The organism is Pedobacter sp. SG908 (assembly GCF_011759615.1).
Lineage (GTDB): Bacteria > Bacteroidota > Bacteroidia > Sphingobacteriales > Sphingobacteriaceae > Pedobacter > Pedobacter riviphilus.
This window is the reverse complement of the sequence record NZ_JAAOYY010000002.1, coordinates 173,014-230,684: the sequence shown is the minus strand read 5'-3', so window position 1 is coordinate 230,684 and position 57,671 is coordinate 173,014. Positions and strand designations below refer to the sequence as shown.

Below are 57,671 nucleotides of genomic sequence, written 5' to 3'. Positions count from 1 at the left end.
CCGCCATTTTACTCCTTTGCCCGGTTTGGCAATAACACACTACTTTTTTGTTCTTTGGGATAGCGGTAAGCAATGCCGTTAACTCGTACAACGGGAGGTTGATGCCTCCAATATTGTTATCTTCATGTTCATAATCTTCACGTACATCAATTAAAAAAACTTTATCAGCATAGGTTTCCAGCCAGCGATCTAAGGTTGCTTTATCGATTTCTGCTATGGCCTTACCGGTTTTGGCGGGCGCTGGTTTTGCGGTATCAGCTGATTTTTTTGCCGCAATTTTAAATACCAGCACGGCATTGTTCAAGGCATTAATGCTCATCAGTTTGCCCGCAAGTGTTTCACCAATGCCGCAGATTAATTTTAGGGCTTCATTGGCCATGTATAAACCTATTAGGCCAGGCAAAATGCCGATTACCCCACCCTCTACACAGTTAATATTTTCAGTTGGTGGTGCCGGATAGAGGTCTCTATAGTTTGCACTGCCCTGGTGGTTAAATACCGCAACCTGGCCTTCGAACTGTAAAATAGAGCCAAAAATAAGTGTTTTGCCTAAAGCCACGCAGGTATCGTTCACTAAGTAACGGGTGGTAAAATTATCCGAACAATCGATCACCAGATCATAATCCTGGCAAATATTCACAGCATTATCAGCCCTAAAGCGTTCTTGATAAGCAGTAAAACCCACATGCGGATTAAGCAATTGGAGTTTTGCTGCAGCAATTTTTGCCTTAGCTTGCCCAATATCGGTATGGTTATATAAAATTTGCCTGTGCAGGTTGCTCAGTTCTACCACATCATCATCTACAATTCCGATTGTTCCTACACCCGCTGCAGCCAGGTATTGCAATATCGGGCAACCCAATCCACCTGCACCAATAACCAGTACGCTGGCAGCTTTCAGTTTTTTCTGCCCTTCCAGGCCCAGTTCGGGCAGGATCATTTGCCTGTTGTAACGGTTCAGTTCTTCTTTAACTAACATGATTTTTGGATTAAACTCCTATCCCAATCTTTCCAGATGGGTTCGTAGCCCTGTTTTCTGATCATGGCCGCAATTTCCTGTGCCGAACGCTCATCAGATATTTCGAACTGCTCCAAAGATTGTGGCGCTACCTGGTAACCACCAGGATTGGTTTTAGAACCCGCACTAATGGCGGTAATGCCCAACTTAATCACCTGGTTTCTGAATGTCTGCGTTTCGCGGGTAGAAATAGACAGCTCTACTTCGCTATTGAATAAGCGGTAAGCACAGATCAGTTGCACCAATTCTTTATCGTTCATCACCACTTTTGGTTCTAAACCACCGCTAAAAGGCCGCAACCTGGGGAAAGAAATACTGAATTTACTTTGCCAATATTGTTTTTCGAGATAAGAGAGGTGCAGGGCCGTAAAAAATGAATCTGTCCGCCAGTCTTCCAGTCCGATTAAAACACCAAGTCCCATTTTATGGATACCGGCCTGCCCTAAGCGGTCAGGGGTTTCTAAGCGGTATAAAAAGTTAGATTTTTTACCTTTAGGGTGGTGTTTTCGGTAATCGTCCTGATGGTAGGTTTCCTGATAAACCAATACTGTATTTAGCCCGTGCGGAATAAGGGTTTCATAGTCGGCTACATCCAAAGGTTGTACCTCCATGGCTATATGGGCAAAGTGTGGACTGATGAGGTCTAATACTTTTTTAAAATAATCGGTATGTACACTTTGGTTGGCTTCGCCTGTTACCAGCAGCACGTGGTCATAACCCATCTCTTTAATTACGGCAACCTCCTGCATAATTTCCACCGGGTTAAGCGTTCTGCGCCTTACCTTATTATCGTAGCTGAAGCCACAATAAGTGCAAATATTATTGCACTCGTTGGAGAGGTATAAAGGGATATACATCTGGATTACCCTGCCAAAACGGTCTAAGGTTAAACGCTGACTCATCTGCGCCATATCTTCGAGATAGGGTAACGCAGCCGGGGAAATGAGCGCTTTAAAATCTTCCAAAGTGCGCTGCGGATTGTTTAAAGCCCCTTCTACATCAGCAGCTGTTTTATCGTAAATGCTGGCTTTGGTATGGTCCCAGTTATGGGATTCGAATACTTCGTTAAAACTCTTCATCCAAAAATGCGGTTAAAGGGCTGCTGGCTGCGGCATACTGCTGCTGGCCACCCAGTTTAGATTCGAAAGCCATTCTGCCAGCCTCAACAGCCAGTTTAAAGGCAATGGCCATATTGGTTGGATCTTTAGCAATGGCGATAGCGGTGTTTACCAGAACGGCATCTGCACCAATTTCCATCGCTTTTGCTGCATCAGAAGGTGCACCTATGCCTGCATCTACAATTACCGGAACCTTGCTCTGGCTAATAATAATCTCTAAAAAATCGATGGTTTTTAAACCTTTATTACTGCCAATGGGTGAGCCTAAGGGCATCACCGCTGCGGTGCCTACATCTTCTAACCGTTTACATAAAACCGGGTCGGCATGAATATAAGGCAATACCACAAAACCAAGTTTAACCAGTTCTTCGGTTGCTTTAAGCGTTTCGATCGGATCTGGCATGAGGTATTTCGGATCGGGGTGGATTTCTAACTTGATCCAGTTGGTTTCTAAAGCTTCGCGCGCGAGCTGTGCCGCAAAAATGGCTTCTTTGGCATTACGCACACCCGAAGTATTGGGCAATAAGTTAATATGCGGGTGTTTAAGGTGCTGAAGGATATCATCATCTTTTCCTTTTAAATCTACACGTTTGAGCGCTACGGTAACCAGTTCGGAGGCCGAGGCAATTAAGGCACTTTCCATCTCTTTGGCAGAACTAAATTTTCCGGTACCGGTAAAGAGGCGAGAGCTAAAGGTTTGATTTGCTATGGTTAACATATCTGTAATTTTTAAATCGAATGAATACTGAACTTGCTGTTGATTTCTTCAAGAACCGCAGCCGTTTGTGTTTGGTTGGTGAGTGCTGCCGAGATGGCAATTCCGTAAATTCCGGTTTCGAGTATAGCCGGAATATCTGCTGTTTCAATACCACCTATGGCAATAATAGGGGTGCTAATGCCAGCCTGTCGCACTTTTTCCATTAACTTCTGGTAACCTTCCAAACCTACAATAGGGCTCAGATTTTCTTTTGTACGCGTAAACCTAAACGGACCCAAACCGATATAATCTGCCCCTTCGGCTACCCTTTGCTGGATATGTTCGAAAGTATTGGCTGTACCGCCGATAATCTGGTGTTTGCCAATAATTTTTCTGGCTTCAAGAATGGGCATATCCTGCAGACCCAAATGCACACCGTAACTATTTACGGCTTTCGCCAGCTGCGGATAATCGTTTATGATTAATTTGGCACCGTAAGTTTCGCATAAAGCCTGCGCGGCTTTTGCAAAAGGCAGGATTTCGGCTTCGGCCTGGTTTTTAATGCGCAGCTGGATCCATTTTCCGCCAGCTTGGAGCACCTGCTCAATGGCATCGATATGCGTGCCTGTTTTAGGGGCTTGCGAAATATATTGTAAGGGCTGGATCATGGTTGTATTGTTAAATGTTGAGTATAAGCAAGGCATTTGGCCTGGGCTTTTTTAAAAGTAGTTAGGGCCTGGGAAGGATCGTTCCAGACACAACCCAATAGCGCAACGCCATCGAAGTTCATTTTTTTTACCTGATCGATCTGGTTGAGGCCAATGCCGCCCAAAGCGATTAATTTTGTATTGCTGTTAGGCTTATTTAAATGAAAATCTGGAGGAATAACCCCCATGTAACCGGGTTTGGAGAGGCTGTTAAATACGGGACCAAAAAAACTGTAGTGATACGGGGCAATATCATCAATTGCTGATAATTGATGGATGGAAGTGCTTAGTATATGGTTTTTGGGCAATATATTGGTCGTTAAATTTTTTCTGAAGCTTTCGGTATGGTGGATTCTTTTAATATTATAATCGTTGGCCAAGGCATGGAAATGGTGCAGGGCAATGCGTGGATGGTATTCGGGTGAGATCCCTTCTACAATTTTTCGGTACCCGGTTTCATCGGCATTATCCTTACGCAAATGAAAAACCTGTAAGCCGGCTTCGAAAAGCTGATTTACAAGATGGCATTCTTCCTTAAAAAGGGTTGGCTTGGCGATTACAATCAGTTCCATAATGGCTTAAGAATAAATTTCGCTTCCTTTTTGGGTAAATTCTTTCGATTTTTCCTGCATGCCCTGCGCCAAAGCCTCTTCTGCTTCCACACCTTGTTTTGCCGCATACTCCCTCACATCCTGCGTAATTTTCATCGAGCAGAAATTGGGGCCGCACATCGAACAGAAATGCGCAATCTTGGCGCCTTCGGCTGGCAGGGTTTCATCATGGAATTCTTTTGCCGTATCGGGATCGAGCGATAAATTAAACTGATCTTCCCATCTAAACTCGAACCGTGCCTTACTTAAAGCATTATCGCGGTATTGTGCGCCGGGGTGACCTTTAGCTAAATCGGCTGCATGCGCAGCAATTTTATAGGTGATCACCCCGTCTTTTACATCTTTTTTGTTTGGTAAGCCTAAATGTTCTTTCGGGGTTACATAACAGAGCATCGCTGTGCCAAACCAACCGATCATGGCCGCACCGATGGCCGAGGTAATGTGGTCGTAACCCGGCGCAATATCGGTAGTTAAAGGCCCTAAAGTATAAAAAGGAGCTTCGCCGCAATGATCGAGCTGTTTTTCCATATTGGCTTTAATCAGGTGCATAGGTACGTGCCCTGGTCCCTCTATAATGGTTTGTACATCGTGTTTCCATGCTATTTTGGTCAGTTCGCCCAGCGTTTCCAATTCAGAAAACTGTGCGGCATCGTTGGCGTCGGCAATACAGCCGGGTCTTAAACCATCTCCTAACGAAAAGGCTACATCGTAGGCTTTCATAATTTCGCAGATTTCTTCGAAATGGGTATACAGGAAGTTTTCTTTGTGATGGGCCAGGCACCATTTGGCCATAATAGATCCGCCACGCGAAACAATGCCGGTGATTCTTTTCGCTGTTAATGGTACATAACGAAGTAAGACACCAGCATGGATGGTAAAATAATCTACACCTTGTTCGGCCTGCTCAATTAAAGTATCGCGGAAAATTTCCCAGGTGAGGTCTTCGGCTTTTCCGTTTACTTTTTCAAGGGCCTGATAAATCGGAACGGTACCGATGGGCACAGGCGAATTGCGGATAATCCATTCGCGGGTTTCGTGGATATTTTTCCCTGTTGATAAATCCATAATGGTATCGGCTCCCCAACGGCAGGCCCAAACGGCTTTTTCTACTTCTTCTTCGATGGTAGAAGTAACGGCCGAGTTACCGATATTGGCGTTAATTTTGACCAGAAAGTTTCGGCCAATAATCATAGGCTCGAGCTCGGGATGATTGATGTTGCAGGGGATTACCGCCCTACCAGCCGCTACCTCTGCCCTTACAAATTCGGGTGTAATGTAGCCCTTAGGGGTATTTGCGCCAAAGCTATTGCCTTGGTGCTGGTGGTTCATTACATCGTGCTGCTCGCCCAATTGTGCGTTGAGTAGTTCGATCTGTTGGTTTTCCCTAATGGCGATGTATTCCATTTCGGCTGTAATGATGCCTTTTTTTGCATAATGCATTTGAGATACATTGGCACCGGCTTGCGCTTTGTAGGGTTTGTTGATGAAATTAAAGCGTAAAGCATCAAGCTTCTCATCGGCCAGGCGCTGTTGCCCATAAGCAGAAGATAATTGAGGGAGCTCTTCTACGTCAAGTCGGTCTTTTATCCATTGTTCCCTTAGGCGTGGTAAGCCTTTTTTTACATCAATAACAGCATTGGGGTCGGTATATGGTCCGCTGGTATCGTAAACCGTTACAGGCGGATTAGGCTCGGTTAAGCCAAAGCCATTGTGGATTTTGGTTTCCGTTAAACTGATTTCGCGCATGGCCACCTGGATATCGTGGATTTTTCCAGGTACAAAGATTTTGCGTGAGGCCGGGAAAGGGCTACGGCTGATTACTTCTTGGTTCGGTGTTTTTTCTTGTTTCATATGAGTAGCTGTTTTTATCCGCCTTGAGTGGCTTTTATAAGTATAACCTGATCGGCTGGATTTAATACATGGGTTGCCCAGTCTGATTTGGGAATAATGGTTTGGTTTACGGCAATGGCAAGGCCATTTGTTTCCGTTGAAATGACAGCAGCAAGCATCTGTTCGATGGAACAGGCCTCGTTGAGCAGATGGTTTTGATTGTTTATAGTTACTTCCATATTTTAAAAAATTGGAAAAACTATAGAGATTGCCCCAAAATGGAGATCGAAAAGACAGCAATGTTAAATTGCTTTCACTTTTCCCTTCGGCAGTACTAACTGCATCAGGTTCAAAGGGTATTTCTCAGCACGTAGGCACCCCTAAAGTTTTTTGTAAATATATGCGATTAAATTTCTAATGCAAATAAAAATTGATATAGATAAAATCTATACTTTATCGATAACTGTATTGTTATCGTTTTGAGTGCAGTGAAGAACCCAGAGGCTCTGCGATTGCGAGGCACGAAGCCAACCGAACATAGAGAGGTCATGAATACCAATAAAAACACTAGCAAGAATGAATAATCTTAAATCGCACGCCACTAGCGATCGTTGTAAGATTGCTTCGTCGGCTGAAAAAGCCTTCTCGCAATGACGACACTTTTCTCCCAAACCTCCGACTAAAGACCGTGAACTAGCCACCCGCCTTTTGCAAAACGTAAAAATTCCTTACCTTTGCATCATCACCAAAATCGCCCGATAGATGTAAGATTAATTTCTTTTCAGAAAAATAGATAACAGGCAGAGCATTTCCGCTCCTGCAATTATTTACCAATAAAAAGAAATTTATGCTTAATCTACAAGGAGCTAGCTATATCCACGCTAATGGAGATTTACTGTTTTCAGATTTAAATCTCACCATCAACAAATACGAAAAAATTGCACTCATTGGCCATAATGGCGCAGGGAAATCGACACTTTTAAAAATTTTAGCAGGCAAACTTATGCCAACCGCCGGGCATGCAAAAACAGAATCGCCACCCTATTATATACCTCAGCTTTTTGGCCAGTTTAATGATTTGACAATTGCACAGGCACTCAGGATTGAAGATAAACTAAAAGCACTGAATGAAATCCTCAAGGGAGAAGTAACCGACGAAAACATGGCCATACTCAATGATGACTGGACCATTGAGGAACGTTGTGCGGAAGCCTTAAGCCATTGGCGATTGAAAGATTTAGATGTAAACCAGAAAATGGAAAGGTTAAGTGGCGGGCAAAAAACCAGCGTATTTTTAGCTGGCATTGCCATACACCGCCCGGATATTGTTTTGCTGGATGAGCCGACCAATCATTTGGATCTGGAAGGTAGAAACAGGTTATATGATTATATCCGGTCGGCCAGGGCTACTTTTGTGGTAGTGAGTCACGACCGGACTTTATTAAACCAAATGGAGAAAGTTTACGAATTAAGTAAGCAGGGAATAACCTTGTACGGCGGAAATTACGATTTCTATGCGGCACAAAAGAAAACTGAAAATGAGGCTTTGTACAATGATTTAAAAGCGAGGGGAAAAGCACTGCGTAAGGCTAAAGAGGTAGAAAGAGAATCGCTGGAGCGGCAACAGAAGCTTGATGCCAGAGGGAAGAAAAAACAGGAAAAAGCCGGATTACCGACCATTTCTATGAATACGTTAAAAAATAATGCAGAAAAAAGTACCGCAAAGCTGAAGGGGGTGCACGCAGAAAAACTCGAACATATTTCGACCGAAATGAGCCAACTGCGTTCCGCATTACCCGATGCCGATAAAATGAAAATCGGTTTCAATCAGCCTACCTTACATAAAGGAAAAAGTATTGTAGCGGCTAAGGAAATCAACTTTGCTTTCCGCAATCAGTTCATTTGGAAAGAACCAATTAGCTTTCAGATTTTTAGTGGCGGACGTTACGCAATAAGAGGTAGAAACGGCTCAGGCAAAACCACCTTGATCAAGCTTATTTTGGATCAGCTGCAACCCTCGACGGGAAGTTTAAATCAAGCTGGCATTAGCTCCATATATATTGATCAGGATTATTCGTTGATTGATAATCAACTTACCGTTTACGAACAGGCGCAACAATATAACTTGGGCGCATTACAGGAGCATGAAGTAAAAATCCGTTTAAGCCGGTTTTTATTTGATAAAACCGAATGGAATAAACCCTGCTTAGCCTTAAGTGGCGGCGAAAAAATGCGGTTGATTCTTTGTTCGTTAACCATCAGCAACCAATCGCCCGACCTTATGATCCTCGATGAGCCTACCAATAACCTCGATATCCAGAATATAGAAATTTTAACGGCAGCCATTAATGAATACCAAGGAACACTTTTGGTGGTATCGCATGATGAATATTTCTTACACCAGATAGCAGTAGAGCATACAATAGACTTAAATTGATCTTTAAACAAAACTTAGCCTTATCTTCGTTTTAAATTAAAACCAGCACAATCCATGCAAAACCTGTTAGCATTACAAAGCGGAAAACTTAAAGGAGCGGTGTCGTTAAAACTTTCTGAAAATTTAACAGAATTCCCAAGGGAAATATTCGATTTGGCTGATACACTGGAAGTATTGGACCTTTCTTTTAACAGGCTAAGCGCCCTTCCGGCAGATTTTGGGCGTTTAAAGAAATTGAAGATTTTCTTTTGTTCTGAAAACCTTTTTAAGGTGATGCCAGAGGTACTAGGCGACTGCCCTTTGTTGGATATTGCAGGTTTTAAATCTAACCAGATTGTATCGGTGCCGGCAAAATCGCTGAATCCTAATCTTCGCTGGCTGATTTTAACAAATAACAACATTGCCGAATTACCAAAAGAAATTGGTCTATGTAGGCGGATGCAAAAGCTGATGTTATCGGGCAACCGTTTAACGCAATTGCCTGAGGAATTAAGCAATTGCCAAAATTTATCGTTGCTGCGCATTGCCGCTAATAAACTGCATGAGCTGCCGCAATGGATGGCTACGATGCCTAAACTTTCGTGGATTGCATTTTCGGGGAACAACTTTAGTAAAACGCCAGCTGTAGAAACACTCTCGTTGATTAATTGGCACGATTTAGAGATTAACCATTTATTGGGTGAGGGTGCTTCGGGCATTATTTCGAAAGCAAACAGGACTATTGGTGATGAAACTCAAGAGGTGGCCGTTAAAATATTTAAGGGCAATGTAACCAGCGATGGTTTGCCGGAAGATGAAATGACGGCCTACATTGCAGCGGGTTACCATCCTGGTTTGGTTAATTTAATCGGACAGATTGCCCTACATCCGGAGGATAAAAAAGGGCTGGTGATGGACCTCATTCCGCATCATTTTTATAACCTGGGTAATCCGCCGAGTTTAGAAAGCTGCACCAGGGATGTTTTTCCTGAAGGGATGCAGCTGTCAGAAAACCAGATATTGAGCATTGCCAAAACCATTGCCTCCCTAGCTGCGCAACTGCACGAGGCCGGGATTATGCATGGCGATTTATATGCGCATAATATCCTGATTGATGATGAGGGAAGTACCTTGTTCGGCGATTTCGGTGCCGCAAGTTTTTATGATCTGGCTGATGTTAGGCTCGCCTTTGCGCTGGAGCGGATAGAAGTGAGTGCTTATGGTTACCTGCTTGATGATTTACTTTCTTTAAAAAACGGAGCGGTAAACGAAACATGTTCGGATGCTTTGGCTGCCTTAAGAGATGCCTGTTTAGTTGCATCGCCGTTAGAGCGGCCTGGCTTTCAGGATCTGGTTAAGGCATTAGCTAATATTTAGCTGCAAAAAATAGCCCCCAATTATCATTGGAGGCTATCAATAACATATTCCAATAGAAGGGGCGTCATGGTGAGGAGGAACGACGAAGCAATCTTTCCAACTAGCGATAAAGATTGCTTCAGCCGATGAAAAATCGGTTTCGCAATGACGATGCACCTATATGGGCCTTAGCAGCTATCAAATTATTGAGCATTACTAAAATTAACCATCCATTGGATACCGAACCTGTCTTTAAAGCTACCGAAGTAATCGCCCCAGAACATATCTTCCATTGGCATTTCGATAGTGCCACCTGCTGAAAGGCCATTAAATAGGCGATCGGCATCTTCGCGGCTCTCCGCCTGGATGTTAATATACATGTTATTACCTTCTTTAAGTACATGCCCCGCAGAAGGTACACAATCAGACGCCATTAAAGTGGTATGTTCATTAATGGGTAGCGCTACATGCATTACGCGGTTTTTTTCCGCTTCCGTTAATTTGTCCGATTCGGGTGCATCGCTCATTTTTGCAAAGAAGGTAAATTCTCCTCCAAAAACCGACTTATAAAAATTAAAAGCTTCTTCGGCCTGGCCGTCGAAGTTTAAGTAAGGGTGCATGGTAGCCATAATCTTATTTATTTTGTTTACAACTAAGTTACAGCGCTTAGCAATGACAAAATGGGTGCGCTTGAGACAAATGTAAGGGCGTTTTTGACATCTTTAAATTAATAAGCTTGTATGGTTCCACTTTGTTGCGATGAGTTTAAATCAGGTGCCGAACTTGAGAAAATACTGTTTTAAATAGACTAAAATGTTTTATTCATTTTATAGTAGCTTTTGGGTAAGTTATTCTTTTACAGATGAATAAAACTGAACGGGAATAATTCTCATATCTTTTTCATATTTGTATCAGGGTATTAAACATTTGTTTGAATTAATTCTCAATCGTCCCAAAATAATTTTAGTTTGAGTAAACACGTCCTCTTTTGGGGGCGTGTTTTTTGCAAAAAAAAGAGCCTTTCATTGCTGAAAGGCTGCTCGTTTCAATCTAAATCGTCCCGTTGATTTAATTTTAACATAATAAATATAGTTATCAACATGTTAACATCAAATTAAAAGGTAAAAATACCCCTTAATAGGTAGTGATTTTCACTACACCGTGGCGACAGAATTTTAAGGTGAATAAAGGTAAGTGTTAGTACAAAACGAACAATGGCCGCCAACTTGATCCTGTACACTACAGCAAGTAATAAAAACCAACTCGCCTAATATAGATTAAGAAATGAAAGCTGTTGTGTTATTTTATTACATCAATACCAGTTTTAGAAACACTCTACTTCCCAAAACCGCGACCAGTTTTCGCCTATATCAAGTTTTATTATACCTTCTTTACGTGCTAATTCCTGATCGTGGTTAACACCATCAGCAACTCCGCACCAAGGCTCCAAACAAATAAATGGCGCATCGGTGGCGGCCCATATGCCAAAGAAAGGAAATTCTTCGAAATGGAAATGCAGGCCATAATCGTTTTTGGTGTTAAGTAAACTAATACAATTGCTCTGCAGGGTTTTAAAAACCAATGCATCGTTATAAAACAGGCTATGTTTAAGGTTTAACCTGTGACCTCCCAGTTCAATGAGCTCCGTTTCGTTGGCTACTAATCCATCTTCAAGTTTCCAGAAAGTTAATTTCTCATCGGCATTAAAGGCCAGGTAGTAATCTTCGTAAACCGTATTGGGCGTATTGGGCACAGCAAATGCAGGGTGTGCACCAATTGAGAATAAAAGCTCGGCAGTACCTGTATTTTTTACCTCGTAAGTTAAGTTCAGTTTTCTATCTATTAATTGATACCTCAGTTTCAGTTCAAAATAAAAGGGATATACTTTTAAGGTATCTTCGTTTTGGGTTAAGGTAAAAACAGCTTCGGTATCACTTATTTTTTCGAAATTAAAAACATGATCCCGGGCGAAACCGTGACGGGGTAGTTCGTAGTTTTTACCCTGGTAAATAAAACTATTGTTTTTTAATGAACCAACAATAGGAAATAAAACCGGACTGTGTTTTGCCCAATACTTAGCGTTGGCATCCCATAAATATTCCAGCTTGGTTTCTTTACTAAATAAGCCTTGAAGTTCTGCGCCTTTAGCCGCCAGGCTAACTTTTATATAGTCGTTCTCGAGAGTTATCATTACAAGCTAAAAGTAACAAAAAGATGAGCTTTAAAAACATCTTTTTTATTAATTTTGATCATTAAGCTAATATAAAGCTTAATGCCCTGTTATTTTATTACCTGCGCATTTAATTCGCTCAAAAAAATCAGATACCTATGGCGATAGATTTAAAAAAATTATCAAATGCAAAAGTAAAGGCCGCTATTACCGCATTGCAAAAAGGTGACGAAAAAACATGGGTCCCTTTATTTGCTGCCGAGGTTGCCTTTTATGATGACGGGAACCAGATGAAATTTAATAATTTCTTTAAGAAAGCGCTGGGCCATGAGCGTTTTACCAGTATAGATAAAGTTGAAAACAATGGATTGGAGGTGTATGGTCATTTCCACTCCGACCAATGGGGCGATTTTAAAAGCTTTTTTAAATTTCAGCTGAATAAGGAAGGAAAAATAGAGCGCTTAGATATCGGACAAGCTTCTTATTAGTGCTTAGTCCAAAGTCGTCAGTCATGAGTCCTTATTAATCGATTATTAGACTCATGACTACTGCCTCAAGACTTAGGACTTATCCCTTCTCTTCCCAGATACTAGCAATGTTAATAATGGTTTGCACGGCTTTTTCCATATCCTGTACGCTTACCCATTCTTGTTTGCTATGAAAGGCATGTTCACCTGCAAAAATATTGGGGCATGGTAAACCCATGTAAGAAAGTCGTGAGCCATCAGTTCCACCACGAATACTTTGCTGCTTGGGCACCACACCAGCTCTTTCAATGGCTTCAATACCATATTGCACAATTTTAGGATGTTGGTCTAAAATCTGTTTCATGTTGCGGTACTGTGCTTTAATATTAAGCTTGTAGGTAGATTTTGGATAGTTAGCCATTACCTTTTTTACGGTTTCTTCCAAAAACTGTCCGTGTGCTGCTAGTTTCTCATCGGTAAAATCTCTGATGATAAACTGAGCTTCTGCTTCTTCTACCTGTCCGTTCATACTCACCGGGTGGATAAACCCTTCTTTTTGATGTGTAGCTTCTGGTGTAAGGGCATCTTTTGGTAATGAATCTAAAATTTCAGCAAGGATCTTAATGGCACTTTCCATCTTTCCCTTTGCGAAACCCGGGTGCGTACTTACGCCATAAATTTTAAGGGTGGCGCCATCGGCAGAAAAGGTTTCATCTTCAATTGAGCCTAGTGTTTCCCCGTCTATGGTATAACCAAAATCGGCACCTAATTTCTTTAAATCTGCCTTGTCTACACCACGGCCTATTTCTTCATCGGGGGTAAAAAGTAGCTTTATAGTTCCATGTTTTACCTCAGGATTTCTCATTAAAAAGGCAGCTGCTTCCATAATTTCTGCTAGTCCCGCCTTATTATCGGCACCCAATAAAGTTGTTCCGCTAGCCGTGATGATATCGTTACCAATTTGCTGCTTTAGGTCTTTGTGTTCAGACAGTTTTATTACAATATTGTTGTCATCTGGCAGAATTAAATCCTGTCCTTGATAATTGTCATGAATAATCGGTTTAACATTTTCGCCGCTACAATCAGGCGAGGTATCCATGTGCGAACAGAAGAAAATTACCGGTAATTGCTTGTGTGTATTTGAGGGGATTGTACCATACACATAACCGTTATCGTCCATTTCTGCATCAGAAACGCCAATTTCCAGCAATTCTTGAACCAATTCTTTGCCTAAGTTTTTTTGTTTTAGGGTTGATGGGCAAGAGGGAGAATTTGGATCTGATTGCGTATCAATCTTCGCATATTTTATAAAACGCTGCGTTAGAGATTTGTTAAAGTTGGTGTATGTGCTCATAATTCAAAGTTAAAAGTTATAGATATTCGATAAACATATTATTTTTGTAAAAAAACGATATGATTTTTAATTTGCTGAGAGCTACGTATATAACCCTTCTGCTTGTTTTTATAGGAAGTTTTTCTTTTGCCCAATCTAATTATTTTAAAATGTCGTACGGTTTTGGTGGAGGAGTAAACAAATCATATACCGATGTGTATAAAGGAAGTTTTGGCTACACCGCCTATGGGGTATTCGATTATTATATTACTCCCTTTGTAACCTTAGGTTTAGAGGGCCAGTATGGCATGGTTCAGGGTGGAGATATTGAAACCGACCCACACAACCGTCAGTTTGTAAATAAATATACGGCCATTACAGCCAATGTAAAATTGATGGTTGGCGAAGTGGTAGACTACAATAAAAGTGAATTTTTATACAACATACGAGGTTTGTATGTAGGTTTGGGCCTTGGGGTAATTAACAATAAGATTACCGATATTGTACGGTATAAGCCAAGCTGGGCTGCGGTGGATCCCGGATATGGCCCTTTCCCCGGAAAAGATAAGAGCCTTAATATGGTGGTACCCTTAAACTTCGGTTTTAACTATTACATCAACGATGGATACGGTTATATGCGATACGTAATCAATATCAATGCGCAATCTAACTTTACTTTTGGCGAAGGACTTGATGGCTATAACGATTCGACTGCCAAATTTAAAAACTACTCGCCCGATGTTTATAATACCTATACCATAGGTTTTAAATACATGTTGGGTAATATCAGATCTTATCGTAAAACACTTTAATAACAGCATTTCATTTCTTAGCTTTAAGGCATGAGAAAACTCTTTGTGTTGTGTTTGCTATCAATGAGGCTAAAAGCTATCGCACAAAAAACACCCTTCGAATTAAGCGGAAAAACCGAAACCGCAACTTATACTGAAGCAATATCTTATTACGAAAACCTGGCTAAAACTTACCCCGAAGCCAAACTATTAACCTACGGGGATACAGATTTTGGAAAACCTTTACACCTATTGGTTTTATCACGAGATCAGGTTTTCGATCCAGCACAGATCAGAAAGCAAAATAAAAGAATCTTATTGATCAATAATGGGATTCATCCAGGCGAACCAGAGGGTATAGATGCATCGATGATGCTGGCCCGCGATCTGCTTAAAGCTGGTAAACTGCCAAAAGATGTGGTGATATGCATCATTCCACTCTACAACATAGATGGCAGTTTTAACCGTAGCGGAACTTCGAGAGCGAACCAGAATGACCCGGTTGCCTATGGTTTTAGGGGAAATGGTAAAAACCTGGATCTGAACCGTGATTTCATTAAAACCGATTCGAAAAATTCAGCAACATTTCAACTTATTTTTAATACCTGGCAACCCGAAATATTTGTAGATACCCATACCAGCAATGGTGCCGATTATCAATATGTGATGACGCTTATCCCGACGCAAAAAGATAAGCTAAACCCAATCCTTTCTGATTATTTAACCAAAACTTTGGTGCCTGATTTATATTCCGGTATGGAAAAACTGGGTTATCCAATGATTCCTTATGTAAACTCAATAGGCGAAACTCCAGAAACCGGGATAACAGGCTTTATCGAATCGCCCCGTTACTCCACTGGTTATACCACGCTGCACAACACCATCGGTTTTATGCCCGAAACTCATATGTTGAAATCGTATGATCTGCGTGTGGATGCCACTTATAAGCTTTTGCAAACCTATATTGAGGTTGTAGAACGAGATGCAAAAATTATTGGAGAGAATAAGCGAAAGGCCGACGGATTTGTAGCTGCGCAAAAAGAATTTCCTTTAGAATGGAAACTGGATAAAACCATGGTAAACGATCTGACCTTTAAAGGTTTCGAGGCAGGACAAAAACCAAGCATGGTAAGCGGCGCTGATCGTTTATATTATGACCGCAATAAACCCTACACCAAAACCATTAAAGAATGGAATAAGTTCGAGCCCGCAGTTTCCGTTCAAAAACCGGTTGCCTACATCATTCCCAAAGCCTGGGAGCGTGTAATTGCCTTGCTTAAACTGAACAATGTTAAAATCAGCGAGCTTAAGGCCAATCAGAAAATTGCGGTAGAAAGTTATTATATCGGCGATTTTAAAACCGGGACTCGCCCGTATGAAGGGCATTACCTGCACTCGGGCGTAAAAGTGAATGCAGTTAAGCAAAACCTGCAATATTATGCAGGTGATTTTGTGATATATGTTAACCAGCCGAGTAACCGGTATATTGTGGAAACATTAGAACCTCAGGCTACTGATTCTTACTTCAACTGGAATTTTTTCGATTCTATTCTGGATATGAAAGAGCATTATTCAGCTTATGTTTTTGAAGATACAGCTACAGAACTGTTAAAAAATAACCCTGAACTAAAAAGTAAACTGGAAGCAAAAAAAGCTTCAGACACCGAATTTGCGAAGAATGCAGCTGCACAACTTGATTTTGTGTATAAAAATTCTGATTATTACGAAAAAACACACAATAGATATCCGGTAGCACGTTTGATTACAGACGTAAAACTTGATTTAAAATAGCCACAATGGAATACTTCAATATCGCACCGGTTGCATCCTTAATTTTCGTTTTTACCATTATTACCAGCCTTTATGCTTTCTATGATCATTCGCTTTATGGAAAGTTTATGCTGCATCCCTTTAGTGTTTCGAAAGGACAGAATGTATATACATTAATTACGAGCGGACTGGTTCATGCCGATTGGATGCACCTATTTTTTAATATGTTTACTTTCTATGCTTTTGCCTTTACGCTGGAAAGATTAATGGGGAGCTGGCAGTTTGGATTACTTTATTTTCTAGGGTTGGTGCTGAGTGATCTACCTACCGTGATTAAACATAAAGATCATTTTAACTACAATAGCCTCGGTGCTTCAGGAGCGATTAGTGCGGTGCTTTTTAGCTATATTCTGTTTAATCCAATGTCTAAAATTTACATCATGTTTATCCCAATCGGGATTCCTGCTGTAGTTTTTGGGATTTTGTATTTAATTTATTGTGCTTATGCTTCCCGCAATTCCAGAGATCATATCAACCACGATGCACACTTTTTCGGCGCCTTAACCGGATTGATTTTTACAATCATTTTTGTTCCTGGTATTTTACAGAACTTTATTGCGATGTTAACTGGAGGGCGATAGTATTCATGATAAAGAATCGTCATTCCTGTGAATACGGGAATCCTAATGAAAAATGCTGTATGTTTTTTCCGCTTTAAGATACCCAGTTAAGCTGGGTATGACGAAATACAGAAGAGATTACCCCGCATTTGGCAAAAAAGGCTTCTCGAAGAAACTCATTGGCTCATCAGGATTTTTAATAATCTCGAATACCACATATCCCCAGGGTTTCCAGAAATTTTCCAGTACCTGTGCATATACCTTATTTTGCCAAACATCGAAAAGCGGTTTGGTCATGTTTCCGCGTAAAGGCATAGCCTCGATATAAGTGGTTCCTTCTACAGGCATAAAAGTATATTCGGGCAGACGGTTAAACAGATAGGCAGAATAATAAAAACGGGCGCTCAGCTCTTCAAACTGTTCGGCGGTTAAAGCTTTTCCTTTTATTTCGTTGATGATATCCTGATGGTAACGTTTATTGGTGCCGTTATCCTGTAAACAGGCGATGATACCAAAATCTTTCATTTTTAAAGAGAAGGTTAAGGTGTTGATCTCATCTCGGAAACTGAATGGTGTTTCTCCGTTTTCTAATTTCACTACCGTGATAGACCATGGCGAAAAATCTTCAAACTCCAGGCTGGTGTAAAGATTCTGCATCATGAAATTCAGATTGGCAAATTTCATCATCAACGATTGCGACATATTTAAACCCTCAGCAGTCATTTCTTTGCGCAAAGCCGAATGCATTTCGATGTAGACAAAGCCATATAAAAACTTGCCTATCCAGTTAAAAAGATCCAGTTCCGGTAATGTAGAAACGGCATCATAACCTTTAGCAAAGGCCGCTTCGATCTTAGCTTCCAGGGGATTTAAAAACTGTTCATTTACCTCGGTGTTTACCGGAATAACCAAAGTGTTATACGAGCGGATAGTCTCATCCAAAAACTGGATCTGCTCTTCGCCGCTTAAACCCGCCTGTTCCAATAACCATTTTGGAATTAAGGGAACCTGCACAACAGGCGAATGAAAGGTTTTGCCACTTAAGAAGCAGATTTTGTATAAAAAATCGAAGTTTTGGAAAGGATTGTATAAGCCAGTATTCATTACTGCAATATTAGCCATTATATTTTTAGGGCTTTGCACCGATAATTTATTTTAACGCAGGGATTACAACCACCTCACCCTGTTAGCGGCGGTAGTGTAGCAATGTCCACCGTTTCCCTCTCCTACAAGAGAGGGATGCACAGGTTTGTGTAAAGCAGTTCCTTAAACAGGGTGAGGTATTTAGTAATTATTATAATAATAGCTTATATCTTCAACCAATTGGTTGTAAATGGGTTTGGTAAATTCTAAAAATAAAGCACTTGGTGGTGGAGGCAATTGTTCCCTCCTTCTGGTAATGGCCAATTGTTGTTTGCTTAGGGCCCTATCATCGCCTTTATAACTGGCCCAGCTATCACGCCAAACATAGGTTCCAGGGAATTTTTGTTGATGCACCAGCTTTTTTGTATTCCAGTCGGTAATGCTCATATCCAATAATCCAGATGATGATATATTCTTTTCAAAAATACTTAAGGTGGCCTTTACAGTACCGTAAACAGGTTTTTTATCTCGGGTTTCACCGATTACTACACTATCGCGTTTTAACTTTTCTACCCTTTCTTTTACATAGGTTTGGCCCACCACAAAATCATCAAAATTTAAGCTCAATACCTGATCGGGAACAATTTTTTGATCGGTAGCCTGGGCCTCGCCATAAAAAATTACAAACTTATTTCTCGAGTAATTTCCAATAAACTGATCGATCTGCTGCTGAAAATAATCGGCGCTTAATTTATACATGCCACTGTTTACTATAATTGGCTGCACCACAACCCTGGTTACTGCTGCCCAATAGGCATCGTTCATTTTAGCCTTAACATCTTTATAATTGGCCTGAAGATTTTGTGTTTTCTCGAACTCGTAATAGGCTTTTTTTGCCGATTGGCGGTTATTTTCTCTTAAATAACCTAGGCCCGAATTATATCGTGCTTCAGCGGCATTATACTTACTATCAGCAAGTTCATTGATGTACTTTGAAGGCTTTGGAACAATGGTTAAACAGGCAGGACAGCTATTAATATCATCGGCCAATTGATTGATTTTTTGATAATCGTACATCACCGATTCCCACCTGAATAAATCGTTAGACATTTTAGCCTCTTCAATTTTTCGCAAATGGTCTTGCAGCGCTAAATCATATGCCGTTTTCAGCACCTCCATGGCTTCGCTATTTTTGGGCGAGTTTTGCAGCCTGCTTACTGCCTTAGCAACCGAAGCATCATAATCACCTTTTTGTAAGGCTTTTTTTCCTGTGGTACATCCCCCAATAATTATTAAGGATAAATAAATAAAATACCGTAATCTTGAATTGTTTTTCATGGCAGTGGTAGTTGCGTTAATAAAACAAAGATAATTTGTAAAGCGATAATTACCTTATTTATTTAGAAGACGATTGATAATGAAAATTAGTTGCAGGCAATTTGAATTAGAATTAAAACATCCTTTTTCGATTTCGAAATTTACCCGTACCAGCACCCCTTTAATGTTATTAAAGATAGAACATGAGGGTGTAATAGGTTATGGTGAGGCCTCTATGGTGCCTTATATGGGCGAGAGCTACGAAAGCGCGACAGCTTTTCTTAACCTTGTAGATTGGGATAAAATCCAATATCCATTCGATTTCAAAGAAATTATTACCTACTTGGATAGCCTAGCATGGGGCCAACCAGCCATTAAAGCGGCTATAGACATTGCCCTTAACGATATTCAGGGGAAACTGTTAAATAAACCTTGTTATGAAATTTACGGTGCAGACCCGGCTAAAATGCCGGTAACTTCTTATACCATTGGGATTGATACGCCCGAGGTCATCCGCGAGAAACTGAAAGATGCCGAGGCTTTTAAAGTGGTCAAAGTTAAACTGGGGAGGGATAACGATCAGGAAATTATCGAAACCATTAGGAGCATGACCAGTGTACCCTTATATGTGGATGCGAACCAGGGTTGGGCAGATAAAATTAAAGCGATTGATTTAATTTATTGGCTGCATAACCAGGGCGTGGTGTTAATCGAGCAGCCTATGGATAAAAATAACCTCGATGGAAACGCCTGGTTAACCGAACGCAGTCCGATTCCTTTATTGGCTGACGAAGCCGTACAGCGTTTAGCCGACATGGACAAACTGAAAGGCGCCTATCATGGCATTAACGTAAAACTGATGAAAAGCTGTGGCATGTACGAAGGGCATCAGATGATTTTGAAAGCCCGTTCTTTTGGGATGAAAGTGCTGATCGGTTGTATGAGCGAAACCAGTTGCGCCACTTTGGCCGCGGCTGCTTTAGCTCCTTTATGTAATTGGGCAGATTTGGATGGGCCATGGCTTACCAAGAATAACCCTTTTACCGATCCCGCTTTCGAAAACGGCAAGTATATTTTAAAAGATCTGCCAGGTTTAGGCTTAACAGGTGTTACTTCTGATCTTTTTCTTTAAAGCTTTTTCTGATGTCTTTGGTAAGTTGATACTTAAAGTAGAACAAACAAGCCGTTGTGCCTACCAAAAAACCAGCTGGAAGATATTTAGCATTGTTATAACACCACACCAATCCGAAAATAGAAAGGATAATGGCTAAGTTGTAGAAGATATTTAAAGCGAATTTTTTACCCACAATAGAAGGATTTGGATTAGACAATTTTGAATGATTAGATTGTTGAATGAGAGAATGAATTTTGAATAAGCGATAATAACTTTACTCATTCAAAATTCACTCATTCTATCATTAGTAAACTGGCATGCTTGGATCAAAAGCTTCTTGCCAAGCTAAAATACCGCCTTTTAAGTTATAAAGATTGTCAAATCCGTATTGTTGTTCCAATTGCATTACTGCTGCTGCGCTTCTTTTTCCACTGCGGCACTGAATAATTACCGGCTTATCTTTCGCAACCTTATCAGCCTCAATTAAAATTCCACCCAAAGGGATATTCTCCCCTTCAAGATTGGAAACCTCGTATTCGAATGTTTCACGAACATCAATCAATTGAAAATCTTCTTTGTTATCGATTTTCTCTTTTAGTTCTTGTACCGATATTTCTTTCATTTTTATTAAATGTATTTATGCAAATATAGGAAAATCAACTTTACGCTCCCCATCAAAAAAATGCCATAAAATTTTGTGCGAAACTGTAACAACTTTAACCCTTAGGCGTTTAATTATAAATAGTTACAAATGGACAAACTGAACCGTTTCTTTTGGTTTTGCTCTGGCGCTCACATCCCGACACTGGAAAAGTATCCTTCAGAACAAAATAAATATACTGGCATTGGTGCCACCATCTTTTTTACAGGCTTATTTGCAGCCCTTTCTGGGGGGTATGCCATGTATTTTGTGTTTAAGGGAGATGATCTGGCGGTAATTTTTGCCATTGTTTTCGGCTTTTTATGGGGCGCGGCCATCTTTAATATGGACCGCTATATCGTATCGAGCATTAACAAAAGTGCCAGTACCAATAAACAATTATTACAGGCTACGCCGCGTATTCTGTTGGCCATTATGATCGGTATGGTAATTTCGAGACCGATAGAGCTTAAAATTTTCGATAAAGAAATTAAAGAACGCCTAAAGGTGAGTTACCTAAATGGCCAGCGTGCTAAAATTGATACCCTGAACAAAGCCTTCGAGAAAAAATACCAGGTAGAATTTGGCAGGTTAAATCAACAGAAAGCCACACGGGATTCGCTTGAAAAAGGAATTAAAGCAGATAGACAGAAGCTTAATTTCGAGATTTTCGGAAACAAAACCACCGAAACATCGGGTGTAATGGGTTATGGGCCATATGCCAAACGCAAGGAAGCCGAAATTGCACAACGCACAGCAGAATTAGACTCGCTAAAAGGTAGTATCAATAAATCAGAAGCTTTTGTAGATAAGCGCAAAGAATTTGATGGCCTGTTTACCGAAAAGCTGTACACTAAGAAACAGTTAGACAGTTTATCGGATATTGCTGGTTTTGCCGATCGCAACTGGGCATTGGGGCAACTTAAATTTAATGTAGATGGCACTCGGGATAACAATACGGCAATTGCGGTTACTTTTATCGGGCTGCTGTTTATCTTTTTTGAATGTTTACCTGTGTTTGTAAAATTGATGAGTGCACGCGGACCTTATGACTATGCTATAGCGGATGGAGATGAGGTATCGATATATCATTCGAAAAAGGATAAGGATTTCCATTTTGAAGTGGCCGATAATATTCACGAAACGAGAGTCGATTCCGAGTCGTCAAAGAAGAAAGAAATTATAAAAGGCAAAGCTTACCGCGACCTCGAAAAACACGATTGGGACAGTGAGGGATAAGAAGAAGTGTAAAAGAGAAGATGGAGTAAATGGTCAGATGGTTCACAGATCAGGGCTTAAGCACTTAAACCAATAGCCATCCTACATTTTACACAATTACATCTTACATTTTTCCTAAATTGCCCTTATAATCCCGATTTTATGAAGAAATTTTTAGGTGCAGTAGCATTTGGTCTACTATCGTTTCAGGCTTTTGCCCAAAATGAGATCAGTTATACGGTTTCCTTTCCAAATGCTATCCATCATGAAGCTGAAATCAGCATGTTTATCCCCAATGTTCCAGCAGGTACCTTAAAGGTTAGAATGAGCAGGTCTTCTCCAGGTAGGTATGCTACACATGAGTTTGGAAAAAATGTGTATCACCTGAAAGCATTCGATGCATCAGGAAAACAGTTGGCCATTAAACAATCTGCCGGAGATGTTTATGAAATCCCTAGCCACGGCAGCAGTGTAAAAGTAGCTTATACGCTTTTTGGAAATTGGATTGACGGAACCTACGCCGGTTTCGACGAAACACATGCACACATGAATATTCCGGCAACTTTTGCTTTTCCGGTAGGTATGGATAACAGACCACGATTGGTGAAATTCAATTATGCCGAAAAACCGGACTGGAAAGTGGCCACACAGCTTAAGCCAATGGCCAATGGTGCCTATTTTGCGCCAAATCTTCAATATTTTATGGATAGTCCTACCGAAATTGCCAATTATAAAACGGCAAGCTGGCAGGTTAAAAATACCGATGGTAAGGTTCAGACCATCCATTTAATTACGCATGCTAACGATGATCAGAAAACCATCGATAATTATGCGGAGATGCTTAAAAAAATGGTTGATGAGCATTTTGCCGTTTGGGGCGAATTCCCCACGTACGATTATGGTAATTATTATTTTCTGGATGACGTATATCCGGAGAACGCAGGCGACGGAATGGAGCACAGAAACTCTACCTCTATTGTACAACGTACGCCTAAAATAGAGGGTTATGAGTCTAGCCTCCTGGGTACTTTTTCGCACGAATATTTCCATAGTTGGAATGTAGAGCGTTTAAGGCCAAAAACCTTAGAACCCTTCAATTTTGAACATGCCAATATGAGTGATGAACTTTGGCTGGCTGAAGGCTTTACCCAATATTATGGCAATCTGCTATTAACCAGGGCTGGTTTAAAAACTACCGACAATGCCATACAGACTTTTAACGGACTGGTAAATACTGTTTTACGCTCGCCAGGTGCAAAAAACTTTTCGCCTATTGAGGCCAGTAGATATGCTGTGTTTGCCGATGCTGGTGTGGCTATCGATCAGACCAATAAAGATAATATTTTCACCTCTTATTATATCTATGGCGCTGCAACAGCTTTAGCTTTAGATCTTCGTTTAAGAACTGAATTTAAACTCAGCCTTGATGATTATATGCGTGCGCTTTGGAAAGCTTACGGCAAGCCAGAAATAGCCTATACTGTTCCTGATTTAGAGAAAACCCTCGCAATGCTGACTAAAGGTCCCGCTTTTGCTGCCGATTTCTTTAAAAAATATATTTACGGTACCGAAAAGAACGATTATGCCAAACTACTTTTAAATGCAGGCCTTGTTCTGCGTAAAGCAAATCCTGGTAAAGCTTTTGCTGGCTTTGGCAAAATTAACCTTTTGGATGGGAAACTGATTTTAGGGCAAACGCTGATGGGTACGCCAGCCTATCTGGCGGGCTTAGATGTTAATAATGTATTGCTAACCATAGATGGTGTAGCATTAAAAGATATAGCTGAGGTTACTGCCGTTACTGATGCCCACAAACCCGGCGATGTGCTGAAGGTTACTTATCTTTACCGTGGAGCACAGAAAACCGCTCAATTAACCTTGATAGAAGATCCAGCTTTAGAAATTGTTCCCATTGAAAAAACAGGGGAGAATTTAACACCGGCCATGCAGACTTTTAGAGATAAATGGCTAACATCGCAGGTAAAATCTAAATAACATTAAAATACTTATTATATGAAGAAAATATTCTTTTTAACCCTTGTCGGGATGGCAAGCATGCAGCTTAAAGCGCAAAACATAGATAAAATCATTACCCGTGAATACACCGATCACCTGATTAAAACCTTAAGTGCTGATGATATGCAGGGGCGGGCAACCTTTACGCCGGGTATTGATAAAGCAGCTACGTTTATCGAATCTGAATTTAAGAAAATCGGCTTACAGCCACTAGCTGGAGAGAAAACTTTCCGTCAAACCTTTAACAAATACCAGGTTACCAATCAAAGTACAAGCGTTAAAATAGATGGACAGGAAGTTGCCCCAGAAAATTTAATCGTTTCGGGTGTAACTTCAGAAAGTGTTACGCTCGATAAGTCGAACACCACTGTTGTTAAATTAGATCCTGAAAAGGCATTCGTGCCCCAGCTAAGGGCAATGATGGGTGCCGGAAAAAACCAGATTGTTTTGGTTGACAGTAAATTTACCGATCTGTTTAACCGCTATAGAAGTTACTTCGGTAAACCGGCAACCGTTGATGAGAAAGACATTAAAGCAACTACTAGCGCTGTGCAGGTTTTTGTTTTGGGTAAAGATGCTGCAACAGATTTTTCGGCAACATTTAAAAGCAAGGTAGATAAAATGCCTTTATTTAATGTGGCAGGTGTAATTCCAGGCAAATCAAAAGCGAAAGAAATTGTGGTTTTCTCTGGCCATTACGATCATTTAGGCTTTTTAAAAAGTGTTGATGGCGATAGCATAGCCAATGGTGCAGATGATGATGCTTCGGGTACAACCGCTATGATTGCACTGGCTAAGTATTATAAAGCGCAGAAAAACAACGCACGTACTTTAATCTTTGTTGCATTTACTGCAGAAGAAATCGGTGGTTTCGGTGCAAAATATTTCTCTGAAAAACTAAATCCTGATGATGTAGTAGCCATGTTTAATATCGAAATGATTGGTAAGGATTCGAAATTTGGCAAGAATACCGCATTTATTACAGGTTATGAAAGATCTGATTTTGGGAAGATTTTGCAGAAAAATTTAGCCGGGACTGAATTTACTTTCCATCCAGATCCATACCCAGATCAAAACTTATTTTATAGAAGTGATAATGCAACTTTAGCTGCTTTGGGCGTTCCGGCACACACCATTAGTACCGATAAAATTGATATCGATAAATTGTACCACAGTGTGAAAGACGAATACAGTTCTTTAGACGTAGAAAATATCCTTTCTACCATCAAAGCAATCGCAAAGAGTGCAATTACCATTGTAAACGGAACGGATACACCAACGAGGATTCCGAAGTTGAAGAAATAAAAACGGTTAAACAAACCTTGCAGGTTTTTAAATGGCGTAAGCCCTCAACGAGGCAATTTAAAAACAACTTTAAGCCTGAATTAACCTGCAAGGTTTGCTAAAGAAAGGCTGTGCTAATTTGCCTTTCTTTTACTGATATCACAAAGCATATCTGAATGTATATTCAGGCCAATGTTTGTGATATTGGATAAATGTTCGCTTGCCACGAGAAAAACGATTTCGCAGATTTCCCTTTCAGAATAGTATGTTGCCATTTTTGAAAAGGTTTCGGGATTTACTTTCTTATCCTTTGCAAGTTCAGTTACATAATCTAGAGCAGCTCTTTCTGCATCGCTGAATTGCGGATTTGTTTTATACTCCCCTAAGGCGTCAAATTTGGCTTCATTCATGGCTTCTTTAATAGCAATAAACCTGCCGGTGTCTATACAGAATTCGCAGATGTTAATATGGGCTACCCGCTGTCTGATCAGTAATCGCAATTCTTTTGATAATTTCAGCTTTTTATCCAATTGATATATTTTTCCGCCTAACATGCCGAAAGCTGCCGGTAGTCTTGCCGAAAACACTTTTACGGGGGTTATTACTTTGCCAAGCTGCCTCCGGGTAAGGAAATATACAATTCTCATCATCAATCCTTTTGGATTTTCGATCGGTTGAAGAAATGGTTGTGTAATGTTCATATCTGTTTTTTTTAGTATTTACAGTATAAAACAATCAGCCCTTCAGTTATGTGACAACGAATTTAAAATCGTTATCGAAATGCGTAAGTTTATCAGGATTTATAACTGCAAAAACCTGGGAGATTTTATTTTCCTGGAGCGATAATACCTGTACGCAGATTATTTCTCCATTGATATAAATGACGATAGCCGGTTGAGATAAAATTTCGGTAAAAGAAAATGTTGGTGAGTAGTTTTTGTTGCTGAAAAGTTTTACCATAAACTGTGCAACTGCTTGTTTTCCGAAAATTGGTTTTGCTATTGCCGGGGCTTTGCCGCCGCCATCGCCGATAATAGAAATATTATCGTTAAAAATAGCAATCAATTCTTCTATCTCTCCATTACTGATAAGAGAAACAAATTTTTTGGCTACCGCGATTGATGTAGCATCTGAAATAGAATTGTGTTTGAGGTTTGCGACTTTTTCTTTTGCCCTCTTGAAAAGCTGCCTGGAATTGGCTGATGAAATATTTATTGCTTCTGCAATTTCTTTATGATCAAAATCAAATGCTTCCCTTAATACAAAAACTGCCCTTTCGGTTAGCGAAAGTTGTTCCAATAAAAAAATCAGCTCGTAACAGAGCGAATTATGTTCTTCAAATTTAGAATGGTGGATGGTTTGTTCCCGGCCCGATACAATTGGCTCAGGCAGCCAAGATCCGGTATATGCTAATCGCTGCTCTCTTTTTTTTAAGTTTAAACAATGATTTATGGTCGTTCTAATGACATAATTTCTTTTGTCTGCAACAATTTCAGCAATTGGGCTTTCTAAAAATTTTAAGTTAATATCCTGAACTACGTCTTTTGACGTTTCATAATCACCTGTCATATCATAGGCTATTGAAAATATCAATTTATCAAAGCTCATTCTAAATACAGTTGTTAAAGTTAGATGTGTTAGTGTAACCTAACACATCTAACTTCGTTATTATTATTTACTCAAATACATCGATTTATCTTTGTAAAGCTTGCGGAAGTATGGATCTTCTAAATCTTTGATGAAACGGATGGCCTCACCTGTAGATTTCATTTCAGGTCCTAATTCTTTCGCTACCTCCGGGAATTTCTCGTAAGAGAAAACCGGTTCTTTAATGGCATAACCTTTAAGTTTACGAACGATCGTAAAATCTTTCAGCTTCGCTACACCCAGCATAATTTTAGCTGCGATATTAATGTATGGAACATCGTAAGCTTTTGCAATGAAAGGAACCGTACGGGATGCCCTAGGGTTCGCCTCGATTACATAAACTTTCTCATCCTTAATGGCGAACTGAATGTTTAATAAACCACGTACATCTAATGCTTTAGCAATTTTGATCGAGTACTCTTCCATTGCTTTAGTTACCGTTTCTGATAAGCTGAATGTAGGCAATACGGCAAATGAATCTCCTGAATGGATACCTGCCGGCTCGATGTGTTCCATCATGCCTACAATGTGCACATCCTCACCATCAGAAATCGAATCAGATTCGGCCTCTTCTGCCCTATCTAAAAAGTGATCGATCAATACACGGTTGCCCGGTAAATCGCCCAATAATTTTACTACTGCTTTTTCCAGGTCTTCATCGTTAATTACAATGCTCATGCCCTGTCCACCCAATACATAACTCGGACGAACCAACACTGGGTAACCTACTTCGTTTGCTACAACAATTGCTTCTTCGGCATTTTCTGCAACACCATATTTTGGATAAGGAATATCTAAATCTTTCAGTAAGTCTGAGAAACGGCCGCGGTCTTCGGCAATGTCCATGTTCTCGAAAGATGTTCCGATAATTTTGATGCCTTTTTCGGTTAGTTTTTCAGCCATTTTCAAGGCTGTTTGTCCACCCAGCTGAACAATTACACCTTCAGGTTTTTCTAAATCGATAATTTCGCGAACATGTTCCCAGAAAACCGGCTCGAAATATAATTTATCGGCCATGTTAAAGTCTGTTGAAACCGTTTCAGGATTACAGTTAATCATGATGGCTTCGAAACCTGATTCTTTGGCGGCCAATAAGCCGTGTACGCAAGAGTAATCGAATTCGATGCCCTGGCCAATACGGTTAGGGCCTGAACCCAATACAATTACCTTTTTCCTGTCGGATGGAACAGATTCATTTTCCTCTTCGAAAGTAGAGTAATAGTATGGCGTTTTTGCCGGGAACTCCGCAGCGCAGGTATCAACCATTTTATATACCCTGTTTATGCCTAAAGCTTTACGGCGATCGTAAACTTCATCTTCAGTAACATTGCCTAACAACCAGGCAATCTGGATATCAGAGAAGCCTTTTTGTTTAAGGGTTACGAAGAAATCCTGAGGGATATTGTTTAAAGAGTATCTTTTCAATTCAGTTTCAAGCAATACAAGCTCCTGAATCTGGTTTAAGAACCATTTGTCAATTTTGGTTACCTTACGGATCGACTCCAAAGGTACACCCATTGCCATGGCATCTTTTATTAAGAATAAACGGTTCCACGAAGCATGCTCCAAACCGTCCATAATCTCTTCTATATTGCGCACCTGTCTGCCATCTGCGCCTAGGCCAGCGCGGTTGATCTCTAAACTCTGACAAGCTTTTTGTAATGCTTCGATAAAAGTACGGCCAATTGCCATTACCTCACCAACCGATTTCATCTGCAGGCCAAGCTCTTTGTTCGCGCCTTTAAATTTATCGAAGTTCCAGCGAGGTACTTTAACAATTACATAATCTAAAGTAGGTTCGAAATATGCTGAAGTGGTTTTGGTAATCTGATTTTCAATTTCATCCAGGTTGTAACCGATGGCCAGTTTAGCCGCAATTTTTGCAATTGGATAACCGGTTGCTTTACTTGCCAAAGCTGATGAACGTGACACACGCGGGTTAATTTCGATGGCGATAATTTCATCGTCTACCGGGTTAACCGAAAACTGAACGTTACAACCACCGGCGAAGTTGCCGATTGCACGCATCATTTTGATCGCCTGGTTACGCATTTCCTGGTAACAACGATCAGATAGGGTCATTGCTGGGGCAACAGTGATCGAGTCTCCTGTGTGGATACCCATCGGATCGAAGTTTTCGATCGAACAGATGATGATTACGTTATCATTGCTATCTCTCAACAACTCTAACTCGTATTCTTTCCAGCCTAAAACCGCTTTCTCTACCAAAACTTCGTGGGTTGGCGAAGCTTCTAAGCCACGCTTTAAAGCGGCATCGAATTCTTCTTTTTTGTGTACGAAACCACCACCAGAGCCACCTAAAGTATATGAAGGGCGGATTACCAATGGGTAACCAATTTCTTGTGCAGCTTCTTTACCTTCTAAAAATGAGTTGGCAATTCTCGATTCTGCAACACCTACACCTATATCAACCATTAATTGGCGGAAAGCTTCACGGTTTTCGGTTTTTTCAATTGCAGCAACGTCTACACCAACCACTTTTACACCGTATTTTTCCCAAACACCACGCTCTTCAGCTTCTTTACATAGGTTTAGTGCGGTTTGGCCTCCCATTGTAGGAAGTACAGCATCAATTCTAGGTAAATCTGCAGAGTCGATATGCTCTTGTAAAATAGCCTCTATTGAATCAACAGTTAGCGGGCGCAGGTAAACATGGTCGCCGATAACCTTGTCCGTCATAATAGTAGCCGGATTGGAGTTGATGATGGAAACGGTAATCCCTTCTTCTTTTAAAGAAAGTGCCGCTTGCGAACCCGAGTAATCAAATTCACAGGCTTGGCCAATAATAATTGGTCCAGATCCGATAATCAGTACTGAGCGGATGGAAGTGTCTTTAGGCATGATAAAGCTTAAACAATAATTAAAATTCTAAAGTGTTGAACCCGAAGGTGAAGAAGCAAGAAGGTTTTTTGCTTTTAGAAGGAAAATCCCAACTGTTCTGTCGGGATGCAAAGATACATCTTTAGCCCGATTTTGGGGCGTTTTTTTTAAAATAAAAAAGAGCACGATTTAGGCGCTCTTTTTAGATTTTTCTTCTGAGAAATAAGCTACTGTTGTAATTTAATTTCGCCTAAATCTGTAGTCGCGCTATCTTTTACGGCAACCTTTTCTATTACGGCATCTTTATATGGTGCATTGGCTTTTACCACAACGGTATAAACGCCTTCTTTAAGGTTAGTAAAAGTAAAAACACCTTGATTAATCTGCGCTTTTAGCGTGTCTGTCGCAGCTACAAGTGAAACAGCAGAAGCCGCATCGCCTGGTGTAATTTTCCCTATTATTCCCCCTAGTTTAATATTTGTAAAGGCAATAGAACCTAAAGCAAACACAATAAGAAGGGATAATACAACACATAACTTTTTCATAGTATAACGTTTTAGTTGTTGATGTCTTAAATAAGTAACAGCATTTAGTACAAATAGTTTTAAATAATGAACACTATTTTTCTGATTGTACTATAAATTATACACGGATGTAAAAATTAAATGTACGATTTTATTGTAAATGTTAATTATTGTTAAAAGAATTTCGTAAAAGTGGTGCTGTGAGTCAGAATTAAGTCACGAAGTTGTGATGATCGAAATATTGGCAATAATGTTGTAATAAGCAGAACATATATGCGTTTTGTATATACTTTAGACAATGATCTAAAGCTTCCTCCGCGGATTAGTTACCCGCCATGAGGATTTCTTCATAAATAGTTTGTTTGGTTTATTATCCGGTTAGAGGAGCCCTCCTCAACCGGATTTTTTCTTTTAAGGCTTTTTCTTTTACATTTGACAGTATTCAAGAAAACGTATCGTGAATAAAAATATTAAAAAGATTGCTATTGTTGGTCCGGAAAGTACGGGAAAATCTACTATATCTCAATTGCTGGCAAAATACTATAAAGTTTCGTGGGTGCCAGAGTATGCCCGTTACTATTGCGAAAACCTGGTTGCCGATTATACCCTACAAGATGAAGTGAATATGTACTATGGTCAGGTCGCTTTAGAGGATGCAGTTTTAGTAACCACCGGAAGCGATTTTATTATTTGCGATACCACTTTTATTACCGTAAAGATATGGAGCGATGAAGTGCTTGGCGAAACACCAGAGATTGTGTTAGATGCCTTGCCGAAACGGCCGTACGATCTGTACTTGTTGATGGATATCGATTTACCATGGCAGGACGATCCGCTGCGCGATTTTCCGGAGAAACGAGAGTATTTTATGGAGGTTTGGCATAAAGAACTCCGCACCTTAAATGCGAATTACAAAGTAATTGGCGGTTTGGGCGATGAAAGGGTAGCGAATGCAATTAAGGCTATTGATGATTTTTTGACCCTGTAATTCAGGAATAAGGAAAAGTGGCATTCTTTCATTAAATTAAGTTTTTTTGGTTTGGAGACGATTGTTAGTAGCTTTTGGCAACCGGCGGGTTTAATTAACAGCGGTTTGCTTCAGGGCGCCAAATTTTGTCAAATAAACCCGATTGTCGGGAAGCGCTTCCGATCCTTCATCGGAACTCGTACCAGAAAGCGGGGCTGAAAAAGCCAAAAGCATAGAACCGCTCATTTCCAACTAATAATAAAATGTTTTTCTTTTTAGGAAATGAAAGGTTAGTATTTCATAGGTGCTGTAGCCCTGCCATCCGCTTTACTTCGTTGCACTCCGTGTCCGCTGCTGTCGGGTTTAGGTACAGCGGTTTGCTTCAGGGCACAGAACCTTCGTTTTCTAAACCTAAAAGGTACAAAATTCACCATTTGCGCAATCAGTTTTTAGAGATTTAACCCAGAAAGTATCAAAAAACACTCGAATTGCTTAAAATTTTCTACATTTGCACCATCATTAGGGGTGCCTTGTTTAAATAACACAAAAACAGGCTGAGATCATACCCATTGGCTTTGAATAATCAAATCAAAATACTCAATTTCCAAACGTCTGAAAATTGAATTTTGATCATTGGAATTTAAAGACCATGCACCTGATCCGGGTAATGCCGGCGTAGGGATTGGAGTTATGGAAGTTTAACTGAAAATCGGCAATGCCCCTTTTCCGATGAGTTTAACTAAAAACAATAAAATTGAAAAATTTACTTTTTGCAGCACTTGTTGCAATGTTGCCCTTCTTTGTATCGGCACAAATTTCTGTTACAGGTAAGGTAACAGATCAAAATCAGCAACCTCTTCCTGGTGCTACGGTTAAATTAAGAAATCAAAAAACAGCAGTTGTAAGCGATGCTTCAGGAAATTATAGTATCACAAACCTCGTTAATGGAAAATACACTATTGTAGTGAGTTATGTAGGCTATAAAACAATCGAAAAGACTGTAGAGCTTAAACAGAATACCGCGTTAGATTTTAGCCTCTCACCACAAAATTTCTTAGCTGAGGAGGTAATTGTTCGTGCAACACGGGCAACAGAAAAATCGGCCACTACCTACAAGAATATTGGCAAGGAGGAAATCCAGCAGAATAACTTCGGACAGGATCTGCCTTTCATCCTTCAAAACACACCGGGAGTTGTGGTTAATTCTGATGCTGGTGCTGGCGTAGGTTACACAGGCATCCGTATCCGTGGTAGCGACAATAGCAGGATCAATGTAACGGTTAATGGTATTCCGATAAACGACAGCGAAAGTTCAGGTACGTTTTATGTAAACATGCCCGATTTTGCTTCATCGGTAGATAACGTGCAGATTCAGCGCGGTGTAGGTACTTCAACCAATGGTGCAGGTGCATTTGGTGCGAGTTTAAATATTCAGACAACTGCCAGCGAAATGGAACCTTATGCCGAAATAAACAGCACTTACGGAAGTTTCAATACCTGGAAAAACACGATAAAGGTTGGAACAGGTTTGATTAACAATCGCTTTAGTTTTGACGGCCGCTTATCAAGAATCAGTTCGGATGGTTATGTAGACCGCGGTTCATCCTTGCTTAAATCATATTTCTTATCTGGTGCCTACCACGGAGATAAAGACCTGTTGCGTGTAAACGTTTTTTCGGGAAATGAGAAAACCTATCAATCATGGAACGGTATTCCGCAATCGCGCCTGGAAAATGACGTAGCCGGAATGAATGCCTATATCGCCAGAAATGGATTGGGTGCAGAAGATGCTGCAAACCTTTTAAATTCAGGCAGAACTTATAACAGTTTCTTATACAATAACCAAACAGATAACTATACGCAGAACCATTACCAGTTAATTTATGCCAGGCAGTTTTCTGATCAGTTTTCTTTTAATGGCGCCTTACATTATACCCAAGGCCAAGGTTATTATGAAGAATACCGGGTGCAGGATAAACTGAAAAATTATGGTTTAAATCCGGTTGTTATTCCAGGCGGAACTCCGGTTACCGAAACAGATCTGATCCGCCGGCGCTGGTTGGATAACGATTTCTATGGTGTTACTTATGCCTTTAATTATGTGCCGCAGAAGAATTTAAACTTTACTTTGGGCGGTGCATATAACGAATATAAAGGCGCACACTTTGGGCAGGTGATCTGGGCGCAATATGCATCAAACGGAAATATAGACAGACATTATTATGATAATGATGGTTTTAAAACCGATTTTAACGTTTATGGTAAAGTAAACTACAGCCCTGTTGAATCGTTAAGTTTATTTGCCGACCTGCAATATCGCAGGGTGTATTTCGATGTTGCCGGAACGGAAAATAAACTGAACACTTTGGCCATTAACGAAACCTTAAATTTCTTTAACCCGAAATTTGGGGCAACATATTTTATCAATCCACAGAGCAATGTATATGCCTCGTTTAGTGTGGCCAACAAAGAGCCTAACAGAGATGATTATACAGATGCTGCGGTAGCAGGCATCTCTCCAAAACCTGAACGTTTGAATGATGTAGAGTTAGGTTATCGATTTAAAAATGATAAATTTAATTTAGGTGCCAATGCTTACGGAATGTTCTATAAAAACCAATTGGTAGTTACCGGGCAAATAAATGATGTTGGAGCCAACTATCGTCAGAACGTAGACAGAAGCTATCGTTTAGGGATTGAGGTAGATGGTTCTTATATCATTAACCAGCAATTTGTATTAAACGCCAATGCTGCGTTGAGTAGAAACAAAATCAAGAACTTTACCGAATATTATGAAGATTACGATAATGGCGGATTTGTTGTAAACAACTACAAATTGACTGATATTTCTTATTCTCCCAAAGCCGTTCTTTTTGGGGAGCTTGTTTACAAACCTGTTAGTGGTTTTGCTGTAGCCTTACAGAGCAAGTATGTAAGCAAACAATACCTGGATAATACGCAGAACAACGATAGGACCATTAACGGTTATTGGGTAAGCAATGCACGTTTAGGCTACGATTTTAAATTTGCAGGCGTTAAAAATATTAACCTGGGTTTACTGGTAAACAATATTTTCGATAAGAAATACGAAAGCAATGGTTATACCTATGGCTACCAGGCAGGTGGAAGCAGGGTAACCGAAAACTTTTTTTATCCACAGGCGGGAACCAACTTTTTGTTAAGCCTGAACGTTAAGTTTTAGAAAAGCTTAAAGCTAAAAAACAGTAAATCGTCATTGGAAGATAAACACCCAATGGCGATTTTGTTTTATATTGGCATCCTGATTTTAAAGCCATTAATTCTACCATACCAAGCATGAAATACATAGAGAAACTTCATTACATTACGCACGATATCCCGCACCGCTCACACATTGAACAGGCGCAACTGGCTTGCGAGGCTGGTGCAAAATGGATCCAGTACCGTTGCCTGAGCAAAAATGATGAAGCGCTCCTGCAGGATATTAATGCTATTGCAGAAATCTGTGATGATTGGGGTACCACCTTAATCGTTACCGATCATATTCATTTAAATGGAAAGGCCGATATTCAGGGTTTTCATATGGAAGATATGGATGCCGATTTTATAGCACTGCGCAAACTTGTCGGCAATGATATTACCCTTGGAGGATTGGCAAATACAGTAGAAAATTTAATCAGACTTGCGCAAGAAGGTGTTGATTATGCTGGTTATGGTCCCTTTGCAATAACCGAAACCAAGCCCAACAAGTATAATCTCTTGGGCATAGAAGGTTATCAACAAGCAGTGAAAGAATTGAAAGCTCAGTCCATCAGCATTCCGGTATTGGCTGTGGGTGGGATTAAAACCTACGATGTAGAAGCTTTAATGCAAACCGGTATTTATGGCATAGCCGTTTCCGGAGCCATTAATTTTGCAGATGATTTTATTGAAGCTTATCAAGATTTTTACACGTTAGTTAAAGAAAGCACCTAGTATATAATTAATCATTTTACCTCTAACTGATTCTTACTGTACCGTACTTAAAGCGAAATTTCTATATTCGCAGTATGTCTTCACACCATATTGTAAAAGAAAAACAGGAGCCGGCTTTATACATCGATGAGCTTGGGAATTTTAACGAAGAACTTTTGGGCCAACTACTCGAATGGAGCCCTACGCTTTTGGTTAACGGAGAAAATTACGATAAGATTTTTTCCTTAGGCTTAAAGGTAGATGTGCTGGTAAACGGGAACGGGCAGGAAGCGCAGGAAGATACAAAAGTTATTCAGGGGCCTGTTGATGCTTTAATGGTGGCCGTTAATTATCTTTACGAAGAGAAATATCCAGCAGTGAATGTAATTGCAAAGAAATTCGATCTGGAGAAATTTGCAGGATTTGAAGACAAAATTAACCTGGTGGTATTTACCGAAAGAGCAAAGCACTACCCCATAAAATCGGGATTCTCGGTTTGGAAACCTGCGGGAAGTGAATTCCTGATCCATGGTAACCGATACATCGAAGTAACTAACCTTGAGCAGAATGAGGAAGAAATTTTTATTGTAGTTAAAGATGGCTTTGTAGAATTTACCTTTTCAGGACAACCAATTTTTATTAGCGAACCAATATGATTACCCTCAGAAAAGCAAAAGAAGAAGATATAGAAATCATCAGGGATATTGCTGTGGCAACCTGGCCATCAACCTACCTCGATATTATCGGGCAGAAACAGATTGATTACATGTTGGATAAAATGTACAATAAAGGAGAGCTATTGAAACAATTTATGGAAGGGTATGTCTTCCTGATTGCAGAAGAGGGCGAAAATCAGTTAGGTTTTACAGGTTACTCTATTATTGAACACGAAGAGCGTATTTATAAGCTGCACAAGCTTTATGTGCTGCCATCGGCGCACGGTAAAGGCGTTGGGAAAATCTTAATTAACGAGGTTTTTAACCAGGTAAAAGATGCCGGAGGAAGTGCATTACAGCTGAATGTGAACAAGCATAATAAAGCCAAAGATTTTTACTTAAAAGGAGGTTTTACCATTAAAGAATCAGTAATGCTTGATATAGGCGACGGTTACTTTATGGATGATTATGTGATGGAATATAAGTTTTAAATACGAGCAAACCGTCATCCTGAACTTGTTTCGGGATCTTGTAACAGGATAGATGCTGAAATAAATTCAGCATGACATATAGCTTGGAATATAAAGCACTAAAATTTGTCATCCCGAGCCTGTCGAAAGACCAACCTAAAATATATTATAAAGTGCTTCGACAGGCTCTCCGTAGGAGTCTTTTGGACAACATGATAGATCTTAACTGATAGTATAATCGCCTTTTTTACAACTAATTCTTCATACGGCCTTGTTCTGCTTCAGTACCCGTTGCGCGGCGGCGGGCAGGTTTAATTTCGTTTTTACCAAAACGATAGGTAAAGCTGATTCTGCCAATTTGGGTTTCATTTTTTTGATGCACCGTGTATGTTAAACCCGGATATGCACTTGATAAATTGTTTTCAGATATATTAAATACATCTGATAAGGCCAGTTTCAAACTTGCTTTTTTGTTGAACAATGATTTGCTTAAACCTGCATCAACATAATAACGGGCTTTTAAACTTAAGGTACCGTAATCAAGCGGCGATTCGTAACTGCCATTGATCTCTGCCGTAAAACCATCCATAATCGTAAAGGTTTGTTGCGATTTAAATTGGAAAGATGTTTTCCCGGTTTTTAAAGCACTCCCGGCTAAATCTGGCGATTTGAAACTGAGGTAAAAAACATTTAAGTTATTATTGGTCTGCCACCATTTCGTAATCTGAACGGGCACATTTAAATTGGCGTTGTAGCTAATGTTGGTGGCAATATTTGCATTGGTTTGATATAACGACTGATTTGCGGCATCAGGTAAAATTACTTCTGCAATTACATCGTTAATTCTGCTATAGCCAATGGAGAGCATGTATTTTTGCAATAGGGTATAACTAAGCTCAAAATTGTGTGTATACTGCGGATTTAAAAAGGGATTTCCTTTGCTATAGGTAAATTCGTCTAAGTAATAGATGAAGGGATTTAAAGCATCGTAACTTGGGCGGTCTATCCTTCTGCTATAAGAAAAACCTAACTGGTTGTTTTTTGAAAGCGTTTGTTGAACAAACAATGTTGGAAAGAAATCCCAATAACTTCGTTCCACTACGGTATTCGTGGTAATCAAATTTCCTTTCGAATTGGTTTGCTCAACCCTTAAGCCAATTTGAACACTTGTATTTTTAAACTGTTTGTTTACATTGGTATAAGCTGCATTTACATTTTCATCGTATACAAACTGGTTGCTTCGTTTTACATCGTTCTGCCAGGCATTGTTTACCAACATTTCCGCTTGCAAGTCATTGTCGGTTTTAACCCAGCTGCTTTTAATCCCGGCTTCGAGTTTAACCGTTTTGTTAAGTGATACATTATAGTCGATTTTAAATGCTTTGATATCAATAATCGATGGGGTGTTGTTGCGGGTATACCTGATCGGGTGGATTCTGTCTCCATTGGGAAACCGATAATCGTTTTCATAATTAGAACCATCGTTACCTTTGTATTTGGAATAGTCTACATCTGCCGAGATTTCTGAACCCGCAGTATCCAAAACAGATTTATAATTTAAGTTATAAGAAACATTATTGTATTTGTTTGCTTGCAATGAGTTGGTGATCAGGGTAGAATCCACCTTGTTAAAGGATGGACCGATTAAAGTGTTGTTTCCCGCAGTTTCATTTCCATGATTAAAGTAGCCGTTTACCAATATACCAATGGTGTTTTTCTTATCGATAAAGTAATCTAAACCTGCTTTAAGGTTATTGTTATATTGTTTTCTTTTGCTTTCACCTACCTGCATAAAGTAAATATCGGGTGTGCCATTCGAAATCCGGTCGATAGCGATCAGGTTATCACGCTCAAACTTACCATAGTTGTAGTTACCAAAAACATTAAGTTTCTGTGTACGGTGGTTCAGGTTTAAACCCGCATTTGCCCTTAGGTTTTTACCATATCCTAAAGATCCGTTTATACTGCCGTTTGTTCCGCCGTTTTTACTTTTTTTGGTTTTGATGTTGATAATGCCCGAATTACCTGACGCATCATACTTTGACGAAGGATTGGTAATTAGTTCGATGCTTTCTATTTCCGAACTCTGCATGTTACGTAGTAGGTTCGCCACATCAGCACTGCTCATATAAGTCTGCTTGCCATCCAGTTGAATGAGCACACCTTGTTTACCCATCATCGAAATCTTATCATTCTGATCTACCGTTACGCCTGGTGCTTTTTGCAAAACCTCCAGCGCAGTAGAGCCTGTCATAACCGAACTATTGGAAACATTCATCACGATCTTATCCATTTTTCTTTCGATTAATGGTTTAGTTACCGCTACATTCACTTCTTTTAAGTTTTGAGCGCTTGCGGTGAGCTGAGCCGTTCCGAAATCTACTTTCTGATTATCCTCTGTTAAAACGATGGTTTTACTTTTAAGTGTTTTGTAACCCATGTTACTGGCTTTATAGAAATAACTCCCTTTACCCGAAACATTAAAATTAAATGTCCCGTTTGGATCGGTAAATGCTGTTTTAACCACACTCGAATCGGATGCTTTAAAGAGCACAACCGTAACATAATCTGCAGGTTTTTTGGTTTCATCTAAAATTACCCCACTGATATTTGGTTTAGGGTTTGTTTGCGCAAAACCCACCTTAACGGCAAAAAGAAGTGTAAGGATAAATGGTATTCTGTATAGTGTTTTCATTTTTAGGTATTTATTCTTAAAAAAAATGGGCAAAAAGATTTCTATATCGCATGTGCATGCGCTTTCAATTTAATTGCTTGCTTATTTTAAAGTTTAGCCGGAAACGAAAAGTTTCCGTTGTTTAGTTATAGGTAAGACGAGCATTTTTTAAAAAGGTTACAGGGATTTTAAAAAAGTTGGGGGCCGGGAGCCCAAAGTCAGGATTAAATTGCTTCTTAATTGTAATGCATTGGTAGGGTTTTTAGGTTGCATTAAGATTCCCGCCTGCGCGGGAATGACGACCGTTCTTTGCGATCTGCCATTGGTAAAGAAGGAAAAGAATCTTTTAAGAGACTTTGTTAGTTAACCGATTAACAGTTTAAACAATTAACTCAGTCTCACAAATGAACCAATGACTAATGAACCAAAAAAAAGCCACAGACAAACAAGTTTACACCTGCATATCTATGGCTTTAAATTCCTGGGTAAAAGGAATCTTTTATTTTACACCAAGTACATCAACACCTTGTTCGAAAACAACATCAACCGGAATATTCTTCTTGGTTAATCGGTCCAGATCTGTTTGCAGTTCTGTATGGATAACCGCTTTTTCTTTTTGTGCTTTTTCTACCGCAACTTTATCACCGTTACCTTGAAGGGTAAGAATAAATGCACTTAAATCGTTCATTGCAGTTGCAAATTTTTCGAAGTTTACTTTGTAGGTACCTTTTGCTGTACGCTCAAAAGCACCTTTTTCCTGGAAATAATTAAAACACTGCATATTGGCTTTTCCGTGTGCTTCAGATACACCAAAGCGAACAGAGCGTAAAATGCCAGCCATAAATGTGGTGTAATAATCTTTTACATCACCTTTCAGTTCACCCTTTTTAAGTAAGCCCGTTACCATATACAAGCCTAAAATATCGGCTTTACCTTCTTCTAACCAGCTATACTGCTCTTTTAATGCGGCACGTACAAAACCTTTCCCGGTAATGGTTTTTTTTATGCCTAAACCATGGGCTACCTCGTGAAACATGACGTTTGCAAAAAAAGCATCAAACTTAATGTATTGCTGCTGATCAGCTTCAATTAATTCTTTTGAAATCGGTACCAGGATTTTATCAAACTTAGCCTGCATTGCATTTTTCAGCTGCGAACGGCGTGTTCCTTTTTCCTGCTGGATTTTTTCATCATTCGGGAGGTTAACGGCAATGGTTTTCGATCCGGCATTGCAGTCTCCTGCATAATAAACCACATCATATGCATTTAACTCAGAGTCGGTTCCAGGGGTTTCTGTTTTGTATTTTGCCGCAACTGGTAGGTTTTTTTGCAATTCAGGAAGCATTTTTACATACTTTGCCAAACGCTTACTCCACTCTTTATCTTTGATTAAAACATAAGCTTCGTAACTGGTACGGGCATTAAACAGTTTATCCTCGTAATTTTCAATTGGGCCGATAATGATATCCAAACCATTGGTTTTCATATCCAACCAGGCATAATCACTTGCGGTAAAATTATCTGTTACCAAAGCATCGGCCCTTAGGTTTAAATATTTTTTTAAACCGGCATCTTCAGCAATTAGCGCTGCCTGTTTTAACAATGAACTTGCCTTTTGTAATTCTGAAGCAAATAATACGTGATAAGGTACCGTTGATAATTTTCCTGTACTGTCTTTTTGAACAACAGAATATGCACCAAACTTATCGGCAAGGTCTGATTTCTCTATGGCTTCTTTTGTAATCCCGTATGGGTAAAAAGATGCTCCCTCTGGTTTGGCACCAACACCTTCAACAAAAGGTTTATCGTTATTTAATCTATCCCAAGGACCATAATTGATATTAACAAAATCGCGGGTTTTTTCGTCTTTAATAGTTGCAAGCAGGCTATCTCTTTGTGGGTAGGCTTGTTTCCAATATAATTGATCCATAATTTCTGCTGCCTGGATTAACAAAGGCAGAATTTTACGGTCGTTAACACTTAAATCGTTAATATTAGTGGTTAATTTTACCCTTTCATAAATGGGTAAGCGTTGGGCAACATAATTGGTGAGACTATCTTTTTGTACTACCACAGCCTTTTCATCTTTAGATTTATTATTGCCAGTACAAGACGATAAAGCGCCTACTGAAATAGCTACTGCCGATAAAAATAGGGTCGATTTGTATAAATTCTTCATATTAAAGTATATGGCCGCTAAATTAGTAAATTTTGAAAGCTTTGTATAAAGTTTGATGCATTGGGTGAAGTTTAACATAACTTTGTAACTTCAACTCGCTAACAATTCATGCCATGTTATTTTCCAGGTTATCAAAATCATTATCTATTTCCGCTTTTTCTCTGGTACTTATTTTATCTGCCTGCGGAAGCAGCAAATATGCCGCAACGGAAAAAATCTATAAGGAAAAAGCAAAAGATTTTTCGAAAATAATTAATACCACTCCACCGGCTGGTCAGCTTTACGATTCATTGGGAGCTGCAAATCAGGAATGGATTGGCTCTGTAAATTTTGGGATACGTAAGCCAAATTTTGTGGTGATCCACCATACTGCGCAAGATAGTTTGGCACAAACAATAAAAACATTTTTCTCTACTAAAGCAGGTACGAGCGCACATTATGTTATTAGTCGCGACGGTAAAGTGGTGCATATGGTGAATGATTATTTACGCGCAAACCATGCTGGTGTGAGTAAATGGGGGAAAGATACCGATCTTAATTCTTCGTCAATCGGTATCGAGCTGGATAATAATGGCTTAACTGACCCGTGGCCCGATGTGCAGATTAATAGCTTGCTTAAGTTATTGGCCACTTTAAAGAAAACATACGGTATACCTACGGCAAATTTTATCGGTCATGCTGATATTGCACCTAAACGTAAAAACGATCCGAAAAATTTCCCCTGGAAAAAGCTGGCCGATAAAGGTTTTGGCTATTGGTATGATGATGTGCTGAAAAATCCTCCCGTAGATTTTAATACCGAAATGGCCTTAAGATATATTGGCTATGATACCAGTAATCTTCCTGCGGCAATCACCGCTTTCAAAATTCATTTTATCCAAAGTGATATTACGCCGACTTTAACACCAGTGGATATATTGGTGCTGTATAATGTGTATACGAAGTATTAAGCGGAATGGGGTTTGGCGGTTAGCGTAAATTAAACTCATATTGATGATCAGCTTTTAAGCAAGCCCCATGAACTATAGTTTCTGCAAACATTAACCAATTAGTCCCAAAAATTTTTCTAAAAAAAACACGGATAAATCTGTGTTCATCCGTGTTTATCTATTTAAAAATGCTTATTAATTTGGTTTCTTAAACGTATCCTTTAAGGTTACCGTTCTATTGAAAACCAATTTATCGGCTGTAGAATCTTTATCTAAACAGAAATAACCTTTGCGGATAAACTGATAACGGCTTTCCAGATCTGCTGTTGCCAATGCTGGCTCGATATAAGCGTTAGGTAAAACCGTTAAGCTTTCAGGATTTAAGTAATCTTTAAAATCTCCTTCTTCAGCATCTGGCGTTTCAGAGGTAAATAAACGATCGTATAAACGAATTTCAGCAGTTTTAGCATGTGCTACACTTACCCAGTGGATTGTTCCTTTAACATTTACGCCGCTGGTATCGTTTCCACTTTTCGATTCAGGAATATAAGTGCAATGGATTTCGGTTACGTTTCCGTTTTTATCTTTCACAAAATCTTCGCATTTAACAATATAAGCGAATTTTAAGCGTACCATTGCGCCTGGTGCCAAACGGAACCATTTTTTTGCTGGTACTTCCATAAAATCTTCACGTTCTATCCAAAGTTCGTTGCTAAAAGGAATCACACGTGTACCTCCACCATCTTCAGCCTCTGGATTGTTTTCGCCGATTAAATCTTCTGTTCCTTTTTCGTAATTTGTAATCACCAGTTTAATCGGATCTAAAACCGCCATTACACGGTTAGCGGTTTTATTTAAATCTTCGCGGATACAAAATTCCAGTAAACTTAGCTCAATTAAATTTTCGCGTTTGGCAATACCAATACGTTCGCAAAATTCGCGTACACTCTTCGGTGTAAAACCCCTCCTACGCAAACCACTAATGGTAGGCATGCGCGGATCGTCCCATCCATTTACTAAGTTTTCGTTAACCAGTTGAAGTAACTTACGTTTACTCATTACCGTGCTGGTAAGGTTTAAACGGGCAAATTCATATTGTTTCGAAGGGAAAATCTCTAATTTTTCGATAAACCAATCATACAGTTCACGGTGCGAAACATATTCCAATGTACAGATAGAGTGCGTGATGTTTTCAATACTATCACTTTGCCCGTGAGCAAAATCGTACATCGGGTAAATGCACCACTTGTTACCTGTACGGTGATGTTCGGCATGCTTGATGCGGTAAATAATCGGATCGCGCATTAACATATTCGGACTGGCCATATCGATTTTTGCTCTCAAAATATATGCGCCATCAGGAAATTCGCCATTTTTCATTTTCGTGAAAATGTCTAAATTTTCTTCAATGCTGCGGTTACGATACGGGCTATCCTGCCCTGGTTCTGTTGGCGTGCCTTTTAAAGCTGCAATTTCATCTGCAGAACTCTCGTCAACATAAGCCAAACCTTTTTCGATCAGTTTAATGGCAAAACCATACAGCTCGTCAAAATAATCTGAGGCATATAATTCATTTTTCCAGTTAAAACCCAGCCATCTAATATCTTCCTGCTGGCTGGTTACGTATTCTGTTTTTTCAGTTACCGGGTTGGTATCGTCAAAACGTAGGTTGGTATAGCCGCCGTATTTTTGTGTTAGTCCGAAATTTAAGCATATCGCTTTCGCGTGGCCGATGTGTAGATAACCATTAGGCTCCGGCGGGAAACGCGTAACCAAAGTTTCGTACTTACCACTATTTAAGTCGTTCTCAACAATTTCTTCAATAAAGTTCAATGACTTTTCTTCACTCATAAAAACCTGTAAATTAGGAATGCAAATGTAAAAAGATTGAGCGGATTTATACAATGATTATGGGTTTATTAGTCCATAGTTGATAGTTGATAGTCCAGAACTTCATTATAGTGCTATGAAAGAACAAATATGTTAGTATTATAGGCTAATTCGCCGTCGAAAACCACGACTCTGAACAATGAGCCTCAACCATTACTTGCTTTTTCCCTATTTCTCAATTACCTAATAAAATCGATACATTTACATCAACTTAATATGAATGATGAGCAAAGTATTAAATCGGCCTATCCGCGTTTTAGTAGCTAAAGTTGGATTAGATGGCCATGACAGGGGAGCCAAAGTAATTGCAACTTCCTTACGAGATGCAGGCATGGAAGTAATTTATACCGGCCTACGCCAAACACCAGAAATGGTGGTAAACACAGCACTTCAGGAGGATGTTGATGCCATTGGGATTTCTATCCTATCGGGCGCGCACATGACGGTTTTTCCAAAGATTATTCATTTTATGAAAGAAAAACAGTTAGATGATGTGTTGTTAACCGGTGGAGGGATCATTCCGGAAGCAGATCGGTTAAAACTTGCAGAAATGGGTGTTGGGGAGCTATTTCCGCCAGGTACAACAATGGCAAGTATTGTAGAATATATTCAGAATTGGGTTACAGAAAATAGAAATTTTTAAGCTATGGCATACCAGAATTTAATTTCAGAAATAAAAGAAAACATTTTATACATTACCATCAACCGTGAAAAAGCACTGAATGCTTTAAATAAAGATACTTTAGCCGAACTGGCTGATGTAATTGCTTTCGCAGGTAAAACCGATGAAGTAAGGGGCGTTATTTTAACCGGAGCAGGTGAAAAAGCCTTTGTTGCAGGGGCAGACATTAAAGAATTTTCTGATTATAGTGGTAAACAGGGAGAAGATTTAGCAAAGCGTGGTCATGATCTGGTTTTTAATGCCATTGAAAATTCTTCAAAGCCATTTATTGCAGCAATTAATGGATTTGCTTTGGGCGGAGGACTGGAGTTGGCTATGGCCTGCCACATACGCATCGCATCAGATCATGCAAAATTAGGTTTACCTGAGGTTACTTTAGGTTTAATTCCGGGTTATGGCGGTACCCAACGCCTTACACAATTGGTCGGAAAAGGTAAAGCAATAGAAATGATTACTACCGCAAATATGATTACAGCTTCGGATGCAGAAAAAATAGGCCTTGTAAATTATGTTGTTCCGCAGCCTGATCTAATCAGCAAGGCTGAAGAGATACTGAATGTGATTAAGCAACGCGCACCACTAGCTATTTCAGCTGCAATAAAATCTGTAATTGCAGCTGTAAATAACAACAATGGCTACGCTACCGAAATTGAAGAATTTGGTAAATGTTTCGAAACGGCCGATTTTAAGGAGGGGGTAACCGCGTTTATTGAAAAGAGAAAAGCAAATTTCACCGGAAAGTAGTAAGCATGTAGTATTAATTTGATGATTTATATCGGGAAATAATTGCAAAAGTTTTCCAAAGCAATTTTTTTTGAGTAATTTGTGTGTTATTCATTTACTAACCTTTAACGTAGCTATGGTTGCGTACAGGTTTTTATAATAACGCTACTCATGAAAAAGAAGGTACTCATTGTTGACGATGAAATCAGCATCGGTTTATTGCTATCCAAATTTTTGACTAAAAACGGATTTGAAGTTTCAAATGTAACAACCGGCAGAACGGTTCTACAAATTCTAGAAAAAGAGCGGTTCGATTTGGTATTGTGCGATTATCGATTGGATGATACAGATGGAAAAGAAATTTTGATCCACATTAAAGAAAACTATCCAGCTACAGGTGTTATCATTATTACAGGTTATTCGGATATTAAGCTTGCCGTAGAATTAATAAAACTTGGCGCTTTCGATTATATTGTAAAACCGCTTTATCCGGATGAAATTTTAAACACCATAAATAAGGCCCTTGAAACGCAGGAAGATTTAAAATCAACTCAAAATTTTGAACATGCAGGTGGCAATCTTTCCGATTTTCAAGATTGCCCTGAGTATATAAATGGCGAAAGCGATGCTTCGGTGCTTTTATTGAAACAGATTCAGCTTGTTGCACCAACAGGATATACTGTCATTTTAACAGGGAAAAGCGGCACCGGGAAAGAATGTGTTGCTAAAACCATTCATCTGAACAGTGCACGCAGCAAAGAACCTTTCATCGCTATGGATTGTGGTTCTTTAACCAAAGATTTAGCTGCAAGTGAATTTTTTGGACACGAGAAAGGCGCATTTACCGGAGCAGCCTTCACTAAAATTGGCCACTTTGAGCAGGCTAACGGTGGTACATTATTTCTTGACGAGATCGGCAACCTTTCCTACGAGATCCAGGCAATTTTACTCAGGGCTGTACAGGAGCGGAAAATAAAGCGGATTGGAAGTACGAAAGAGATAGATCTGGATGTACGGCTTATTGTAGCTACAAATGAAAATTTAGTAGAAAGCATTAAGAAGGGTTCGTTCAGGGAAGATTTGTACCATCGCTTTAATGAATTTTCTATACACGTTCCATCATTGAAACACCGGGATAATGATATCCTTATCTTTGCTGAGCACTTTTTGGCTACAGTGAACAAAGAATTGAATAAAAACATTGAAGGCTTTTCTGATGAAGTGAAGAAATGTTTATTAGCATACCACTGGCCAGGTAATGTACGCGAGCTGAAAAATGTGATCAGGCGGATAGCTTTATTGACAGATGGAGATAGGATAGAAACCCATGTTTTACCATTGGAGCTTGGAATGAGTGATTATCCTAAGGCGGAGCAGGATAAAAAAGCACTTCTTTTTCAGCGAGAACTCAATAACGTCAAATCACTTGATTTGAGAAATGCAGCCAAAGAAGCGGAGTATACCGCTATTTTAGAAGTTTTAAAAGCAGTTAATTTCAATAAAACCAAGGCGGCAAAAATCTTAAACATCGACAGGAAAACGCTTTACAACAAAATCAAATTTGTTGAGATTGGTGATGACGTATAAATTTTAAATCGGGAAAAACAAAATCAGCCATTTTAGCATTTAAAGAATACCTTATTATCTAAATATGTCAGTATTCTCTTATAAACAACGCAACAACATTAACCTGGTTATTATTATTGCACTTGGGGTATTAATTGCATATTCTTTGCAAAGTATTTTTAGTGCTATTCTAAGTACTTTGGTGCTTTATACGATCATGCGGCCAGCCTATATTCACTTGGCAGAAAATAAGGGGTGGAATAAAAGAGTAACGGCTATTTTTCTTATCGCCATTTCTATCATACTCATTGTAATGCCTTTTTATGCATTAAGTAGTATGGTAATCAGTAAAATTTCAGAATTGAAGAACAATGAAGTTTTTTTCAGGAATTTACTGGTTAAATTACAGCACCTTATCCCGGTTAAAATTAATCAGGATCTTATTCAAGAAGGGTTAAACCGTTTAGGGAATTGGGCCACTCAGCTTTTTCCTTCTTTAATATCGAGTGCAGTAAATATTATATTAAGCTTATTGGTGATGTACTTTTTACTCTACTTTATGTTAATAGAGCGGAAAAAATTCGAATTTTCACTAATTAAATATGCGCCGTTCAGGGAGCAGAATGCACTTCGTTTTGGCGATGAAATGCGCAATACAACTTATGCAAATGTACTGGGGCAAGGGCTGATCTGCCTCGTTCAAGGTTCGCTTTTGAGTCTTTCCTTTTATGTTTTAGGTTATAAAGATCCCGTGTTTTGGGGGGTAATTACAACATTTATTTCTTTTGTACCTGTTTTAGGGCCACCTGTTGTTTTTGTTCCGGCTGCGATTTTGCAGATTGCGAACGGTAATAATTTTGCTGGCTGGGCCATGCTTATTTTTGGTTTTGTAGTCATTATCAATATCGATAATGTGCTAAGGTTTATCATTGCAAAAAAAGTTGGCAATATTCACCCCATAATTACAGTAATTGGCGTAATTATTGGTATCCCTTTATTTGGAATATTGGGCCTTGTTTTTGGCCCGCTACTGTTATCTTATTTTATATTGCTCGTTAAGATTTACGAAACCAGTACGCTTGCATCAGAAAGATTGGAAAGAATTAAAACAAATAACGAGCATACGGAGTTATAAATATAGCTTAACAATAAATAATATAGTAGTTTTATATTGTACATAATTGTTAAACCCTTAAAATACATTAATTATGAATGATAACTCAAAAGTTGTAGTTGCGCTTTTAGCCGGATTAGCTGCCGGTGCGGCTCTAGGAATTTTGTTCGCACCAGATAAAGGTGATGAAACTCGCGATAAACTAAGCCAATCGCTAAAAGATTTAGGCGATTCTATCAAGGATAAAGCTGCTGATGAAATTAACCACCTTGCCAGCTTAAAGGATAAAGTAGTAAGCTCAATCAAAACAAAACTAAGAAGCGTAGAAGAAGAATACAGCGACGACGTAGAGCACGCGTAATAAATAAAATATTGCATAGCCGGGCAACTGCCCGGTTAAATATCAATCTGAATTATGCAGGAAAATAAAGATAAAAGCATTGAAGATCTTGTAGACGATGCCAAGGGTTTTTTAGAGGCCAGGGTTGAGTATACAAGACTTTACCTGGTAGAAAAAGTCTCTAAAGTTTTTGCCGATTTAGTAACCAGTACGGTAGTTATTGTTTGTTTTATATTGGCCTTTCTATTTGGCTCAGTAACTTTGGCGCTTTATCTGTCTGATCTTTTAGGTAGCTATGCAGGAGGCTTTGGTTGTGTTTCCTTATTTTATATTCTAATCGCACTAGGTGTTTATTTAACTAAAGATAAGTATATTGAAAAGGCAATTATTAATGTAGCCATTAGAAGATACTTTGATAAACTTGCAGATAAGGAGGAAGATGAGAAGGTATAAAGACATCCGTAACCTAGAAGACCTGCAGGCTAGAAAATTAGAACTTAAGGTTGAATACACCCTTAAGCAAAATATGCTTAAATCGGATTCAAAGACTTACTTTCACCAGTTTACCTTGGGTGCATTGATAAAAAGATACGCTACACCAAGTAACCTGTTTAAAGTTGACGAAAAATTAAATATTAGCGGAACCGCCATGTCGTTGCTTTTGCCGATGTTTATGAATAAAACCCTATTTAGAGGCGCTGGTTTTTTAACCAAAGCGGCTGTAGGTCTGGTTTCAGGCAAAATTGGTAAATCGCTTGATGCGGAACATTTGTCGGCCATTTTTAATTCAGTTAAGAGCTGGTTGGGAAAAAAGAAAGAGAAAAAAGAAAAGAAATTTGTAGACTATGGCATTCCGCCTGATAGTGAAACGTATTAGTTAAATGGTTCATTAGCCATTTGTTCATTTTGAGCAATTGCCAAATGATCTTAAATCAAAAGCCTCAGGATTCTAAATCCTGAGGCTTTTTGATGCGTTTTGTCACTCTGCCACGATTTTACATTGGGATCTTCTTAAAAAGATGCTGAAACAAGTTCAGCATGACGGATCTGTCTATAAATCTGTCTTAATCTTCAATTCTTTCAATTGCTTCTCATCAATAGTGCTTGGACTATCGATCATTACATCTCTTCCAGAGTTGTTTTTAGGGAAAGCAATCACATCACGGATGGAATCTAAACCTGCGAAAATTGAGGTTAAACGATCGAAACCAAAGGCAATACCGCCATGAGGAGGTGCACCAAATTCAAAAGCATCCATCAAGAAACCAAATTGTTTTTGCGCTTCTTCTGCACTGAAACCTAAATGTTTAAACATTAAAGCCTGTAAAGCCCTGTCGTGGATACGGATCGATCCGCCACCAACTTCGGTTCCGTTGATTACCATATCGTAAGCATTGGCGCGTACTTCGCCAGGTTTAGTGTCCAATAAAGCAATATCTTCAGGTTTTGGAGAAGTGAACGGGTGGTGCATCGCATGGTAACGTTTAGTTTCTTCATCCCATTCTAAAAGTGGGAAATCCAATACCCAAAGGGCAGAGAATGTGTTTTTATCGCGTAAACCTAAGCGGTTACCCATTTCTAAACGAAGCTCATTTAACTGTTTGCGTACTTTATCGGTAGAGCCGGCTAAAATCAATAATAAATCGCCCTTTTCTGTACCGAAAGCTTCGCTCCACTGTTTAAGATCTTCTTCGTTAAAAAATTTATCTACTGATGATTTAATGGTTCCGTCTTCGTTATGGCGCGCATAAATCAAACCTGTAGCACCAATCTGCGGACGTTTGATGAAATCGGTTAATTCATCTAACTGCTTACGTGTATAACTTGCCGCGCCTTTTGCATTGATACCAACCACTAGCTCGGCATTATCGAAAACCGGGAAGCCTTTGCCTTTTACCAAATGGTTAAGCTCAACAAACTGCATGGCAAAACGGGTATCAGGTTTGTCAGAACCGTATAAACGCATCGCATCTGCATATTGCATACGCGGTACTTCCGGTAAATCGTAATTACGCACTTCTTTAAATAAAGTACGGATCAGCCCTTCAAAAGTGTTTAATATATCTTCTTGTTCGATGAAAGACATTTCGCAGTCGATCTGGGTAAACTCTGGCTGACGGTCGGCTCTTAAATCTTCATCCCTGAAACATTTTACAATCTGGAAATAACGGTCGAAACCCGAAACCATCAACAATTGTTTGAAGGTTTGTGGCGATTGAGGCAAAGCATAAAACTCGCCTTCGTTCATGCGGCTAGGCACCACGAAATCTCTTGCACCTTCTGGTGTAGATTTAATCAACACAGGTGTTTCTACTTCGATAAAATCCAAAGCATCTAAATAACGGCGAACCGATTGTGCCATTTTATGACGTAAAACCAGATTATTGCGAACCGGATTACGGCGTAAATCTAAATAACGGTATTTCATGCGCAGCTCATCGCCACCGTCCGTTTCATCATCGATCATGAATGGAGGTAATTTTGCAGCATTTAAAATCTCTAAAGCAGAAACTTTAATCTCCACATCCCCGGTCGACATTTTTGGGTTTTTATTGCTTCTTTCTACAACGGTACCTATCGCTTTAATTACAAACTCACGTCCTAAAGTTCGTGCAGTTTCACAAAGCGCTTTATTATCGTCCATGTTAAAAACCAACTGGGTAATACCATAACGATCGCGGATGTCGATAAAAGTCATACCGCCTAAATCTCTTGATTTTTGTACCCAACCACATAGCGTAACACTTTCGCCTAAGTTATTTAGGTTTAATGCACCACAAGTTACTGTTCTTAACATATATTGTAATCTAAATTGAGCGGCAAAAATACCGATTTTGTTTTAAACTTTAGAGTAGAAGATTTAAGGAAATTTTGCGCCCCCTAATTTGTTGTTTTAGGCCACGAAGATGCTAAGGCTAAAAAGAAAATAATTGACAATTTTCTAATTAAGTGTCAGTTGTAATGTCGTCCCACCTATCCTCGTAAAATGTAATCCAATTAATGGCCTGATGCCATTCCTGAACAACATCAGGATTAATATTTGGAATTTCTGTATTATCTATTCTGGCTTGTTTTATTGCCCAATGAATTCTGTAAATTAAGTCTGAAGCATCAAGGATTTCGGCAGTATCCCTGATCACTGCTCCATTTACAAACTCTTCACTCGGCTCCATGTATCCGGGAATCAAATTGATTGTACCGGAAGCTTCATCAATAGGTAAACCCAGGTTGTCGATTTTATTTATCGACCATAATAATACGTTAATACATTCAGCACGCCAGGAAAGATTCATCGCCTCTTTTTCACTTAACAAAACTTTATTAAAAAGTTCCTTCTCCTTTATTGAAACGTACTCCCATAAATTTTCTGCTTTGAGATAAGTGATAATATCCTCTTTATCATCACTCTCTATCGAAGTACACAAATAAGCAAGAATCAATATACGCTTTGCAATATCTGCAGCGGACCTAATTACAGCTTCATTTTCTTCCTCTATTAATGGTAAATAAGGATTTATTGGAATATTATTTTCTTTTAGGATGATTTCAGTTTGGTTTTTGCGTTGTTGAGCAGTCATGTTTTAATGATCAGATAATTTAGAATCACATCCTAAATTTATGCTTTTGATTTTAACCTGCTCAAAGTTTCTTGCGAGATATTTAAATAAGAGGCAACCATTTTGTTCGGTATGCGCATGACCACGCCTGGGTTTTGGGCAAGCAGCTGGCGGTAACGCTCTGTGGCATCGAGTGTAATAAACGACATTAAGCGGTTGGTGTTGGTTACATATGCATACTCCAGGTAATGGCGGTAAAGTTTCTCCCACTGAGGGATGATTTTAAGCAGGTGATAAAAATCGTTTTGCGAAATGTAATACAGGTTGGTATCTTCTATGGCCTGCACAAACTCCTTTGAAATTTCGTTGGTAATAAAACTGACCAAAGCCGTGGCAAACTGGTTTTCGAAAGCAAAATGCCTGGTAGCTTCAGTACCGCCTTCTGTCAGAAAAAAAATTCGCAAGCAGCCTTTGTCAACAAAATAAATGCGTTGACTCGTTTCGCCAGGACTGATCATGATCTCATTTTTCTTTACCTGCATCATCTTGAAATAAGACAATACCTGCTCCAAATCCTCATCGCTGATGGTGATTTTTTCTCTGATATAACTGGAAAGCTGTTCGTGCATTTAATTTAGTCTTAACCAAATGTAACAATATTTAGGCTTTAGAAGTGATCTTTTCGGCCAGTTTCCGTGCATTGGGAATAATGATAAAGGCGGCAAAATAAGCTATGGGCAGCATAACGCTCCAAGCCTGTAAAAATTTGATGAACCAGCCCTCGCCAAAACCATAGTTGCGCATTAAACCCACAAACGCCATAATTAATGTCATAGGAATAACCACGAAAAGTGTGTTGATGTATTTGAAATGTTCTTTTTTCATTTTTGATTTGTTTAATTTATAATCTATAATGTTGCAAAGGTGCAGTCATTAAAAATCTTAAACTTTGATGTAGGTCAAAAAAGAAAGCGGCTAATTACTTAGGAGACGGTGTTTTTTGCATCAGCAATCTTCTTTTAAAAATTATGAGAATAACCGTAAGGATTATAGAAATAATAAAGTAAACTTTCATATTTCTGATACGCTCACAAAGATTATCTTCAGAAATTACCGAAATACAGTCACTAGCTTTGTCTGTTTCATACTTCAGGCTTACCATTGTATTAAGTATTCCATAGGGGAATAAGAAGATACCGATTATTGCCATCATTAAAATGATGTAATACGCTGTTCTTTTTAATGTCATGTTATTTGAAATTGATGCTGATCATCTAAGCAGCTTTCGGCGTAATCAATAATCTCTTTTTCTGCCAAATTCTTTAATTTATCGTTTATAGGTTTATAATTTAGATTCGGCGAGATATCAATTACGAAATAACCATCACTAAACTTTTCAATTTCAGCACCTAAAGCTTCAAGCATGGTAATGATTTCATTAGTAGAACTTGCTTCTTTGTCCATTAATACCACCTGGATAGTAGAGTGGCCCGAAAAAGCAACAGTTTCGCGATAGGTTAACATACCTTCATTTTCATCATATTCTGCAAATACGAGGTCGTTGTAGGCAAAGGGTGCATAAAAAGGAATGTTTTCAATCTTATAATGACCTTTTTCCTGATCTACAGTTTCGCACCATAGGGTTTCTATCGTCCATTCCTCTAAGGCATCACTATGAAAAGCAAAGAGGACTTTTATTAGTTTATCTTCGTTCATTAATATTTCTCTTCCAGTACGATTTCAATAGCGATTGCTTTCCATTCGCCTTTAATATTTTTCCAATGGTAAATTTCTTCGGTTTGGATAGTTTGTTTTTTAGAAAAAATAAGCAGTTTTGGCTTTAAAATGACTGATTTTCGGGCAATTTTTTCGGTAAAAACTTCGTTTTCCAGAGAAGATTTAATGCGGTAATAACTGGTATGGATTTCCTTAATATGGCCAAAATACTTTTTTAAATCGATTGTATAATCACGTTTATTAAGCGCTATACCTTCTGCGGGGGTAAAAGTTAAGCTATCATCAAACATCGCAGTATAGGCCGTTATATCTTTATTTTCTAAAGCCTGATCTGCTTTTTTGTGTATCTCGTTTATTGCTGAAATGATTAAATCGGTTTCCATGACATGAAGTTAATTGTTTGTTTCAGGGATTTCAAATTTATGATGGTCAGGTAGCTGATTTTCCACAAATATCAGAACATGAAGCTGCTTGTTTTGTATTGAGTATAAATTATTTTTAGGTTTTGGAAATGAAAGGTTAGTATTTCATAGATACAGCGGTTTGCTTCAAGCACAGAACTGCTCATTTCCTATTAATAATAAAATGTTTTTCTTTTTAGGAAATGAAAGGGCAATATTTCATAGGTACTGTAGCCCCGCCATCCGCTTTACTTCGTTGCACTCCGTGTCCGCTCCTGTCGGGTTTAGGTACAGGGGTTTGCTTCAGGGCACCAAACTTTGTCAAATAAACCCGATTGCCGGGAAGAGCTTCCGATCCTTCATCGGAACTCGTAGCAGAAAGCGGGGCTGAAAAAGCCAAGAGCATAGAACCGCTCATTTCCTATTAATGATAAATTGTTTTTCTTTTTAGGAAATGAGAGGGCTTATTTCATTGGAGCGTGATGCTTCCTTCCTCGGCATGATCGTATATTTGATTCTATCTTAATACTGTATTAACATATTTCTCAACTTTTTTTCTACCTTGATGCAACGTTTTAAAATCCCTTATGTCTTATAATCAGAATATTCGAAATTTTGGAAGCCGTATACATCGATAAGAACCTAGAGCTAGTAAAAAAATGCATGCAGGGCAGCCGTGCAGCACAGTTTGAATTGTACAAATTGTATGCAAAGGCCATGTATAATGTGGCGCTGCGCATTTTAAATTACGAAGAAGAGGCTGAAGATGTTTTACAGGAAGCTTTTCTGGATGCGTTTACCAGAATTGTAGATTTTAGGCAGGAAACCACTTTCGGACTTTGGTTAAAGCAGATTGTGATCAACAAATCCATCAATTATTTGCGTAAACGTAAGATGGAGTTTGTAAGTACCGATGAGCTATCGGAAGTGCCTGATGAGGATGGCTTTGACGACAGTGAAGTACGGTTGCAAGCTGATGAAATTAGGGCAGCCATTACCGAATTGCCAGATGGCTATAGAGTGGTGTTGAGTTTATATCTTTTAGAGGGTTACGACCATGAAGAGATTGCACATATTTTAAAAATTAGTGAAAATACCAGTCGCACGCAATATATGAGGGCGAAAAAGAAGTTAAAAAGTATTTTAGAACAGAAAGGGATGAGAGATGAATAATAGATTAGAAACCTTTGTAAAGGAAAACCGTAAAGCCTTCGATGTAATGGAACCATCGGCAGGGCTTTGGGCAAAGATTGAACAGGAATTAGACAACAAGAAGAAAAAAAAGCCTGTAAAACTTTATTTATGGATGAGTGCAGCAGCAGCTATCGTGGTGGTTTTCGGTTTAGTTTGGTTATACGTAGGAAAATTACAAAACAAAGATTTAGAAATAGCCGACGTTAGTGCCTCGTATGCAAAGAAAGAGGTTCATTTTGCGGGTCTAATTACTGAAAAAAGAGATAGCTTGGCCATTTTCGCCTCGGCAAATCCAGAGTTGTATAAAAAATTTACTGCCGATCTGAAAAAGCTTGATGAAGATTATGAAAGATTAAAAGCAGAGCTGCCAACTTCGCCTAACCAAACTTTTGTGGTAAAGGCCATGGTTAAAAACCGCGAAATACAACTACAGCTATTAAAACAACAATTATTAATTATTAACCAGGTTGACGATTACAAAAGGGTTAACCAGATTTAAGGTAAACGCAATAAAATAATAGCCAGATTGGTCTTGATATCCGATTCTCGCTACTTGATACCAACAACGTACGCTCACCACATTAAATTGCTTATGCCAGCCGGCAGGTTTTAAGCCCTTTAATGTTTAACAATTAACAACATGAAAACAATAAAAATACTTTTAGCCTTTATGGCTTTAATTGCCGTAAAAACTAATGCGCAAGAAGGGGTGGTGAATAGTCCATCAGAGAAAATAGTTATAGAAAATGTAGAGAAATCGTCAACACTGGCGATGGTTAACACTTCAAAGTATAAGCAAGCAGGCGGTGATGCCGAACGTTCGAAATCTTTTAGCAAGAGTTTTAGTGTAGATAATAACGATAAGGTTAATTTAAACAACCAATACGGATCTATCCTAATCAAAACCTGGGATAAAAAAGAAGTGCGAGTGGATGTAGATATTAAAGCTTATAGCAATTCAGACAGCGATGTACAGAAATTGATTGATGGCGTGAATATCGACGCTGCTAAAAATGGTGATGTAGTTTCTATCAAAACCAACATGGGCGACAGAAGCGGACGTTATGGACGTGGAATGAAAAATGGCGTAACTACCTGGAGGCGAGAAGTAAAAGTAAGCTATACCGTATTTATGCCAGCAGTAAACCCCTTAACGGTTCTACAGCAATATGGTAATGTAGAAATGGGTAATTTCGCAGGGCCAACCTCCTTAAAAGTAGAATATGGTAACCTTGTAGCTGGTAACTTAAGTAATACCAACAACTACATTAATGTTCAGTATGGTAAATGCGATATTCAGGACTTAAATGCGGCTGTAGTAAAGCACGAATATAACGGGCCTGTAACCATTGGTGCTGTTGGTACCTTAGAACTTAATGCAGAATATGTTGCTGTAAACATTAATACGATCAGAAAATCTGCTGATATTAAAGTACAGTATGGTAGAGGATTAACCATTGGGACGATTGGAGGCAACTTACTTTTAAATTCAGAATATGCGAAAGTAAACATCAATACGGTTAAAGGCAATACGGTTGCTAAACAGGCTTATGGCGATTTAAATATTGCATCGGCAGGGAAAATTGCAGTGAATGCAGAATATTCGAATGTTACTTTAGGCGCACTAAATGGCGATGCTAATATCAAAATGGATTACAACCGTTTAAATGTGAGCGAAATTACCCCAGCGTGTAAAAATTTCACATTCGGAGGCGAATATGTAAGCATCGGATTGGGCTTCGCAGATCGTTATAATGCAAACTTTAATGTTTCTACTTCGTACGCGGGCTTTAAATATGGTTCGAACGTAACATCAAACCTGGTAAGTAAAGACGATGAAACTAAAAAATATACTGGTAAAATTGGTAGTGGTGGTGCTGCAAACGTATCCATTAAAACCGAATATGGTTCAGTTACATTTAAATAAGATTTTCTAAACCAAACAAACCTTGAAGTCCTGCCAAATTGGTAGGACTTTTTTTATATTTAGCGCTAATGAAAACTTACCTTATTCTACTATTCTCTGTTTTTTCTTTCACAGCATTGGCTCAAGATGCTCCGGTTAAATGGG

54 protein-coding genes and 2 riboswitches (2 of these 56 only partly in view) are annotated in these 57,671 nt (G+C 39.2%); of the genes, 27 read left to right on the top strand and 27 right to left on the bottom strand.

Going from position 1 to position 57,671, the window contains the following annotated elements:
• The 7 genes in view from FHT21_RS15980 to thiS are tightly spaced (at most 14 nt apart) and all read right to left on the bottom strand, a layout consistent with a single transcriptional unit that may run on beyond the window.
• Positions 1-979: the 5' portion of a HesA/MoeB/ThiF family protein gene (locus FHT21_RS15980; protein WP_167295774.1), read on the bottom strand. The gene continues 62 nt to the left of window position 1, outside the view; only the first 979 of its 1,041 coding nucleotides appear in the window; the start codon lies at positions 977-979; its stop codon lies beyond the left edge, outside the window.
• Positions 973-2,097, bottom strand: coding sequence for a 2-iminoacetate synthase ThiH (gene thiH, locus FHT21_RS15975; RefSeq protein WP_167295773.1), 1,125 nt, complete (start codon positions 2,095-2,097; stop codon positions 973-975). The genes FHT21_RS15980 and thiH overlap by 7 nt, the downstream gene beginning before the upstream one ends.
• Positions 2,084-2,854: a thiazole synthase gene (locus tag FHT21_RS15970; protein ID WP_167295772.1), complete on the bottom strand. Its 771-nt coding sequence runs from the start codon at positions 2,852-2,854 to the stop codon at positions 2,084-2,086. The genes thiH and FHT21_RS15970 overlap by 14 nt, the downstream gene beginning before the upstream one ends.
• An 11-nt stretch (positions 2,855-2,865) precedes the next feature.
• Positions 2,866-3,501, bottom strand: coding sequence for a thiamine phosphate synthase (locus tag FHT21_RS15965; protein WP_167295771.1), 636 nt, complete (start codon positions 3,499-3,501; stop codon positions 2,866-2,868).
• Entirely contained in the window at positions 3,498-4,112 is a 615-nt protein-coding gene (locus FHT21_RS15960) for a thiamine phosphate synthase (protein ID WP_167295770.1), read from the bottom strand. Before FHT21_RS15960 ends, FHT21_RS15965 begins: the two co-directional genes overlap by 4 nt.
• Before the next feature lie 6 nt (positions 4,113-4,118).
• The gene (gene thiC, locus FHT21_RS15955) at positions 4,119-6,002 is read right to left on the bottom strand and encodes a phosphomethylpyrimidine synthase ThiC (protein ID WP_167295769.1); all 1,884 of its coding nucleotides are present in this window, start codon (positions 6,000-6,002) and stop codon (positions 4,119-4,121) included.
• A 14-nt stretch (positions 6,003-6,016) separates the two neighbouring features.
• Entirely contained in the window at positions 6,017-6,220 is a 204-nt protein-coding gene (gene thiS / locus FHT21_RS15950; protein WP_167295768.1) for a sulfur carrier protein ThiS, read from the bottom strand.
• A gap of 64 nt (positions 6,221-6,284) precedes the next feature.
• Positions 6,285-6,373: riboswitch (TPP riboswitch) on the bottom strand.
• Positions 6,374-6,828: 455 nt separating this feature from the next.
• Between thiS and abc-f the strand changes: the two genes are divergently transcribed.
• Positions 6,829-8,418 (top strand): ribosomal protection-like ABC-F family protein, encoded by a 1,590-nt coding sequence (abc-f, locus tag FHT21_RS15945; protein WP_167295767.1) that lies wholly within the window; start codon positions 6,829-6,831, stop codon positions 8,416-8,418.
• A 54-nt stretch (positions 8,419-8,472) separates the two neighbouring features.
• Positions 8,473-9,774, top strand: coding sequence for a leucine-rich repeat-containing protein kinase family protein (locus tag FHT21_RS15940; protein ID WP_167295766.1), 1,302 nt, complete (start codon positions 8,473-8,475; stop codon positions 9,772-9,774).
• Between the two features lie 182 nt (positions 9,775-9,956).
• On the opposite strand, the gene FHT21_RS15935 is transcribed toward FHT21_RS15940, so the two are convergent.
• On the bottom strand, positions 9,957-10,382 hold the full coding sequence (locus FHT21_RS15935) for a VOC family protein (RefSeq protein ID WP_167295765.1): 426 nt from the start codon (positions 10,380-10,382) through the stop codon (positions 9,957-9,959).
• Between the two features lie 695 nt (positions 10,383-11,077).
• A complete protein-coding gene (locus tag FHT21_RS15930) occupies positions 11,078-11,944 on the bottom strand; it encodes an aldose 1-epimerase family protein (RefSeq protein WP_167295764.1) in 867 nt (288 codons plus the stop codon).
• 137 nt (positions 11,945-12,081) lie between these two features.
• Between FHT21_RS15930 and FHT21_RS15925 the strand changes: the two genes are divergently transcribed.
• Positions 12,082-12,411: a hypothetical protein gene (locus FHT21_RS15925; protein ID WP_167295763.1), complete on the top strand. Its 330-nt coding sequence runs from the start codon at positions 12,082-12,084 to the stop codon at positions 12,409-12,411.
• Between the two features lie 79 nt (positions 12,412-12,490).
• Here the strand turns inward: FHT21_RS15925 and pepT are convergent, their stop codons facing one another.
• The gene (pepT, locus tag FHT21_RS15920) at positions 12,491-13,744 is read right to left on the bottom strand and encodes a peptidase T (RefSeq protein WP_167295762.1); all 1,254 of its coding nucleotides are present in this window, start codon (positions 13,742-13,744) and stop codon (positions 12,491-12,493) included.
• 149 nt (positions 13,745-13,893) lie between these two features.
• Here pepT and FHT21_RS15915 point away from each other — a divergent pair, with 149 nt between their 5' ends.
• Genes FHT21_RS15915 through FHT21_RS15905 form a run of 3 tightly spaced genes read left to right on the top strand, consistent with a single transcriptional unit; the run spans position 13,894 to position 16,925 of the window.
• The gene (locus FHT21_RS15915; protein WP_243854037.1) at positions 13,894-14,535 is read left to right on the top strand and encodes a hypothetical protein; all 642 of its coding nucleotides are present in this window, start codon (positions 13,894-13,896) and stop codon (positions 14,533-14,535) included.
• A 30-nt stretch (positions 14,536-14,565) separates the two neighbouring features.
• Positions 14,566-16,305 carry a M14 family zinc carboxypeptidase gene (locus FHT21_RS15910; protein WP_167295761.1) on the top strand — a complete coding sequence of 580 codons (1,740 nt, stop codon included), beginning with the start codon at positions 14,566-14,568 and terminating at the stop codon, positions 16,303-16,305.
• 5 nt (positions 16,306-16,310) lie between these two features.
• A complete protein-coding gene (locus tag FHT21_RS15905) occupies positions 16,311-16,925 on the top strand; it encodes a rhomboid family intramembrane serine protease (protein WP_190326933.1) in 615 nt (204 codons plus the stop codon).
• Positions 16,926-17,042: 117 nt separating this feature from the next.
• Here FHT21_RS15905 and FHT21_RS15900 read toward each other — a convergent pair whose 3' ends face one another.
• Positions 17,043-18,026 carry a hypothetical protein gene (locus FHT21_RS15900; protein ID WP_167295760.1) on the bottom strand — a complete coding sequence of 328 codons (984 nt, stop codon included), beginning with the start codon at positions 18,024-18,026 and terminating at the stop codon, positions 17,043-17,045.
• A 162-nt stretch (positions 18,027-18,188) separates the two neighbouring features.
• Positions 18,189-19,325, bottom strand: a complete 1,137-nt coding sequence (locus FHT21_RS15895; RefSeq protein ID WP_167295759.1) for a hypothetical protein — start codon at positions 19,323-19,325, stop codon at positions 18,189-18,191.
• 79 nt (positions 19,326-19,404) lie between these two features.
• On the opposite strand from FHT21_RS15895, the gene FHT21_RS15890 reads away from it, so the two are divergent.
• A complete protein-coding gene (locus FHT21_RS15890) occupies positions 19,405-20,436 on the top strand; it encodes a dipeptide epimerase (protein ID WP_167295758.1) in 1,032 nt (343 codons plus the stop codon).
• On the opposite strand, the gene FHT21_RS15885 is transcribed toward FHT21_RS15890, so the two are convergent.
• Both FHT21_RS15885 and FHT21_RS15880 read right to left on the bottom strand, forming a co-directional pair.
• Positions 20,414-20,635: a DUF6358 family protein gene (locus FHT21_RS15885; protein ID WP_208398971.1), complete on the bottom strand. Its 222-nt coding sequence runs from the start codon at positions 20,633-20,635 to the stop codon at positions 20,414-20,416. The two genes, FHT21_RS15890 and FHT21_RS15885, sit on opposite strands and share 23 nt — an antisense overlap.
• Before the next feature lie 87 nt (positions 20,636-20,722).
• Positions 20,723-21,040 (bottom strand): rhodanese-like domain-containing protein, encoded by a 318-nt coding sequence (locus FHT21_RS15880; protein ID WP_029277953.1) that lies wholly within the window; start codon positions 21,038-21,040, stop codon positions 20,723-20,725.
• Positions 21,041-21,169: 129 nt separating this feature from the next.
• On the opposite strand from FHT21_RS15880, the gene FHT21_RS15875 reads away from it, so the two are divergent.
• From FHT21_RS15875 to FHT21_RS15865, 3 genes are all read left to right on the top strand, one after another.
• Entirely contained in the window at positions 21,170-22,297 is a 1,128-nt protein-coding gene (locus FHT21_RS15875) for a DUF4407 domain-containing protein (protein WP_167295757.1), read from the top strand.
• 141 nt (positions 22,298-22,438) lie between these two features.
• Positions 22,439-24,271, top strand: a complete 1,833-nt coding sequence (locus FHT21_RS15870; RefSeq protein ID WP_167295756.1) for a PDZ domain-containing protein — start codon at positions 22,439-22,441, stop codon at positions 24,269-24,271.
• A gap of 18 nt (positions 24,272-24,289) precedes the next feature.
• Positions 24,290-25,597: a M20/M25/M40 family metallo-hydrolase gene (locus FHT21_RS15865; RefSeq protein WP_167295755.1), complete on the top strand. Its 1,308-nt coding sequence runs from the start codon at positions 24,290-24,292 to the stop codon at positions 25,595-25,597.
• A 113-nt stretch (positions 25,598-25,710) separates the two neighbouring features.
• Here the strand turns inward: FHT21_RS15865 and FHT21_RS15860 are convergent, their stop codons facing one another.
• From FHT21_RS15860 to FHT21_RS15845, 4 genes are all read right to left on the bottom strand, one after another.
• A complete protein-coding gene (locus FHT21_RS15860) occupies positions 25,711-26,277 on the bottom strand; it encodes a carboxymuconolactone decarboxylase family protein (RefSeq protein WP_208398970.1) in 567 nt (188 codons plus the stop codon).
• Between the two features lie 46 nt (positions 26,278-26,323).
• Positions 26,324-27,184 (bottom strand): sigma-70 family RNA polymerase sigma factor, encoded by an 861-nt coding sequence (locus tag FHT21_RS15855; protein WP_167295754.1) that lies wholly within the window; start codon positions 27,182-27,184, stop codon positions 26,324-26,326.
• A gap of 63 nt (positions 27,185-27,247) precedes the next feature.
• Positions 27,248-30,085, bottom strand: a complete 2,838-nt coding sequence (gene carB / locus FHT21_RS15850) for a carbamoyl-phosphate synthase large subunit (RefSeq protein ID WP_167295753.1) — start codon at positions 30,083-30,085, stop codon at positions 27,248-27,250.
• Positions 30,086-30,291: 206 nt separating this feature from the next.
• Positions 30,292-30,609: a carboxypeptidase regulatory-like domain-containing protein gene (locus FHT21_RS15845; RefSeq protein ID WP_131526389.1), complete on the bottom strand. Its 318-nt coding sequence runs from the start codon at positions 30,607-30,609 to the stop codon at positions 30,292-30,294.
• A gap of 436 nt (positions 30,610-31,045) precedes the next feature.
• Between FHT21_RS15845 and FHT21_RS15840 the strand changes: the two genes are divergently transcribed.
• The 5 genes from FHT21_RS15840 to FHT21_RS15820 all read left to right on the top strand — a co-directional run bounded on the left by FHT21_RS15840 (position 31,046) and on the right by FHT21_RS15820 (position 36,635).
• Positions 31,046-31,576 (top strand): ATP-binding protein, encoded by a 531-nt coding sequence (locus tag FHT21_RS15840; RefSeq protein WP_167295752.1) that lies wholly within the window; start codon positions 31,046-31,048, stop codon positions 31,574-31,576.
• A 491-nt stretch (positions 31,577-32,067) separates the two neighbouring features.
• A riboswitch (TPP riboswitch) is annotated at positions 32,068-32,255 on the top strand.
• A gap of 54 nt (positions 32,256-32,309) precedes the next feature.
• Complete coding sequence (locus FHT21_RS15835; RefSeq protein ID WP_317169973.1) at positions 32,310-34,757, top strand: TonB-dependent receptor; 2,448 nt, start codon at positions 32,310-32,312, stop codon at positions 34,755-34,757.
• A gap of 113 nt (positions 34,758-34,870) precedes the next feature.
• Entirely contained in the window at positions 34,871-35,509 is a 639-nt protein-coding gene (locus FHT21_RS15830; RefSeq protein WP_167295751.1) for a thiamine phosphate synthase, read from the top strand.
• A gap of 74 nt (positions 35,510-35,583) precedes the next feature.
• Positions 35,584-36,144 carry a thiamine pyrophosphokinase gene (locus tag FHT21_RS15825; protein ID WP_167295750.1) on the top strand — a complete coding sequence of 187 codons (561 nt, stop codon included), beginning with the start codon at positions 35,584-35,586 and terminating at the stop codon, positions 36,142-36,144.
• Positions 36,141-36,635 carry a GNAT family N-acetyltransferase gene (locus tag FHT21_RS15820; RefSeq protein ID WP_167295749.1) on the top strand — a complete coding sequence of 165 codons (495 nt, stop codon included), beginning with the start codon at positions 36,141-36,143 and terminating at the stop codon, positions 36,633-36,635. The genes FHT21_RS15825 and FHT21_RS15820 overlap by 4 nt, the downstream gene beginning before the upstream one ends.
• A gap of 232 nt (positions 36,636-36,867) precedes the next feature.
• Here FHT21_RS15820 and FHT21_RS15815 read toward each other — a convergent pair whose 3' ends face one another.
• Both FHT21_RS15815 and FHT21_RS15810 read right to left on the bottom strand, forming a co-directional pair.
• Positions 36,868-39,309, bottom strand: coding sequence for an outer membrane beta-barrel protein (locus FHT21_RS15815; RefSeq protein ID WP_167295748.1), 2,442 nt, complete (start codon positions 39,307-39,309; stop codon positions 36,868-36,870).
• Positions 39,310-39,787: 478 nt separating this feature from the next.
• Positions 39,788-41,467 (bottom strand): Zn-dependent hydrolase, encoded by a 1,680-nt coding sequence (locus FHT21_RS15810; RefSeq protein WP_167295747.1) that lies wholly within the window; start codon positions 41,465-41,467, stop codon positions 39,788-39,790.
• Between the two features lie 113 nt (positions 41,468-41,580).
• Between FHT21_RS15810 and FHT21_RS15805 the strand changes: the two genes are divergently transcribed.
• A complete protein-coding gene (locus FHT21_RS15805; protein WP_167295746.1) occupies positions 41,581-42,417 on the top strand; it encodes an N-acetylmuramoyl-L-alanine amidase in 837 nt (278 codons plus the stop codon).
• A 174-nt stretch (positions 42,418-42,591) separates the two neighbouring features.
• Here the strand turns inward: FHT21_RS15805 and FHT21_RS15800 are convergent, their stop codons facing one another.
• Positions 42,592-44,247: a glutamine--tRNA ligase/YqeY domain fusion protein gene (locus FHT21_RS15800; protein ID WP_167295745.1), complete on the bottom strand. Its 1,656-nt coding sequence runs from the start codon at positions 44,245-44,247 to the stop codon at positions 42,592-42,594.
• Between the two features lie 259 nt (positions 44,248-44,506).
• Between FHT21_RS15800 and FHT21_RS15795 the strand changes: the two genes are divergently transcribed.
• The 7 genes from FHT21_RS15795 to FHT21_RS15765 all read left to right on the top strand — a co-directional run bounded on the left by FHT21_RS15795 (position 44,507) and on the right by FHT21_RS15765 (position 49,588).
• Positions 44,507-44,929 carry a cobalamin B12-binding domain-containing protein gene (locus tag FHT21_RS15795; RefSeq protein WP_223833441.1) on the top strand — a complete coding sequence of 141 codons (423 nt, stop codon included), beginning with the start codon at positions 44,507-44,509 and terminating at the stop codon, positions 44,927-44,929.
• A gap of 3 nt (positions 44,930-44,932) precedes the next feature.
• Entirely contained in the window at positions 44,933-45,712 is a 780-nt protein-coding gene (locus tag FHT21_RS15790; RefSeq protein WP_167295744.1) for an enoyl-CoA hydratase-related protein, read from the top strand.
• Between the two features lie 150 nt (positions 45,713-45,862).
• Positions 45,863-47,278, top strand: a complete 1,416-nt coding sequence (locus tag FHT21_RS15785) for a sigma-54 dependent transcriptional regulator (protein ID WP_167295743.1) — start codon at positions 45,863-45,865, stop codon at positions 47,276-47,278.
• 64 nt (positions 47,279-47,342) lie between these two features.
• A complete protein-coding gene (locus tag FHT21_RS15780; RefSeq protein ID WP_167295742.1) occupies positions 47,343-48,392 on the top strand; it encodes an AI-2E family transporter in 1,050 nt (349 codons plus the stop codon).
• A gap of 73 nt (positions 48,393-48,465) precedes the next feature.
• On the top strand, positions 48,466-48,732 hold the full coding sequence (locus FHT21_RS15775) for a YtxH domain-containing protein (RefSeq protein WP_057930800.1): 267 nt from the start codon (positions 48,466-48,468) through the stop codon (positions 48,730-48,732).
• Between the two features lie 54 nt (positions 48,733-48,786).
• Positions 48,787-49,164 carry a phage holin family protein gene (locus FHT21_RS15770; protein WP_167295741.1) on the top strand — a complete coding sequence of 126 codons (378 nt, stop codon included), beginning with the start codon at positions 48,787-48,789 and terminating at the stop codon, positions 49,162-49,164.
• Complete coding sequence (locus tag FHT21_RS15765) at positions 49,151-49,588, top strand: hypothetical protein (RefSeq protein ID WP_167295740.1); 438 nt, start codon at positions 49,151-49,153, stop codon at positions 49,586-49,588. The genes FHT21_RS15770 and FHT21_RS15765 overlap by 14 nt, the downstream gene beginning before the upstream one ends.
• Positions 49,589-49,762: 174 nt before the next feature.
• On the opposite strand, the gene aspS is transcribed toward FHT21_RS15765, so the two are convergent.
• The 6 genes from aspS to FHT21_RS15735 form a co-directional block, all read right to left on the bottom strand.
• Positions 49,763-51,508: an aspartate--tRNA ligase gene (gene aspS, locus FHT21_RS15760; protein ID WP_167295739.1), complete on the bottom strand. Its 1,746-nt coding sequence runs from the start codon at positions 51,506-51,508 to the stop codon at positions 49,763-49,765.
• A gap of 148 nt (positions 51,509-51,656) precedes the next feature.
• Positions 51,657-52,289 (bottom strand): DUF4272 domain-containing protein, encoded by a 633-nt coding sequence (locus FHT21_RS15755; protein ID WP_167295738.1) that lies wholly within the window; start codon positions 52,287-52,289, stop codon positions 51,657-51,659.
• A 38-nt stretch (positions 52,290-52,327) separates the two neighbouring features.
• Positions 52,328-52,897: a Crp/Fnr family transcriptional regulator gene (locus FHT21_RS15750; protein WP_167295737.1), complete on the bottom strand. Its 570-nt coding sequence runs from the start codon at positions 52,895-52,897 to the stop codon at positions 52,328-52,330.
• 31 nt (positions 52,898-52,928) lie between these two features.
• On the bottom strand, positions 52,929-53,153 hold the full coding sequence (locus FHT21_RS15745; RefSeq protein ID WP_167295736.1) for a DUF2798 domain-containing protein: 225 nt from the start codon (positions 53,151-53,153) through the stop codon (positions 52,929-52,931).
• A gap of 360 nt (positions 53,154-53,513) precedes the next feature.
• Positions 53,514-53,984 carry a DUF4265 domain-containing protein gene (locus FHT21_RS15740; protein WP_167295735.1) on the bottom strand — a complete coding sequence of 157 codons (471 nt, stop codon included), beginning with the start codon at positions 53,982-53,984 and terminating at the stop codon, positions 53,514-53,516.
• A complete protein-coding gene (locus FHT21_RS15735; RefSeq protein WP_167295734.1) occupies positions 53,984-54,388 on the bottom strand; it encodes a hypothetical protein in 405 nt (134 codons plus the stop codon). The genes FHT21_RS15740 and FHT21_RS15735 overlap by 1 nt, the downstream gene beginning before the upstream one ends.
• Before the next feature lie 633 nt (positions 54,389-55,021).
• On the opposite strand from FHT21_RS15735, the gene FHT21_RS15730 reads away from it, so the two are divergent.
• From FHT21_RS15730 to FHT21_RS15715, 4 genes are all read left to right on the top strand, one after another.
• Positions 55,022-55,579 carry an RNA polymerase sigma factor gene (locus FHT21_RS15730; RefSeq protein ID WP_208398969.1) on the top strand — a complete coding sequence of 186 codons (558 nt, stop codon included), beginning with the start codon at positions 55,022-55,024 and terminating at the stop codon, positions 55,577-55,579.
• Positions 55,572-56,099, top strand: coding sequence for a hypothetical protein (locus FHT21_RS15725; RefSeq protein ID WP_223833440.1), 528 nt, complete (start codon positions 55,572-55,574; stop codon positions 56,097-56,099). Before FHT21_RS15730 ends, FHT21_RS15725 begins: the two co-directional genes overlap by 8 nt.
• 141 nt (positions 56,100-56,240) lie before the next feature.
• Complete coding sequence (locus tag FHT21_RS15720; RefSeq protein WP_223833439.1) at positions 56,241-57,527, top strand: hypothetical protein; 1,287 nt, start codon at positions 56,241-56,243, stop codon at positions 57,525-57,527.
• A gap of 68 nt (positions 57,528-57,595) precedes the next feature.
• Positions 57,596-57,671: the 5' portion of a TlpA disulfide reductase family protein gene (locus FHT21_RS15715; RefSeq protein ID WP_167295733.1), read on the top strand. It continues 470 nt past the right edge of the window; only the first 76 of its 546 coding nucleotides appear in the window; it begins with the start codon at positions 57,596-57,598; the stop codon falls past the right edge of the window.

What these genes read in the sequence shown, in the direction of transcription:
- thiH (WP_167295773.1), bottom strand. Translation starts at nt 2,097, where the DNA reads ATGAAGAGTTTTAACGAAGTATTCGAATCCCATAACTGGGACCATACC.
- FHT21_RS15970 (WP_167295772.1), bottom strand. Translation starts at nt 2,854, where the DNA reads ATGTTAACCATAGCAAATCAAACCTTTAGCTCTCGCCTCTTTACCGGT.
- FHT21_RS15965 (WP_167295771.1), bottom strand. Translation starts at nt 3,501, where the DNA reads ATGATCCAGCCCTTACAATATATTTCGCAAGCCCCTAAAACAGGCACG.
- FHT21_RS15960 (WP_167295770.1), bottom strand. Translation starts at nt 4,112, where the DNA reads ATGGAACTGATTGTAATCGCCAAGCCAACCCTTTTTAAGGAAGAATGC.
- thiC (WP_167295769.1), bottom strand. Translation starts at nt 6,002, where the DNA reads ATGAAACAAGAAAAAACACCGAACCAAGAAGTAATCAGCCGTAGCCCT.
- thiS (WP_167295768.1), bottom strand. Translation starts at nt 6,220, where the DNA reads ATGGAAGTAACTATAAACAATCAAAACCATCTGCTCAACGAGGCCTGT.
- abc-f (WP_167295767.1), top strand. Translation starts at nt 6,829, where the DNA reads ATGCTTAATCTACAAGGAGCTAGCTATATCCACGCTAATGGAGATTTA.
- FHT21_RS15940 (WP_167295766.1), top strand. Translation starts at nt 8,473, where the DNA reads ATGCAAAACCTGTTAGCATTACAAAGCGGAAAACTTAAAGGAGCGGTG.
- FHT21_RS15935 (WP_167295765.1), bottom strand. Translation starts at nt 10,382, where the DNA reads ATGGCTACCATGCACCCTTACTTAAACTTCGACGGCCAGGCCGAAGAA.
- FHT21_RS15930 (WP_167295764.1), bottom strand. Translation starts at nt 11,944, where the DNA reads ATGATAACTCTCGAGAACGACTATATAAAAGTTAGCCTGGCGGCTAAA.
- FHT21_RS15925 (WP_167295763.1), top strand. Translation starts at nt 12,082, where the DNA reads ATGGCGATAGATTTAAAAAAATTATCAAATGCAAAAGTAAAGGCCGCT.
- pepT (WP_167295762.1), bottom strand. Translation starts at nt 13,744, where the DNA reads ATGAGCACATACACCAACTTTAACAAATCTCTAACGCAGCGTTTTATA.
- FHT21_RS15915 (WP_243854037.1), top strand. Translation starts at nt 13,894, where the DNA reads ATGTCGTACGGTTTTGGTGGAGGAGTAAACAAATCATATACCGATGTG.
- FHT21_RS15910 (WP_167295761.1), top strand. Translation starts at nt 14,566, where the DNA reads ATGAGAAAACTCTTTGTGTTGTGTTTGCTATCAATGAGGCTAAAAGCT.
- FHT21_RS15905 (WP_190326933.1), top strand. Translation starts at nt 16,311, where the DNA reads ATGGAATACTTCAATATCGCACCGGTTGCATCCTTAATTTTCGTTTTT.
- FHT21_RS15900 (WP_167295760.1), bottom strand. Translation starts at nt 18,026, where the DNA reads ATGGCTAATATTGCAGTAATGAATACTGGCTTATACAATCCTTTCCAA.
- FHT21_RS15895 (WP_167295759.1), bottom strand. Translation starts at nt 19,325, where the DNA reads ATGAAAAACAATTCAAGATTACGGTATTTTATTTATTTATCCTTAATA.
- FHT21_RS15890 (WP_167295758.1), top strand. Translation starts at nt 19,405, where the DNA reads ATGAAAATTAGTTGCAGGCAATTTGAATTAGAATTAAAACATCCTTTT.
- FHT21_RS15880 (WP_029277953.1), bottom strand. Translation starts at nt 21,040, where the DNA reads ATGAAAGAAATATCGGTACAAGAACTAAAAGAGAAAATCGATAACAAA.
- FHT21_RS15875 (WP_167295757.1), top strand. Translation starts at nt 21,170, where the DNA reads ATGGACAAACTGAACCGTTTCTTTTGGTTTTGCTCTGGCGCTCACATC.
- FHT21_RS15870 (WP_167295756.1), top strand. Translation starts at nt 22,439, where the DNA reads ATGAAGAAATTTTTAGGTGCAGTAGCATTTGGTCTACTATCGTTTCAG.
- FHT21_RS15865 (WP_167295755.1), top strand. Translation starts at nt 24,290, where the DNA reads ATGAAGAAAATATTCTTTTTAACCCTTGTCGGGATGGCAAGCATGCAG.
- FHT21_RS15860 (WP_208398970.1), bottom strand. Translation starts at nt 26,277, where the DNA reads ATGAACATTACACAACCATTTCTTCAACCGATCGAAAATCCAAAAGGA.
- FHT21_RS15855 (WP_167295754.1), bottom strand. Translation starts at nt 27,184, where the DNA reads ATGAGCTTTGATAAATTGATATTTTCAATAGCCTATGATATGACAGGT.
- carB (WP_167295753.1), bottom strand. Translation starts at nt 30,085, where the DNA reads ATGCCTAAAGACACTTCCATCCGCTCAGTACTGATTATCGGATCTGGA.
- FHT21_RS15845 (WP_131526389.1), bottom strand. Translation starts at nt 30,609, where the DNA reads ATGAAAAAGTTATGTGTTGTATTATCCCTTCTTATTGTGTTTGCTTTA.
- FHT21_RS15830 (WP_167295751.1), top strand. Translation starts at nt 34,871, where the DNA reads ATGAAATACATAGAGAAACTTCATTACATTACGCACGATATCCCGCAC.
- FHT21_RS15825 (WP_167295750.1), top strand. Translation starts at nt 35,584, where the DNA reads ATGTCTTCACACCATATTGTAAAAGAAAAACAGGAGCCGGCTTTATAC.
- FHT21_RS15820 (WP_167295749.1), top strand. Translation starts at nt 36,141, where the DNA reads ATGATTACCCTCAGAAAAGCAAAAGAAGAAGATATAGAAATCATCAGG.
- FHT21_RS15815 (WP_167295748.1), bottom strand. Translation starts at nt 39,309, where the DNA reads ATGAAAACACTATACAGAATACCATTTATCCTTACACTTCTTTTTGCC.
- FHT21_RS15810 (WP_167295747.1), bottom strand. Translation starts at nt 41,467, where the DNA reads ATGAAGAATTTATACAAATCGACCCTATTTTTATCGGCAGTAGCTATT.
- FHT21_RS15805 (WP_167295746.1), top strand. Translation starts at nt 41,581, where the DNA reads ATGTTATTTTCCAGGTTATCAAAATCATTATCTATTTCCGCTTTTTCT.
- FHT21_RS15800 (WP_167295745.1), bottom strand. Translation starts at nt 44,247, where the DNA reads ATGAGTGAAGAAAAGTCATTGAACTTTATTGAAGAAATTGTTGAGAAC.
- FHT21_RS15795 (WP_223833441.1), top strand. Translation starts at nt 44,507, where the DNA reads ATGATGAGCAAAGTATTAAATCGGCCTATCCGCGTTTTAGTAGCTAAA.
- FHT21_RS15790 (WP_167295744.1), top strand. Translation starts at nt 44,933, where the DNA reads ATGGCATACCAGAATTTAATTTCAGAAATAAAAGAAAACATTTTATAC.
- FHT21_RS15785 (WP_167295743.1), top strand. Translation starts at nt 45,863, where the DNA reads ATGAAAAAGAAGGTACTCATTGTTGACGATGAAATCAGCATCGGTTTA.
- FHT21_RS15780 (WP_167295742.1), top strand. Translation starts at nt 47,343, where the DNA reads ATGTCAGTATTCTCTTATAAACAACGCAACAACATTAACCTGGTTATT.
- FHT21_RS15775 (WP_057930800.1), top strand. Translation starts at nt 48,466, where the DNA reads ATGAATGATAACTCAAAAGTTGTAGTTGCGCTTTTAGCCGGATTAGCT.
- FHT21_RS15770 (WP_167295741.1), top strand. Translation starts at nt 48,787, where the DNA reads ATGCAGGAAAATAAAGATAAAAGCATTGAAGATCTTGTAGACGATGCC.
- FHT21_RS15765 (WP_167295740.1), top strand. Translation starts at nt 49,151, where the DNA reads ATGAGAAGGTATAAAGACATCCGTAACCTAGAAGACCTGCAGGCTAGA.
- aspS (WP_167295739.1), bottom strand. Translation starts at nt 51,508, where the DNA reads ATGTTAAGAACAGTAACTTGTGGTGCATTAAACCTAAATAACTTAGGC.
- FHT21_RS15755 (WP_167295738.1), bottom strand. Translation starts at nt 52,289, where the DNA reads ATGACTGCTCAACAACGCAAAAACCAAACTGAAATCATCCTAAAAGAA.
- FHT21_RS15750 (WP_167295737.1), bottom strand. Translation starts at nt 52,897, where the DNA reads ATGCACGAACAGCTTTCCAGTTATATCAGAGAAAAAATCACCATCAGC.
- FHT21_RS15745 (WP_167295736.1), bottom strand. Translation starts at nt 53,153, where the DNA reads ATGAAAAAAGAACATTTCAAATACATCAACACACTTTTCGTGGTTATT.
- FHT21_RS15740 (WP_167295735.1), bottom strand. Translation starts at nt 53,984, where the DNA reads ATGAACGAAGATAAACTAATAAAAGTCCTCTTTGCTTTTCATAGTGAT.
- FHT21_RS15735 (WP_167295734.1), bottom strand. Translation starts at nt 54,388, where the DNA reads ATGGAAACCGATTTAATCATTTCAGCAATAAACGAGATACACAAAAAA.
- FHT21_RS15725 (WP_223833440.1), top strand. Translation starts at nt 55,572, where the DNA reads ATGAATAATAGATTAGAAACCTTTGTAAAGGAAAACCGTAAAGCCTTC.
- FHT21_RS15720 (WP_223833439.1), top strand. Translation starts at nt 56,241, where the DNA reads ATGAAAACAATAAAAATACTTTTAGCCTTTATGGCTTTAATTGCCGTA.